Below are 54832 nucleotides of genomic sequence, written 5' to 3'. Positions count from 1 at the left end.
GTGAAGCCGAGGATGTGGCTGCGCGGCTTGCCGAGCCGGTCCATCGCCTGGGCCAGCACCAGCAGCGCGTGGGTGGAGTCAAGCCCGCCCGAGACGCCGATCACCACCTTGTCGATGCCGGTCGATTCCAGCCGCTGCACCAGCGACTGCACCTGGATGTTAAACACCTCGCGGCAGCGCTCGTCGCGCGTGGCCGCGTCGGCCGGCACATACGGAAAGCGCTCGACCCGGCGCTGCAGGCCACCCGGCACGCGCTGCGGCACGGCCAGGTCGAACGGCACCGTGCGCCAGCCCGAGAGCGCGGCCTTGTGCTTCTCGACCGAGACGCCGTAGGAGTTCTGCCGCATGCGCTCGCGCGAGAGGCGCTCCAGGTCGGCATCGGCGATGGCGACGTGCGACACGTTGGAGAAGCGCGCCGTCTCGGCCAGCAGCTCGCCGGATTCGTAGATCAGCGCCTGGCCGTCCCAGGCCAGGTCGGTCGTCGATTCGCCGATGCCGGCGGAGGTGTAGAGATAGGCCGCCAGGCAGCGCGCCGACTGCAGCGCCACGAGCTGGTGGCGGTAGGCCGACTTGCCCACGGTGATGTTGGAGGCCGACAGGTTGACCAGCACCGTCGCGCCCGCGAGCGCCGCGTAGCTGCTCGGCGGGATCGGCACCCAGACGTCCTCGCAGATCTCGGCATGGATCGTCAGCAGCGGCAGGTCGCGCGCCTGGAACAGCAGGTCGGTGCCGAAGGGCACGGACGCGCCGCCGATCGCGACCTCGGTCGCCAATGCGCTCCCCGCGCCGTTGAACTGCCGGCCTTCGTAGAACTCGCCGTAATTCGGCAGGTAGGTCTTGGGCTGCACGCCGAGCACCCTGCCGCCGGCCACGACGGCCGCGCAGTTGAACAGGCGGTGGTCCACCCGCAGCGGCAGGCCGACGATGGCGGCCGCCGGCACGCCGCGCGTGGCCTCGGCCACCTGGAGCAGCGCGGCCTCGCTCGCGTCGAGCAGCGCGGCCTGGTGGAACAGGTCCTCGCAGCTGTAGGCCGACAGGCCCAGCTCGGGGAACGCGACCACGACCGCGCCCTGCCCCGCCGCCTCGTGGTAGAGGCGGATCGTCTCGGCCGCGTTGAACGCCGGGTCGGCCACGCGGTTGCGCGGCACGGCTACGGCCAGGCGCGCGAAGCCGTGGCGGTAGGGGTTGGAGAACGGGAGGGCGGTCAGGTCGGTCACGGCGGGGCATCCTGTGGCGGGTTGCGTCGATTATCGGCAGCGCCTGGCGGGCCCGCCGTCTGCGGGTGTTTCAAAGGCCAAAGGCGGGCTGGGGGCGCGGCACGCCATGCCACGACGGCCGAAGCGCGCGGACGCCGCGCAAGGGCCGCCCCGCCGCGCTGGCGTTGCCCCCCTTCCCGCGCAGCGAGAGAAGGGGGGAGCCGCGAAGCGGCTTGGGGGGGAAGTCATCGAAAGATTTCGGCGATCCAGTCGATGAAGACGCGCACCCGCCGCGGCAGGTGGCGGTGGTGCGGGTACAGCACGGTCACCGGCATCGGCGCCGGCCGCAGCGCGTCGAGCAGCGCGACCAGTTCGCCGGACGCCAGCGCCGCGCGCGCGGGGGCGGACAGCGGCACCTGCACGATGCCGAGCCCGGCATGGCAGGCGGCCATGTAGGCGTCGCTGTTGTTGACGGTGACGCTGCCGGCCATCTCGGCGAAGCGCGTCTCGCCGGTCGCCGGGTCGCGGTACTCGACGCCGACGGCGCGCTCGCCGAGGTTGGGCTGGTAGTGCACCAGCCGGTGGCCGGCCAGGTCGTCCAGCGTCCGCGGCATGCCATGGCGCCGCACGTAGCCGGCGCTGACCAGATTGACCATCTCGTAGCGCGCGATGCGCCGGGCCACCAGGTGCTCGGTGGCCAGCGGGCCCACGCGCACGACGGCGTCGTAGCCCTCGCGCACCGGGTCCACGCGGCGGTCGGTGCTGCCGAGCTCGACCGTCAGGCCCGGATAGCGGTCGAGGAAGGCCGGCAGCCGGGGCAGCACCAGCTCGCGCGCCGTGGCCAGCGGCATGTCCACCCGCAGCCGGCCGGCGATCTGCGCCGGCTGGGCCTGGAACAGTGCGCCCAGTTCGTCCAGGTCGGCCAGCACTTCGCGGCTGCGCTGGGCGAAGGCCTCGCCGTCCGGCGTCAGCACCACGCGCCGCGTGGTGCGCTGCAGAAGGCGCGCCCCGACGCGGTTCTCCAGCCGCTGCACGGCGGTCGAGACGGTCGCGCGCGGCAGGCCCAGCTGCTGGGCCGCCGCGGTGAAGCTGGCCAGGTCGGCCACGCGCAGAAAGATGCGCAGGTCTTGCGGCGCCGGCGTGGCGGTGGCGGGCGGCTCGGCCGGTGGGAACAGCATATTGGTCGGGATGGTTGAACAGTTATTCCGATTGTGGGTGGTTTATGCACATGGCGCCACGCAATACAGTCGCCCTTGTTGTCCCCAAAGTTGTCCACAAGGAGTTCACCATGACTGCCAGCACCGTTTCCTCCCCCTGCATCGCCCTCGTCACCGGCGGCAGCCGCGGCCTCGGCCGCCATGCCGCGCTGCACCTGGCCCGCGTCGGCTGGGACGTGGTCGTGACCTTCCGCAGCCGTGCCGGCGAAGCCGGCGCCGTGGTCGACGAGATCACCCGGCTCGGCCGCCAGGGCCACGCGCTGCGGCTCGACGCCGGCCAGACCTCCACGTTCCCGGCCTTCGCGGCCGAACTGCGCCGGCTGCGGGGGCCGGCCGCTGGACGCGCTGCTCAACAACGGCGGCTTCGGCCTGACGGCGCCGTTCGCCGAAACCACCGAGCAGGACTTCGATGCCCTGGTCGCCGTGCACCTCAAGGGCCCGTTCTTTTTGACGCAGGCGCTGCTGCCGCTGCTGGCCGACGGCGCGCGCATCCTCAACGTGTCGAGCGGGCTCACCCGCTTCGCGCTGCCGGGCTACGCGGCCTATGCGGCGGTCAAGGGCGCAGTCGAGGTGCTGAGCCGCTACCAGGCCAGGGAGCTGGGCGCGCGCGGCATCCGCGTCAACACGCTGGCGCCCGGCGCCATCGAGACCGATTTCCGCGGCGGCGAGGTGCGCGACAACCCGGCCGTCAACCGGGCCATCGCGGCCCAGACGGCGCTGGGCCGCGTCGGCTTGCCCGACGACATCGGCGGCGCGGTGGTCGCGCTGCTGTCGGGCGATGCCGGCTGGATCAACGGCCAGCGCGTCGAGGCCTCCGGCGGAATGTTCCTCTAGGCGGCAGCCCGCGCACGGGCCTGCAGGTGCCGGTGCAGCGCCGTCTCCAGCCCGCGCCTCTGGGCCTCCTGCAGGCTGACCAGCAGGTCGTGGCAGGGCGGCTCGATGCCGTAGCGCGACTGCAGGTCGCGCCGGATGCGCACCAGCAGCGCGGCGGCCATCTCGGCATCGGCCAGCGCCCGGTGGGCCCGGCCGGTGGCCGGCAGCCGATGGTAGTCGGCCAGCGCGCCGAGCTTGTGGCTCGGCGCCTGCGGGTAGATGCGGCGCGACAGCAGCAGCGTGCAGGCGAACGGTACCGGCGTGGCGCGCTGCCCGCCCAGCGCCAGCTCGGCATTCCAAAAGCGGCGGTCGAACGCGGCGTTGTGGGCCACCAGCGGCACCGTGCCGACGAAGCGCGCGGCCTCGGCCATCACTTCGGCCGCCGGCGGCGCGGCGGCCACCATCGCGTTGCTGATGCCGGTCAGCGATTCGATGAACGGCGGGATGGCCACGCCGGCATTCATCAGGCTCTGGAAGCGGCCGACCACCGCGTCCTCGTCGACGATGACGATCGCCACCTCGGTGGCGCGGTCGCCGTTCAGGGGGGACAGTCCGGTGGTCTCGAAGTCGATGACGGCCCAGCGCGTCATGCGCTGGCCTCCAAACTGATGAAATACTGGGGAGTGTAGAGGCTGAACGCGGGCGATCCGCGGGCGCTGTACCGACCATCCTGCCAGGGGTATGCTTTTCTCTCGTTGCGCGGCATACGCGATGCTACCGCCGGACGCGCCAGGGCCTTGTTTCAGTCGCCCGGCATCCCAACGGTGCTCGCGGCCGCGCGCCGCCGTCGGGAAGGCGCGGCGAGCACGATGCGGCTGCCCGGCGTGGTCTTGAGCTTGTGCGTTTCCTCGACCTGCATGAGCACCGCGTCGTTGCGCCGCGCGGTCTGCGACGCCACGCAGTCGCGCGGCACCACGCAGTCGAAATCGCGCATGCGCGCATCGGCCACGGTATGCAGCACACACTGGTCGCTGGCCACGCCGGTCACGATCAGGCGGTGCACGCCGAGGTGCGCCAGCAGCAGCTCCAGCGGCGTGCCGAAGAAGGCCGAGAGCTGCGGCTTGAGCACGAAGTAGTCGTCCTCCTGCGGCATCAGCGCCTGGGTGATGCGCGCGGCCGGAGTGCTGGCGGCGATCGATTCTTCCACCAGCGCGGTGAAGTGCGAGCGCCAGCGGCCGCGGTTGTCGTTGGCATAGACCACCGGCACGCCGGCGCGGCGGCAGCGGGCCTTGAGCGCGGCGATGTGCGGCGTCACCCGCAGCGCGCCGGGCAGGAGCCGGTCGGCATCCTCGAAGTCCCAGCAGCTGATCATGTCGATGATCAGCAGGGCCGTGCGGGCCTGCGCTGCGCTGCTGCGCTGCTGCGGGCTCACGTCTTCGCGGTCCCCGGTTCGGCCATGCGGCGGTGCTGCTCGGCCACGACCTGCGACGGCAGCACCTTGCTCATCGCCACCATCGCCTTGTTCTTCAGGCCGGCCACCACGTCGGCCTCGCCATCCTGCATGGCCTGGAAACCGATGCGCGCGACCTCGGCCGGGTCCATCTGCTTGTCGGTCGTGCCGATCTTGGTGTCGAGCATGCCGGCGCGCGCGAAGAATGCGGTGTCGGTCACGCCGGGCATCAGGCAGGTGATGGTGAAGCCGGCGTCCTTGTTCTCGTTGCGGATCGCGGCCACGAACGAATCGATGAATGCCTTGGTGCCGTTGTAGACCGCCTGGAAGCTGCCGGGCTGGAAGCCCGCGATCGAGCCGGTGACGAGGATGCGCCCGCTGCGCCGCGCGCGCATCTGCAGTCCCACCTTCTGGACCAAGTAGACGGTGCCGGTGATGTTGGTGTTGATCACGTGCAGCACCTCCTCGAAGTCCTGGTCGAGGAAGGCGTGGCCCAGGCCGTGGCCGGCGTTGGCCAGCAGCGCATCGACCGGGCGGCCGTCGAGCGCTTCCAGCAGCCGGTCCACACCGCCGGGGCTGGCCAGGTCGGTCTGCACCGCCTCCACCTGCGCGCCGCGGGCCGAGAGCTCGGCCGTGGTGTCGAAAAGCGGGGTGTCGGCCGCGACCACCAGGTCGTAGCCGTGGTCGGCGGCCAGCAGGGCCAGCTCGCGGCCGATGCCGGAGGAGGCTCCGGTCACGACCGCGAGCGGACGCCGTGTCACGGCCAGGCCGGCGGGCTCGGAAGGAGAAAAGGCAGGAGGGGCTGCGGGCGAAACCATGGTATCGACTCCGTGGAATTGAGGTGTTGGGCTGCGGCCATCCCAACGCCGCCGCAAGGCCCCCGGTGCCGGCCAACGCAGGGGCCGCCTGTCAGCGCAGGCCGACGCAGTCGGCGCAGATGCCATGCGCCTGTCACCTTCGCAGGGTCCAATCGGGCGGCCATGCGTCTGCTCCGCACCGACAAAGCCACGCTCGAGATCCGCTCCAACGTCCGCACGCTGACGCTGGCGGAGCGCAGCGTGCTGTTCCTGGCCGACGGCAGCCGCACGGCCGACGACATCGCGGCCGCCTGGAGCAAGGGCGACTGTGCCGCCATGCTGGCCAGTCTGGTCGAGCGCGGCTATCTTCAAGCCGAGCCTCAGGCCATGCCCGCCGCGTCGCCGCCCCCGCCCCCGCCGGCGATCCCCGTGGCGACCGCCGCCGATGCCTTCGGCGGCAGGCGCTCGCTGGCTGCGGCGCGCATGTTCCTGTTCGACCTCTGCGAGCGCTTCTTCGCCCGGCGCGACCCGGCCCTGGCCGCGGCACTGCGCGACCGCCTGCGCAATGCACGCGACCGGGCCGAGATGCTGCGTGTGGCCGACGAGCTGCTGCAGCGCATCGAGGAGGCGGCCGACAGCGACCGTGCGCAATCGGTGCGCGTGCGCCTCGACGCATTGCTGCCGCGCGAGGAAGCCACTGCCCTGCCCTGAAAAGGCCGGCCGGCTTACAGTGGCGGCCATGGCCTCAGCCGCTGATATCGACGACGACCGCATCTGCCGCCAGCTGCGCATCCACGGCCGGGTGCAGGGCGTCTGCTACCGCGCCTCGGCCGTTCGGCAGGCCCGCGCCCTCGGCCTGCATGGCTGGGTGCGCAACCGCGCCGACGGCAGCGTCGAGGCCGTGGCTGCCGGTCCGCGAGCGAGGGTGGAGCAGCTGATCGCCTGGGCCCGGCGCGGGCCGCCGCAGGCCCGGGTGGATCGGGTCGAAGTCGCGGACGCCGCCGAGCCGGTGCCGCCGTTCGGCGGCTTCGAGCAGCGGGCGACGGAATAGCCGCCGCACCACGGCCGAATCACTCCGGCTGAATACCCGACTTCTTCGCCACCGCCTTCCAACGCCCGATCTCGTCGGCGATGTAGCGCGAGAACTCGGCCGGCTTCAGCGTCGCGGGCTCGGCGCCTTCGCGCAGGAAGAAGCCGCGCATCTCCTCGGACTGCAGCTGGCGCGCGATCTCGGCGTTGAGGCGATCCACCACCGGCTGCGGCGTGTTGGCCGGCGCGAGCACGCCCCACCACAGGTCCACGGCGCTGCCCTTGTAGCCCGACTCCTCCAGCGACGGCAGGTCGGGCGCGACCGGCGAGCGCTTTCCGGTCGTCACCGCCAGCGCGTGCACGCGGCCGGCGCGCACCTGCGACAGGATCGACGGCGCACTCGCCACCAGCACCTGGATCTGCCCGCCGAGCAGGTCGCTGGTGGCCGGGCCCATGCCCTTGTAGGGCACGTGCAGCAGCTTCAGGTCGGCCGCGTCGGCGAACAGTTCGGTCGCGAAGTGGTTGATGCTGCCGGCACCCGAGGTGCCGTAGCCGATGCGGCCGGGCTGGGCCTTGGCTGCGGCGACGAGGTCCTACACGGTCTTGTACGGCGTGTCCTTGTTCACCGTGACCAGCAGCGGCCCGCGCGCGAGCAGGGCCACGGGCTTGAAGTCCTTGAGCGCGTCGTAGGGCAGGTTGGTGCGGATGGCCGCGCCCGTGGTGAAGGTGGACGACACGACGGCCAGCGTGTAGCCGTCGGCTGCGACGCGCGCCACGGCCGCGTTGGCCGTCACGCCGCCGCCCGAGGGCTTGTTGTCCACCACGAAGGGCTGGCCTAGTGCATCCTGCAGACGCCTGCCGATGGCGCGCGCGAACACGTCGTTGGAGCCGCCGGGCGCGCTGCCGACGACGAGCGTCACGGCGCGCGAGGGGTAGGCCGCGGGCTGCTGGGCCACGGCGGTGCAGACCGTCAGGGCCAGGCTGGCGGCGGCCAGCGCGATGCGGCCGGCCGCGCGGGGCCGCAAGGAAAGCTTGTGCATAGATAGGTTGTCTCCGTGGCTGTCGCTGGCGATCCTATGCAGACGAGCGCGTGGCTTCGACGATGTTTCGTCGATCGAGCCCCAAGCTTTTCTTGGCAATCGCCCGGCGGCCGGCCGCCACAATGGCAGCGAACGCATCGCGCCTTGCCGAGGAGACAGCCAGCCATGCCCGCCCCATCGATCCGCGACGCCCGCGGCGTCTACCCGGTCGCTCCCACGCCGTTCCTCGACGACGGCCGCATCGACAACCTGGTGCGGCTGGCACAGGCGGCACAGTGCAGGAAGGCCCGCGACCTCTTCGACGCACACCTGCCGCTGCTGCGCTACGGGCAGCAGCCGGGCGTGCGCCTGCGCAAGTACGTGCTGATGCGCCGCGGCCTGCCGGGCTCGGCCGCGCCAGTCCCGCCGGCCCGGGCCGAAACCGGGCACCGGCGCGCACGCCCGGCGCGGCACGACGGCCGTGCCCGTGCCGTGCCGCTGTGAGGAGGGGCTGCCGATGATCGCCATGCGCAGCAAGCTCTTTGTGCCCGGCTCGCGGCCGGAGCTGTTCCCCAAGGCCCTGGCCGGCGAGGCCGATGCGCTGTCGTTCGACCTGGAGGATTCCGTCGTCGCGGACCGCAAGGCCGAGGCGCGCGCCGTGCTGGGCGGCTGGCTGGAGCGCACCGGTGCGTCGGCCAGGACCATCGTGGTGCGCGTCAATCCGCTCGATGGTCCCCACTTCGCGGCCGACATCGACGCCGTGGTGCGCCCGGGCCTCACGCTGCTGAACCTGCCCAAGCCCGAGACGCCGGCGGATGTCGTTGCCGCGGCCGAGGCGTTGGAAGCGGCCGAGCGCCGCCACGGCGTCGCACAGCCCGTGGGCCTGCTGCTCAACATCGAGACGCCGCGCGCCCTGCGCGAGGCCGCCGCGCTGGCCGCGGCGCATCCGCGCGTTGCCGGCTTGCAGGTCGGCCTGGGCGACCTGTTCGAGCCCTTCGGCATCCGCCGGCGCGACGCGGCCAACGTGCACCGCGTGCTGTTCGCCGTGCGCATGGCCGCGGCCGAGGCCGGCGTGTTCGCCTGCGACGGCGCGTTCGCCGACATCCGCGATGCCGACGGCTGCCGCGCCGAGGCCGCGATGGCGCGCGACCTGGGCTTCATCGGCAAAAGCTGCATCCACCCGAGCCAGGTCGCGCTGGCCAATGCGGTGTTCCGCCCGACCGACGAGGAGGTCGCGCACGCCCTGCGCGTCGTGGCCTCGGTCGAGGAAGCGGCGCAGGACGGCCGCGGTGCCTGGACGGTCGACGGCCGCATGGTCGATGCGCCCTTCCTGCTGCGCGCCCGCGCCATCGTTGCCGCAGCCCAGCGCCTGGGTCTTGTCTGACTCCGTTTTCCTATGACCACGACCCCTTCCTCTTCCGCTGCCGGCCCGCTGGCCGGCGTGCGCGTGCTCGATCTGAGCGCCTACATCGCCGGCCCCTACGGCTGCGCGCTGCTGGCCGACCAAGGCGCCGAGGTGCTCAAGATCGAGCCGCCCGCCGGCGACAACCTGCGCAGGTACCCGTCCACGCTGGCCGAGGAAAGCCGCGCCTTCCTGGGCGTCAACCGCAGCAAGCGCGGCGCCGTGCTGGACTTGAAGCAGCCCGAAGACCTGGCCGTGCTGCACCGCCTGGTGCAGCAGTCCGACGTGCTGGTCCACAACTTCCGCCCCGGCGTGCCGGAGCGCCTGGGCATCGGCTACGAAGCGCTCGCGGCCATCAATCCGCGGCTCGTCTACTGCGCGGTGACCGGTTATGGCGACAAAGGGCCGCTGCGCCAGCGTGCCGGCTACGACCAGGTGCTGCAGACGATGACCGGCATGTGCGCCATGCAGGCGCCGGCGGGCGCGGCGCCGCAGATCCTCTACGGCTCGGTGGTGGACTACTACGCCGCCTCGCTGATCGCTGCTGCCGTGTCCTCGGCGCTCTACGAGCGCGAGAAGAGCGGCGCGGGCCAGCAAGTCGGCGTGTCGCTGCTGCGCTCGGCGCTGGCGATGCAATCGGCGCGGCTGGTCTGGGCCGACAGCGAGCGGCGCGAGGTGGGGCGCGACATGCGTTCGGGCGGCATCACCGGCATCCACCCGACGCGCGCGGGCTGGATCTACATCTCGGCCAACACCCCGCACTTCTGGCAGGCGCTGTGCGAGAAGACCGGGCTCGCCGAGCTGCTCGACGGCGACCGCTACGACACGGTGCGCAAGCGCGCCCGGCACCATGCCGAGATCGTGCCGCGGCTGCATGCGGCACTGGCCGCGCGCAGCGCGCTGGAGTGGGAGGACATCTGCGGCGACGAGGTGCCCTGCGCCGCCGCCCGCACGGTGGAGGACATGTTCGACTGTCCGCAGGTGCAGGCCGAGGACATGGTGGCCCGCTTCGACCACCCCGTGGCTGGCAGCTACCGCGGCTTCTCGCGCGCCATGACCTTCGGCCGCACGCCGGGGCCGCAGCCCTTCGCCGCGCCGGCGCTGGGCCAGCACGATGCGGAGGTCCGCGCGCTGGCCGATGCGCAGCGGGAGGCTGCATGACCTTCACCGTGCCCCACAGCGCAGGCAGCGCCGCACCGCAGTGCGCGGTGCCGCCGCTGGCCTGCGACGCGCACATCCATATCTACGACCGGCGCTTCGCCAGCATCGGCGACCCGGCCCGTGTGCTCGACGACGCGACGGCCGGCGATTACCGGCTGCTGCAGGCCCGGCTTGGCACGCAGCGCGCCGTGGTCGTCACGCCCACGGTCTACGGCACCGACAACACGGTCACGCTCGACGCCATCGTCCGGCTGGGCCGCGAGCGCACGCGCGGTGTGGCGGTGCTGCACCCGGACGTGGACGAGGCGACGCTGCGCCGCCTCGACGACGGCGGCGTGCGCGGCATCCGCTTCACGCTGTTCGATCCGGCCAGCGCGGTCACGCGCTTCGGCATGGTCGAGCCGCTGGCCGCGCGCATCGCGCCGCTGGGCTGGCATGTGCAGCTGCACTGGCGCGGCGACCAGATCGTCGAGCATGCCGCGCTGCTGCGCCGCCTGCCGTGCCCGATGGTGTTCGACCACCTGGCGCGGCTGCCGCATCCACAAGGCCCGGATCACCCTGCTTTCGGCATCGTGGCCGAGCTGCTGGCCGAAGGCCGCGCCTGGATCAAGATGTCCGGCGCCTACCTCGACCCGGCCCCGGCCGGCGAGCCCGACAGCCGGGCGGCCGTGGCCGCGGCCTGGCTGCGCGAGGCGCCCGACCGCCTGGTCTGGGGCAGCGACTGGCCGCATCCCACCGAGCGCGGCCGCGTGCCCGACGACGCGGCGCTGCTCGACCGCTGGGCCGCCCGGGTGCCGCACGCCGAGGTGCGCCGCCGCATCCTGGTGGACAACCCGGCGCGGCTCTACGGGTTCTGACGCTGCCGGACGCGATGGCGGGGGTCTGCCGCTGCGACCGCATCTGCGCCGAAGCGGCGGTGCGCGGCTGCGCGGAACGCTTCGACCACGGCGCGCATCAGCCGGCCGTCGGCGTCGGCGTGCCGGCAGACCAGCGCCAGATGGCGTATCGGCGCGCCCTTGCCCAGCGGCACCTGCAGCACCGGATAGGCCTGGAGCAGCTCCTGCCGCAGCGCCGGCACGACCGAGACGCCGAGCCCGGCCGACACCATCGCGGCGATGGATTCGCTGCCCGGCAGGTCGAAGGCGCAGCGCATCCGCGGGGCGATGCGGTGCACGTACTGCGCGGCGATGCGCCCGCCGGTCGTCTCCAGATCCATGCGGATCCAGTCGTAGCGGCGCAGCATCTCCACCGGCGGCGCAGGCCGCGCGTCGGGCGGTGCGATCAGCACCATGGTCTCGCGCGCCAGCGGCGTCCAGGCCAGCCGGCGCGAGCCACCGGACTGCGGCCGCACCAGCACGGCCGCGTCGATGCGGCCGGCCTTGACCTCGTCGAGCAGCGCGGACGACGTGCCACGCGAGATGGCGAACTGCAAAGCAGGCCCCTGCTCGCGCAAAACCTGCAGGGCCGCCGGCAGCAGCGTGACCTGGGCCGACTCCACCGTCCCCAGCCGCAGCCGGCCGGTGAGCGCCGGGCCGTCGCGGCGGCTGCGCAGCGCTTCGAGCGCATCGACCGCCTGGGCCAGCGTGCCGGCGATCTCGTGCGCGAACGGCGTGGGCCGCACCTGGCGGGCCGAGCGGTCGAACAGCGGCTGGCCGAAGAAATCTTCGAGCTGCCGCATCTGCAGACCGACGGCGCTGGCCGTGAGGTTCACGTCCTTGGCGGCGGCGGCGAACGATCCGTGCTGCAGCACGGCCGCCAGGGTTTGCAGGAACTGAAGCTTCATGCGGCATCCATGGCGGCCGGGCGGCGGCCACCCATCCAGAGATGAGCCGGCATTGTCCGGCAGGCGCCGGGCGCATCATTGCATCCACCCACGAGAAGGAGACAACCATGCACAGCCAACCATCCCATCCCTCCCGCCGGCAGCTGGTCGCGGCCGGCATGGCCACGGCCGCCGCGGCCACCCTGCCGGGCCTGGCGCGCGCGCAGGTCTTTCCCGCGCGGCCGGTCCGCGTGATCGTGCCCTATGCGGCCGGCGGCGGCGCCGACGCCAACGCCCGGCTGCTGGCGCCGGCCATGTCCGCCGCGCTGGGCCAGCCGGTCGTCATCGAGAACAAGCCGGGCGCCAGCGGCGTGCTGGCCGCGCAGGCCGTGCTGGCGGCGCCGGCCGATGGCTACACGCTGCTGTTCGACACCTTTCCGTACGCCGTCAACGCCGTGCTGCGCAAGCTGCCGTTCGATCCGGTCAAGGACCTGGTACCGGTCTCGCAGGCGATCAACATGCCCAACATCCTGGTCGTGCCGGCGCAGGCGCCGTACACCACACTGCAAGGGTTGCTGGACTATGCGCGCGCCCATCCGGGCAAGCTCAACTACGCCTCCTACGGCGCGGGCGGCGCGGCCCACCTCGCCGCCGAGCTGCTGCGCCGCGAGGCCGGCATCGACTGGGTGCACGTGCCCTACAAGGGCGGCGCGCCAGCCATCACCGACCTGCTCGCGGGCCAGGTGTCGGCCTATTTCGCCAATCCGGTCTCGGGCCTGGGCTATGTGCAGGCCGGCCGCCTACGGGCGCTGGCCACCACCGGTTCGCAGCGCATGGCCGCGCTGCCCGACGTGCCGACGGTAAAGGAGTCCGGCTTCAAGGACTTCGAGGTCATCGAGTGGAACGGCTTCTTCGTGCCGCGCGGCACGCCGCAGGCCGCCGTGGACAGGCTCTCGGCCGCCGTGCGCGACGCGACCAGGAACGCCGACGTGCGCAAGCGCCTCGCCGGCCTTGGCATCGAGCCGGTGGGCAACACGCCGCGCGAGTTCCGGGACTTCCTGGCCGGGCAGATCGACCGCTGGGGCGCGCTCGTCAAGGCCAACCACATCACCGTGGAATGATGGGCATGCGGCTGCCCACCACCCTGGCCGCCGCGCTGCTGCTGGCGGCCTGCGCCATACCGCGGCCCGACGAAGCACAGGCGCAGCGCATGGCCGCGCCGCCGACCGACTGCACTGCGCTTGTCGGCTCCGACCGCAACCGCGAACTGCCCGGCTACCGCCTGCCGCAGGCCGGCGGCGGCACGGCCTGCGTGCCGCTGCTGGTCAATGCCAACCGGCGCCCGGCCGGCTACCGCGGCGACTACTTCGTCGATGAATTCAGCGATGCAAAGCTCAGGCGGCGCTGGGCCGAATGCAAGGTGGATGCGGCCTGTTTGGCCCGCGTCGATGCGCAGATGCAGCGCTGGCTGCCCCCGAACAAGGCGCGCTCGCCGCGCACCACCGGCACGGTCGATCCCACCGGCCGCATCGACGCCGACAGCCCGCACGCCGACCTGGCGCGGATCCGCCGCCCCGGCTTCTTTTCGCGTGCGCCGTACGCCGAGGGCATCGCCGACGCCGATGCCCGTACCTCCATCGTCGAATTCACCGTGCCGCACGACGCCTTCGAACGGCTGGACCTGAAGATGACCGGCGACATCAGGTTGCGCGGCTGGTACCTCCAGGGCGCCGGCGTGGACGACGGGCGCGGCGGCCGCATGCGCGCGCTGGTGATCTTCGCGCCGGGCGGCGGCGGCCAGCTCACCGCCATCCAGCATCCGGACGAGAAACCCTACCGCATCGACCCGGCCACCGGCCGCGCGGTGGACAACAGGTTTCCCAACGCCACGACCGAGACCATGGGCCAGCGCTGGTACCGCGAGAACCTGCATGCACTGAACGCCGCGGGCTTCGACGTGCTGGCCTACGACCGGCGCGGCGAGGGCATCTCCGGCGGCTTCAGCGACACCAACACGCTGGAGCAGGGCGAGGACGTGTTCCGCGTACTCGCGCAGCTCGACGGCGGAAACGGCCTGCGCATCCTCACACCGCAGGGCCGGCTGCTCGCGGGCGCGCAGGCCGCGGGCCAACTGCTGGGCGGCGAGCGGGCCACGCAGGTGCCGCTGCTGCTGGCCGGCTATTCGCGCGGCTCGATGTCCACCGCCTGGGCGATGACGAAGAACTTCGTGGCGTCGTGCAGCTACGACATGCCGCAGCCCGTCTGCACGCCGGCCAAGGGGCTGACCAACATCCGCGGCGCGATCCTGCTGTCGTCGTTCGCCAGCGGTGCGGGCTACCTGCCCGATGCGCCCGACCTGGCCGACCGCAACCTGTTCCTCGGCGGCATGGCGGCCGACCACCACATCCTGTTCTATCCCAACTCCGCGCCGCTGGCCGGCATGCAGCGCTGGCCCGCGGCCTTCTTCGGCAAGGGCCTGTGGGACCGGGCCGAGACGCTCGAAGGCACCGTGGCCGCCTACGACCGCATCCGCGGCGCGCGCGAGATCGTGGTCGCGCGCGGCCCGCATTCGATCGAGACCTGGCCGGAGTCGGAAAAAGCCCGGCTGCGCGAGCGCATGCTGGCGTTCGCGAAGGTGGCCGTCACCGGCGGCCGCGAGGTGCCCGGTGCAGCACGGTGGACCGACCTGAAGTCGCTGGTCGCCACCACGCCCGATGTGTGGGAGCCCTCCTCAGCGCCGCGCTGAACCGGCGTCCGGCCTCGGCCCGTGGCGCAGCGCCAGCAGCGCGCCGGCGGTGAGCGCCACCACCGCGAAGGCCGGGCCGCCGAGCGCGCCGATGCGGTCCACCAGCAGGCCGCCGCCGACGGCGCCGCTGGCGATGGCGACTTGGAAGGCCGCCACCAGCAGGCCGCCCGCGCCCTCGGCCTGGTCCGGCGCCGCACGCACGATCCAGGTCTGGAAGGCGACCGGCAGCCCGCCGAAGGCGAAGCCCCAGAGCGTGATCGCCACGGCCGCCGCCCAGGCCGAGGTGCCGGCGGCCAGCAGCACGGCGGCCAGCACGGCGATGGCCGCGGCGCCGGCCACGATGGCGTTGCGCTCGCTGCGCCCGGCGATCGCGCCGCCCGCCAGGTTGCCGAAGAAGCCGCCGATGCCGTAGGCCAGCAGCACCGCCGAGACCGCGCCCACCGGCAGGTGCGTCACCTGCTCCATCAGCGGCCGGACATAGGTGAAGCCGGCAAAGTGGCCCGAGATGACCAGCAGCACCGCCAGCAGCGCCGCGCGCACGGCGGGGCGGCGCAGCAGCTGTCCCAGCACCCGCAGGTCGGGCCGGTCGCGCGGCGGCAGGGCCGGCAGCGTCAGCAGCTGCACCGCCAGCGTCGCCACGCTGACCGCGCCGGCGGCGGCGAAGGCGCTGCGCCAGCCCCACAGCGCACCCATGCCGGCGCCGATCGGCGCGGCACAGACGGTGGCCACCGACACGCCGGTGAAGATCAGCGCCATCGCCCGCGCCAGCCGGTGCGCCGGCACCAGTCGCATCGCCAGCGCCCCGGCCATCGACCAGAAGCCGCCCAGCGCCACGCCCAGCACCACGCGCGCGGCCAGCAGCGCCGGCAGGCTCGCGGCCGTGGCCGACAGCGCGTTGGACGCCAGCAGCAGCACGGTCAGCGCCAGCATGACCGCGCGGCGGTCGAGGTTGCGGGTCAGCAGCGGGATCGTCGGCGCGGCCACGGCGCCGACCAGCGCGGTGGCGGTGACCGCCTGGCCGGCCGCGCCGTCGCTCACGTGCAGGTCCCGGGCCATCGCGGTCAGCAGGCTGGCCGGCAGGAATTCGGCGGTCACCAGGCCGAACACGCCGAGCGCGAGCGCGCCGATGGCCGGCCAGCGGGCGTCGGCGCCGGCCGCGCCGGGCGCGGCGCCGTCGAGGGGAGCAGGAGGGGAAGCGGGATGCATATTCGGGTTATCCAGAAGCTGAAACGACAGGGATGCGCAGCTTAGGACTAAGATTCGGGCGTTTCCATGCTGGAAGAGCCGAAATGCTTGACCTTTCGTCCAGGCCCCAGGTCGAACCTGCGGCCGACACGGCCACCGGCCGCGACACCCTCACCGCCCTGCTGCTGGGGCTGCGCCTCGACGGCGTGGAGTACGGCCGCTGCGTGCTGCACGCGCCCTGGGCCGCCGCGTTCGCCCCGCGGGCCGCCGCGAGCTTCCACTTCGCCGCACGCGGCGGCGCCTGGCTGCGCATGAGCGATGCCGGCGACTGGATGCGGCTCGACCAGGGCGATGCCGTGCTGCTGCCGCACGGCGGCGCGCACGTGCTGGCCAGCGACCCGTCGGTGCCGCCGGTGGACGTCGCCGCGTTCAGCCGCGTGCCGGTGGCCGACAACCTCTACCTGATGCGCGACGCGGCCGGTGGCGGGCAGGACGCGGCCGACGTCATGTTTTGCGGCGCGATGCGCTTCAACCTCGACCCGCTGCACCCGTTGATGGCCATGATGCCGGCCGTGATCCACGCGGGCGAACTGGCACGGCGCGACCCGGCCGTGCCGGCGCTGCTGGAGGCCATGGAGCGCGAGGTGGCGCTCGACCGCATCGGCGCCTGCGGCATCCTCGCGCGGCTGGCCGACGTGCTGGCGGCCAGCATCATCCGCGGCTGGGTCGAATGCGACTGCAGCGACCCCACGGGCTGGATCGCCGCGGTGCGCTGCCCGAAGATCGGCAAGGTCATCGCCGCCATCCATGCCGACCCGCAGCGCGACTGGACCGTGCCCGCCCTGGCCGGGATCATGGGCGCGTCGCGCTCCCGCTTCGCCGAGGCCTTCACCCGTACGGTGGGGGATACTCCTGGAAAGTATGTGGCCAAGGTAAAGATGTTCCGCGCGCGACAGTGGATTACCGAGGAGGGTATGCGCGTGGCCGTGGCGGCCGACCGGCTCGGCTACGACTCCGAGGTCGCGTTCAGCCGCGCCTTCAAGCGCATCGTCGGCCAGCCGCCGAGCGCCCTGCGGCCGCTGCGCTACCAGGCCCGCCGCGCGGCCTGAAGCACGGGCCCGGGCCGCGCGCGGCTGGCATCATGGCGCGATGACCCAGCCCGCCCCCACCGCCCCGCTCGTCTTCATCACCGGCGCCTCCAGCGGCCTCGGCCAGGCGCTGGCCGCGCGCTACCACGGGGCGGGCTGGCGGCTCGCGCTCAGCGCGCGCCGCAGCGAGGCACTGCATGCCTGGGCCGGCGCGCTGGATCCGCAGGCGCCGGGCCGCATCGGCATCTACGGCGCCGACGTGGCCGATGCCGACGCCATCGTCGCCGCCGGACGGGCCTGCATCGCGCAGCAGGGCCTGCCCGACGTGGTGATCGCCAACGCCGGCATCAGCATCGGCATCGACACGGCCGAGCGCGCGGACATCGACGTGCTGGCGCGCCTGCTCGCCGTCAACAACGTGGGCCTCGCGGCCACCTTCCATCCTTTCGTCGCCGCGATGGCGCGGCGCGGCAGCGGCCGGCTCGTCGGCATCGCCAGCGTGGCCGGCATCCGCGGCCTGCCGGGCCACGGCGGCTACTGCGCCAGCAAGGCCGGCGTGATCGCCTATTGCGAAAGCCTGCGCGGCGAGCTGCGCGGCACCGGCGTCAAGGTGGTGACCATCGCGCCGGGCTACATCGACACGCCGCTGACGCGCGGCAACCGCTACGCCATGCCGTTCCTGATGCCCGCCGATGCCTTCGCCGACCGGGCCTTCCACGCCATCGGCCGCGGCGACCGCTGGCGCGTGATCCCCTGGCAGATGGGCGTGGCCGCGGCGATCATGCGCGTGCTGCCGGCGGGCCTGTTCGACCGGTTGGCCGCCGGCCGGCCGCGCAAGCACCGCGCCGGCGAGCCCGGGTAAGCCAAGAGCCCACCGATAAAATCCCCGGCGCATGACCACCGCTGCCAGCCCCACTTCCCCGACCTTCCTCGACCTGCTGCGCGGCGCCGAGCGCGCCAATCGCTCGCTGCTCTGCGTGGGGCTGGACCCGGACCCGGCGCGCTTTCCGGCCGGCCTGAAGGGCGACGCGTCGCGCATCTACGACTTCTGCGCGGCCATCGTCGATGCCACGGCGGACCTCGCCATCGCCTTCAAGCCGCAGATCGCGTATTTCGCGGCGCACCGCGCGGAGGATCAGCTCGAACGCCTCGTCGCCCACGTCCGCCGCGCCGCGCCGCAGGTGCCGGTGATCCTCGACGCCAAGCGCGGCGACATCGGCTCCACCGCCGGGCAGTACGCGATCGAGGCTTTCGAGCGCTACGGCGCCGACGCGGTCACCCTCTCCCCGTTCATGGGCTTCGATTCGGTCGAACCCTACCTCCGCTACCACGGCAAGGGCGCCTTCCTGCTGTGCCGCACGTCCAACCCCGGCGGCGGCGACCTGCAGGCGCAGCGTCTGGCATCGGTCGACGGCCAGCCGCGCGTCTACGAGCACGTGGCGCGGCTGGCGCAGGGACCGTGGAACACCAACGGCCAGCTCGGCCTGGTGGTTGGCGCGACCTACCCGGCCGAGATCGAGCAGGTGCGCCAGCTCGCGCCCACGCTGCCGCTGCTAATCCCCGGCGTCGGCGCCCAGGGCGGCGACGCGGCGGCCACGGTGCGCGCCGGCTGGCGCGCCGACGCGCCGATCGCGGTCAACTCCTCGCGCGCCATCCTCTACGCCTCGTCGGGCGAGGACTTCGCCGCCGCAGCCCGCCGTGAGGCCGGGCGCACGCGCGACGCGCTGCGCGCTGCCGCATCCGGCGGCTGATACCCTCACCTGTACAACCCCAGGGCGGGCGACTCATACGCAGTGCCATCTCATACCCCGGGGTCAAGCCTTGCCGGCCGCAGCCCGCGCGCCATCCAGGTGCGCCTTGGCCCGCTGCGCCAGGGCGATGTCGCCGGGCGTCTCGGGATGCCAGGTGTCCACCGGGATCGGGCGGCCGTGCGAATCGACCGAGACGAACACGATCAGGCATTCCGTCGTCGTCTCGAGCGTGCCGCTCTTGATGTCGCCGCTGCGCACCTCCACCGAGATGTTCATGCTGGTCTTGCCGGTATAGGCCAGGCGCGCCTCGACCTCGACCAGGTCGCCGATCATAATCGGCCGGTGGAAGCGGATGCTGCCGAGGAAGACGGTGACGCAGTAGCGCTTGGCCCAGGCCGTGGCGCAGGCGTAGCCGGCCTCGTCGATCCACTTCATGACGGTGCCGCCGTGGACCTTGCCGCCGTAGTTGACGGTGCTGGGTTCGGCCAGGAAACGCAGGGTGATCGAAGGCATGGCGCGGTCGGCTCGCATCGTGGAGGGAGGGGAGCACGATTATTGACGCGGATCAGCCTGGCCGCCGACGCCGGCGGTAGGAAACGGACGACGTCCGTCGCCTGCGCCGTGCTACGGCCGGGCCGCGGCAGGGTCGCCGATAACTGCGCCTCCACAACAACCGGCCGCAACGGCCCAGGAGGGCTCCATGTCGTTCGCCCTGTACATGCTCGGTTTCCTCATCTTCCTCGGCGGCATTGCCTGGGGCGCGGCCGTCGCCGGCGTGCCCCATCTCTACATCGGCATCGGCGCGCTGATCCTGCTGGGCATCGGCATCTTCAGCGCCGTCGGCCGCACGCGCAGCAAGGACCCGTCCTAGGCAGCCACGTTCGCCAGCGGTTGCCCTGCCTGCCAGCGGGCCAGGTTGTCCAGAAACATCGCATCCACCCGCGCCGCATGGCCGTCGGAGAAACCGGCGCTGTGCGGCGTGGCGATCACGTTGGGCAGGCGCCACAGCGGCGACGCCGCCGGCAGCGGTTCGTGGGCGAACACGTCGAGGTACGCGCCGGCCAGGCGCCCCTGCTGCAGCGCCGCGACCAGCGCCGGCTCGTCCACCACCTCGCCGCGGGCCACGTTGACCAGGTGCGCGCCGGCCGGCAGCCGGGCCAGCGCGGCGGCATCGACCAGGCCGCGGGTGCGCGCGGTCAGCGGGCAGGCCAGCACCAGCCAGTCGGCGCGCGGCAGGACCGAAGGCAGGTCGTCGTAGGCGGCCGTCTCCACTGCGCCATCGGCGCTGCCGCGTTCGCGCCGCACCGCTACCACCTTCAGCCCCAGCACCGCGAGCCAGCCGCCGAGCTGCCGGCCGATCGCGCCCCAGCCCACGACGACCGCCGTCTGCCCGGCCAGATCGCGCGGCAGGCCGCTGCCGATCAGCGGCGCCCAGCGGGCCTCGCGCTGCGCGGCCAGCAGCCGCGGGAACTGCCGCGCCAGCGCCAGCAGCCCGGCCAGCGCGGTCTGCGCGACGACGGCCGCGTTGCTGCCGGCCGAGGTGCTCACCTGCACGCCGCGGGCGCGCAGGTCCACGAACACCTGCCGGTCGGCGCCGGCCGAATGCACATGCACCCAGCGCAGCGCGGGCATGGCCAGCATCGCATCGTAGAAGCGGCGGGTGTCGGGCAGGATGTCGTGCTTGGTCGACAGCCCGGTCACGTCGCGCGAGACGAAGGCGATGTCGAAGGCCGCGCCGGCCGACGCCGCCTCGGGCGGCACGGCCAGCACCTCCGGGCCCAGCCGCGCGGCCAAGCGCTCGCGGGCGGCGTCCGACAGCAGCAGGCGCACCGCCGGTCCGGTCACTCGGCCACCGCCCCCGACTGCTGCACGATCACTTTCCATTTCTCGTATTCCTTGCGGGCGAAGGCCCCGAACTGCTGCGGCGTGCCGCCGGCCGGGTCGGCCCCTTCGCGGATGAGCTGGTCCTGCAGCTGCGGCAGGGCCTCGTTGACGGCCCGGTTGAGGGTCGTGACCACATTGTCCGGCGTTCCCTTCGGCCCGAAGAAGCCGAACCACGAGCCGGCCTCGAAGCCCGGGAAGCCCTTCTCGGCCACCGCCGGCACGCCGGGCAGCGAGCGCGAGGGCCGGGCGCTGGAGACGGCCAGCGCACGCAGCTTGCCGGCCTTGATGTGCTGGATCACCGACGGGATCGTGGCGAACATGAACTGCAGCCGCCCGGCCAGCAGGTCGTTGAGCGCATTGGCGCCCTTGTAGGGCACGTGCAGCGGCTCGGCGCCCACGCGCTGGCCCAGCATGTAGCTCGACAGGTGCGACGAGGTGCCGACGCCGGTGGAGCCGTAGCTGAGCTTGCCGGGGTGGGCCTTGAGGTAGGCGACGAACTCCTCGAAGGTGCGGGCCGGCACCGAGGGGTGGACGACCAGCACGTTGGGCACGTCGGCGATCTGCACGATGGGCACCAGGTCGACCAGCGGGTCGTAGCCGAGGTTCTTGTAGAGCGTCTGGTTGATCGAGATCGGGCCGACCGAGTTGACGATCAGCGTGTAGCCGTTGGGCGCGGCGCGCACCACCTCGGCCGTGCCGATGTTGCCGCCGCCGCCGGGCTTGTTGTCGATGACGAAGGGCTGGCCCAGCTTCTCGCCGAGCTTGTGGGCCACGGCGCGCGCGAGGATGTCGGTGGTGCCGCCGGCGGTGAAGGCGACGACGACACGCACCGGCCTGGCGGGCCAGCGGTCCTGGGCATGGGCGAGGCCCAGCGGCGCGGCGCAGGCCAGGCCCGCGGCCAGCAGCAGGCAGCGGCGCGGGGTGGAACGGGTGGGGTGGGTCATGGTGGCGTCTCCTCTCGTTGTCGTTGCGGAATCAGGCGAAGCCGTAGAGCGCCGCCGGGTTGTCCACCAGCACGCGCTGCCGGTCGGCCGGCTCGGGCAGCCAGCGCGCCAGCAGGGTGAGCAGCGCGCCGTCGTCGGGCACCTGGGCGGCGTCGTAGTAGTTGATGTGCGGCCAGTCGCTGCCCCAGACCACGCGGGCCGGGTTGGCCCGCAGGAGGGCGCGGGCGAACGGGTCGACGTCGGCATAGTCCTGGCCGCCGGCGGTGTTGCGGTCGGCGCCGGAGATCTTGGTCCAGGCTTCACCGCGTTCGAGCAGGCGGCACAGGTGCCGGAAGCCCGGGTCGTCCACGCCGCGCGCGGTCGCCATGCGGCCCATGTGGTCGACGACGAGCGGCAGCTCCAGCCGCAGCAGCCGGTCCGACAGCGCCGGCAGGTCGGGCGCGTGGATCCAGATCTGCGCATGCCAGCCGCGCCGCGCCAGGCGCGGGGCCAGCGCCTCCAGCACCTCGATGCCCACGCCGTTGCGGTAGACCGCATGGCCTTCGCGCTGGAACAGGTTGACCCGCACGCCGCGCACGCCGGCGTCGTGCCAGCGGTCGAGTTCGTCATCGGTGGTGGCGGGCGAGGGCACGGCCACGCCGCGCAGGCGGTCGGGGTGGCGCTGCAAGGCGTCGAGCACCACGCCGTTGTCGGTGCCGCTGGCGCTGGCCGTCACCAGCACGCCGCGCGCGATGCCGAAGCGGTCCAGATGGCGCAGGAAGGCGTCGACGGGCGCTTCGTCGGGCGTGTAGCTGCGGTCGCGGGCCAGTGGAAAGCGGGCATAGGGGCCGAACACGTGTGCATGGCTGTCGCAGGCGCCGGGCGGCAGCGCGAAGCCGACAGGCGCGTGCGCGGAGTGCGGTGGCAGGCAGGGGCGGGTCATTGTGCATACTCCTCGGAGAAAGCGTCTGTGGTGGTCATGCAGAAAGGGCTGTCAGGTATTACCCCCGACCAAGCGGCCAGACTGGGCGAGCTTCTGCGCGCGCTGGTCTTCCTGCCGCAGCAGCCGGCCGAACGCATCGGGCGCCAGCGGGCGTGGCGTGCTGCCGATGGTCTGCAGGCGCTGGCGCACCGTCGGATCGGCCAGCGCCTTGGCCAGTGCGGCGTTGAGCGTGGCGGTGGCCGCAGCCGGCGTGCCGCGCGGCGCGAGCAGGCCGGTGGCGGTGGTTGCGTCGAAGTTGGTGACGCCCGCTTCGTGCAGCGTGGGCACCTGCGGCAGTTGCGGATCGCGCTCGCGCGAGAGCACGGCCAGCGGCCGCAGCGCGCCCGACTGGATGTGCTGCAGCGAGCTGGAGAGCTGGTCGCAGATCAGGTCGATCTGCCCGCCGATCGCATCGACGAGCGCCGGCGCCGAGCCCTTGTAGGCCACGAGGTTGAAGCGCACGCCGGCGGCGTCCTCGATCAGCATCAGCGCGACGTGGTTGGTGGTCCCCGGCCCGGCGTGGCCGGCGGTGAGGCGGCCGGGGTTGGCACGGGTCTCGCGCAGCAGCGTGGCGGCATCCGGCAGCTTTTTGTTGTTGGCACTGGTCGCGAGCACCAGCGCCGTGCTGGACACCAGGCCGACCGGCTCGAAGCTCGCGAGCGCGTAGGTGGTCTTGACCATGCGCGGCAGCACGACCAGCGCATTCGGTGTGGTGACCAGCAGCGTGTGCCCATCGGCCTCGGCCCGCGCGACGGCGGCCGCGCCGATGGCGCCGCCGGCGCCGGCGCGGTTGTCCACGACGATGCTCTGGCCGAGCGCGTCCTGCAGCGCCGGCGCGATCGCGCGGGCCACGAGGTCGAGGTTGCCGCCCGGGGCGAACGGCACGACCAGCGTGACCGGCTTGCGCGGGAAGCCGTCGGCGGCGAACGCGCGGGGAAGGGAGAACGGGCCGGCGGCCGTGCAGGCGGCAGCCCAGCCCAGCAGTTGCCTGCGGCTGGTGGTGGTCATCGTGGGTGTCTCCGTTGTTGTGGGTGCGGGGGCGCGTCAGTCGCGGTAGCTCGGATCCAGGCGGTCGAGCATGCGCAGCAGCGCCGGCCACTCCATCACGCCGTAGGGGCGGCGGGTGCCGGGCTGGTAGTTGTTCCAGGTCTCCTCCAGCACCGGCTGCGGCACCTTCGCGAGCGGGCTGCCGGTGGCCTGGGCCGCGAGCTGCGCGCGGCACGACAGCTCCAGCCGGTGCATCCAGTTGAAGACCTCGCCCACGGTGCGGCCCACGGTCAGCGCGCCGTGGTTGCGCAGGATCAGCGCCTCGCCCTGGCCCAGGTCCGCGATCAGCGATGCCTGCTCGGCCGTGTCGAGCACCACGCCCTGGTAGTCGTGGTAGCCGATCTTGAGGAAGCGCATCGCCGTCTGCGTGATCGGCAGCAGCCCGCATTCGAGCGCCGACACCGCCATCGACGCCCAGCTGTGCGTGTGGATCACGCAGGCGACCTCGGGCCGCGCATGGTGCACCGCGCTGTGGATCACGTAGCCGGCCTTGTTGATGCCGTAGTTCAGTGCGCCGAAGTCCGGTTTGGCGAGGATGGTGCCGTCGTGGTCCACCTTGACGAGGCTCGACGCGGTGATCTCCTCGTACATCATCCCGTAGGCGTTGATGAGGAAGGCGCCGTCCTGGTCCGGCACGCGCGAGGAGATGTGGTTGGCCATCATGTCGGCCATGCCGTAGTGGGCGACGAGCCGGTAGCAGGCGGCCAGGTCCACGCGGGCCTGCCATTCGGCGTCGCTGCACTGCGCGCGCATCGAGGGGATTGCGAGCACGCCGGTCGGGTGGGAAGTTGCGGTCATCGGAGTCTCCTTGACGTGTGACGAAATCAGCTAGCGGTGATCTTTCGTTGCCGCACCACTTTGCCCCACTTGTCCGACTCCTTGCGCATGAAGTCGGCCAGGCCTTCGCGCGTGGTGGGCTGCGGCGTGAGGCCGTGCTTGTCGAGTGCGGCCTTGACCTCCGGGTCGTTCAATACCTTCACGATCTCGCGGTTCCAGCGGTCGAGCAGCGGCGCGGGCGTCTTGCCGGGCGCGACGAAGGCGTACCAGTTGAGCGCCTCGAAGCCGGGGTAGCCGGCCTCGGCCACGGTCGGGATGTTGGGCAGATAGCTCGGGCGCTTGAGGCCGGTGGTGGCCAGCGGGATCAGCCTGCCGGCCTCCACGTACGGCATCGCGGTCGGCGGCGCCGAGAAGTAGGAGGCCACGCGCTCGCCGAGCAGGTCCTGCAGCGCCGGCGCGCCGCCCTTGTAGGGCACGTGGACCATCTCGATGCCGGCGCGCTGGTTGAAGAGTTCGCCCGCAAGGTGCGAGGCCGAGCCGGCGCCGGTGGAGGCGAACTCGACCCTCTCGCCCTTCTTGGCCAGCGCGACGAACTCGGCCAGGTTCTTCACGCCCAGGCCCTTGTGCACCACGAGCACGTTCGGAAAGTTCACGCCGCCCGAGACCGGCGCCAGGTCCTTGAACGGGTCGTAGCCCACCTTCATGAGGTGCGGCGCGATGGTCAGCGGACCGATGGAGCCGAACAGCAGCACGCTGCCGTCGGCCGGCGCGTTGGCCACCTGCTGGTGGGCGATGTTGCCGCCGGCGCCGCCCCTGTTGTCCACCACGACCGACTGGCCGATGTTGCCGCCGAGCTTCCTGGCGATGAGCCGCGCGGCCGCATCGGCCGCGCCGCCGGGCGCGAAGCCGACGACCAGGGTGACCGGCCTGTTCGGCGGAAAGTCCTGCGCCGCGGCCGGCAGGGCGGCGGCCAGCACCAGGGTGCCGGCGGCCAGGAGGAGGGCGGTGCGCCGTGGAGTGTTCATGGGGTTGTCTCGTTTGTCCGTGGAGAAGGGGTCAGTCGGCGCCGAGCTGCAGCTTGCTCGGCAGCCGCTTCTCGATCGCGTACTTCAGCAGCGCGGCCGAGCGGAAGATGCCGTGGGCGAACTTGCCGTAGGGCAGCGTGAGGAACAGCGCCATCACCGTGCCGAGGTGGATCGCCAGCCACAGCGCCATGAAGCGCGTGTCGCGCCAGGCCAGCAGCGCCAGGCCGGTGGCGCTCACCAGCAGCAGCAGCGCGATGAAGCCGCGGTCCATCGGCCGCTGGCGCTGGTCGCCGTGGCGCGGGTCGCGCCGCAGGTTGAGCCACAGCAGCCCGGCCGGCCCGATCAGCAGGCCGATCCCGCCGGCCGTGCCCAGCAGCACCGGCAGGCTCGTGAGTGCATAGGGGGCGTGCAGATCGAGCAGGTAGTGGTAGAGCGTGGCCACGCTGGTGGCGGCAAAGCACAGCAGGAAGCCGTAGAAAGTGAAGTGGTGGAAGCGCCGGCGCCAGAGCGTGAAGCGGTCGTCCTCGTTGTTGCAGCCCTCGCCATGGCCGCCGTCGAGGTACTTCAGCCGCGCCACGTCGTGCGCCGCCTCGGCCGCCGCGCTGCCGCGCACCGCCGACACCGCGGCGGCGCCGTTGTCGCGCGCCGGCGAGACCTCGCGCCAGAACCGGCGCACGCCCAGACCGAGCGCGATGACCACGAAGCCGAACACGGCGCCGAACAGGCCGGCCAGCAGGTTGTGCGGGAAGATGGCGTAGAAATTCCCGGCCAGCGGCGCGTGCACCAGCGGCCCGGCCAGCGCGACCGCCAGCACGAGGAACAGCGCCAGCCCCGCCGCCAGCGCCAGCGCCACGGTGAGGCCGGCGCGCTCGTAGAGCCGGCCCAGCGGCTGCGGCCAGGCGTAGTCGTGGTACGTCTTCATGCGCACCTCGGCCATGGCCCGGGGCACGTTGACCGCGAACTCGTGCGGCGGCGCGTACTGGCAGGCATGCAGGCAGGCGCCGCAGTTGTGGCAGAGGTTGGCGAGGTAGTGGGCATCGGCCGCGCCGAACTCCAGGCGCCGCGTCATCGCCGGGAACACCGCGCAGAAGCCTTTGCAGTAGCGGCAGGCGTTGCAGATCTGGAGGATGCGGGCGACCTCGGCCTCCTCGGCGCCGGGCGCGATGACCGTGCGGGCCGGCGCGATCGGAATCACGCGGCTCGGGGCGCGGCCTTTGGCCTCGGCCTTGGCGCGTTCCACGAGGTCAATGACTTGCTGCATCGGCGGTCTCCCGTTCTTCTTGTCCTTGCGGTGCGGCGGCGAAGCCCGCAGCGCGCGCGGCCCCGGTGCCGGCGATGCGGCCGAAGGCCGTGCCGATGCTCATGCCCACGCCGGCGGTGTAGCCCTTGCCGAGCACGTTGCCGGCCATCATCTCGCCGGCGACGAACAGGTTGGGGCTCGGCCGGCCGCCGAAGCGCACCGCGGCGGTGTCGTCCACCTTGAGGCCGAGATAGGTGAAGGTGATGCCGGGGCGCAGCGGGTAGCCGTAGTAGGGCGGCGTGTCGATCGGCCGGGCCCAGTGGGTCTTGGCCGGCGCGAGGCCCTCGGTATGGCAGTCGTCGAGCGCGGTGTGGTCGAAGGTGCCGACGCGGCAGGCCGCGTTGTAGTCGGCCACGGTCTGCGCGAAGGTGGCTTCGTCGAGCCCCAGCTTGCGGGCCAGCTCGGGCAGCGTCTGCGCGATGGTGCCGTCGAACACCGGCGGCATGAAGCGGCCGATGGCCTTCTGGTCGATGATGGAGTAGCCGATCTGCCCCGGCTGCTGGGCCACGAGGCGGCCCCAGATCGCATAGCGCTTGGGCCAGAAGTCCTCGCCCTCGTCGTAGAAGCGCTTCGCTTCGCGGTTGACCACGATGCCGAGCGATACGCAGTCGATGCGGGTGCAGATGCCGCCGTCGTAGAGCGGCGCGCGCGCGTCGATCGCCACCATGTGCCCCTGCGACGGGTCGCCGATGCTGTCGGCGCCGTGCCGCTCGATCATGTGGTGCAGCAGCACGCCCTGGTTGAAGCGCGTGCCGCGGATCAAGAAGTTGTCGGCCGGCCATTCGCCGCGCGCGTTCTGTCCCCAGGCCTCGCGCAGCCATTCGCGGTTGGACTCGAAGCCGCCGGCCGCGAGCACGCAGGCCCTGGCTTCGATGCGCTCGCCGCTTTCGGTGCGCACGGCGACGAAGCGGCCGCCGTCCAGCTCCACCTCGGCCACCGGCGTCTCGTAGCGCACCTGCACGCCCAGGCGCTCGGCGCTGCGGAAATACGCATTGACCAGCGCCTTGCCGCCGCCCATGAAGAAGGCGTTGGTGCGGGCTACGTGCAGCGCGCCCGACAGCGGCGGCTGAAAATGCACGCCGTGGCTGCGCATCCAGCCGCGGCAGTTGGACGACGCCCGGATCACCAGCCGTGCGAGGTGCTCGTCGGTCAGGCCGCCGGTCACCTTCAGCAAATCCTGCCAATATTCCTCTTCGGGGTAGGCCTCGACCAGCACGTCCTGCGGCGCATCGTGCATGCAGCGCAGGTTGCGGGTGTGCTGCGAATTGCCGCCGCGCCAGGCCCTGGGCGCGGCCTCCAGCAGCAGCACGCGCGCGCCGGCCTCGCGCGCCATCAGCGCGGCGCACAGCGCGGCATTGCCGCCGCCGACAACCAGTACATCGATCACTCGTGGGGTCTCCTGTCAGTCGGGCGACTGTAGAAAGACCGGCCTTCACGCGAAAGGCACGCTGCGGCAACAGGTGTTCAGTTTTCGAGAAGGGTGGCGCCGGCCCAGGCTCCTGCGCGCACCAGCGCGCGGGCCGTGTCGGCCAGTACCACGCGCGCGGCCAGCGCCGCCGGAGAAAGCTCGTCGTCCGACAGGCTGGCCAGCAGGTTGCGCCGGCCGACGTGGCGGTCGGCGATCTGCGCGACCACCAGCCCTTCTTCGCGCCGTCCGGTGGCCGCGCCCGGCTGCACCGTGGCGCCGTAGCCGGCCCGCACCGCATCCATGAGCAATGCGAGGCCGTCCACCTCGGCCACGATGCGCGGCTGGATGCCGGTGCGCGCGAACGATCCGACCAGCGTGGCCCGCAGGCCGTGGCTGTTGGTCGGCAGGATCAGCGGCACGCCGGCCAGCTGGGCCAGGCGCACCCGCGCGCCGCGCGGACGCTCGGCCAGGTCGGCCGCGGCGATGAAGAACAGTTTCTCGTCGAGCAGCGGCGTCACGCTCCAGCGGCGCGGCACGTCGGTCTGGAAGATGACGGCCAGGTCGATCTGGCGCGCGTTGAGCATCGTGGCCAGGTGGCCCGACAGCGCCTCGACCATGTGCAGCCGCACGTCGGGGTAGCGCGCCTGCATCGCGCGCATCAGCGGCACGCCCAGCACCGTGGCCGTGGTGGGCGCCAGGCCCACGCTCACCTGGCCCGACAGGCGCGCCTGCTGGGCCGCCTGCACGGCGCCCTCGGCATGGCGCAGCGTGAGCTGGGCCTGCTGCAGGAAGGCCAGACCCGCATCGGTCGGCACCGCGCCGGAGGTGCTGCGCTGCAGCAGCCGCGTGGAAAGCTCGCCTTCGAGCCGGCTGATCTGCTGGCTCAGCGCCGAGGTGACCACGCCCAGCTCCAGCGCCGCGCGGCCCATGCTGCCGAGTTCGCAGACCTTGACGAAGTAGCGCAGTTGCCGCAGTTCCATGGGGTGCGATTGTCGTTGAGCGCCCGCTGTGGCGGATGGGGCCGCACCTTGCGCGCCGCGTGTGGGCGCTGTGCCTTTTTGCACGGTATGGCAAGAGGGAATGTGCGGTGTCGCCGGTTCTTGATGGGTCGTTTGTTCACGTTAACAATCATCCCGCTCCCAAGACCAGACCCACCATCCGAGGCAACGTCATGACCCCTTCTTCCTCTCAGCCGCGCCGCCGTTTTCTCAAGAGCATGGCTGCCCCCGGCCTCGCGGCCATCGCCGGCGCGGCGGGTGCGCAGTCATTCGAGTTCAAGCCCAACCAGCGCTACCCGGACCCGCGGGTCTTCATCCTCGACCCGGACTTCGCCAGGTACCGCCTCTACAGCAGCACCGTCGAGCAGGTCGGCACGGGCATGCGCTGGGCCGAGGGGCCGGTCTACTTCCCCGAGGGCGGCTACCTGCTGTGCAGCGACATCCCGAACAACCGGCTCATGAAGTACGAGGAGAAGACCGGCCGGTTCACGGTGTACAAGACCAACGTCAACTTCACCAACGGCAATGCGCGCGACCGCCAGGGCCGGCTGGTCAGCTGCGAACATTCGGTCACGCGCCGGCTGGTGCGCACCGAGAAGAACGGCCGCCTCACCGTGCTGGCCGATGCGTACGAAGGCAAGCGCCTCAATTCGCCGAACGACGTCGTCGTCAAGTCCGACGACAGCATCTGGTTCACCGATCCGCTGTTCGGCATCAGCGGCGAATGGGAGGGGTTCCGCGCACGGCAGGAACAGGCGAACACCAACGTCTTCCGCCTGTCGCCGGACGGCACGCTCCAAGTCATGATCACCGACCTGGTCAATCCCAACGGCCTGGCCTTCTCGCCCGACGAATCCAAGCTCTACGTCGTCGAATGGAAGGGCTCGCCCAACCGCTCGCTGTGGAGCTACGACGTGGCGCCGGACGGCACGCTGTCCAACAAGGTCAAGGTGATCGACCCGCAGGGCCCGGCCTCGCTCGACGGCTTCAAGGTGGACCGCGACGGCAACCTGTGGGTGGGCTGGGGCTGGAGCGGCACCCTGGCCAGTGAGCCGACCGACATCGGCGGCGGCATGAAAGCCTATCTGCCGCTGGCCCGTCCCGAGGACCTGGACGGCGTGAAGATCTTCAACCCGCAGGGCAAGCTCATCGGCTTCATCCAGCTGCCCGAGCGCTGCGCCAACCTGACCTTCGGCGGCCCGAAGAACAACCGGCTCTACATGGCCAGCAGCCATTCGCTCTACGCCCTGTACGTCGAGGCGCACGGCGCCGTCTGAGAGAGGCCGCATCCATGCGGCCAACGTGCGCAGCCCGGACGCGGCCCAGGACATCACGCCGGCACAGGCGTGCCGGGCTGACCGACGCGCCGCGCATCGCGACCACGGTGGCGAAGCTGTTCGCGGCCGGCAGTCAGCCGCCGCGCCTGACCCGCGGATCGCTCGGGCCGTTGTGGTCCGACAGGATCTCCGCCGGCGGGCCCAGGCCGCCGCTGTCGGCGCCGTCGGCCTCCCAGGTGCCGCCTTCGCGGCGGGTGTCGCCGCGCGGGTGGCCCATGTCGGTGCCGTCGTCGAAGTTGAGGGCGCCGTCGTTCGGTATGTCGTCGAACGGATGGGCCGACACGTCGTCGAAGTCGGACGACACGTCCTGCTCGGCGCTCAGCCGGTCGTTGATGCCGTCGTCGTCCTCGCGGCCGATCTCCACCGCCGGGCGAGCCAGCGGATTCACGCCGGCGTCGTCGTCGGAGAAGTCGAGGTCGGTGCTTTCGAGGTCGGGATCGGGACGGGACTTCTTCTGCGAGGGCATGGGGCCTCCTTTGGCATGCGCACATCGATGGCATGACGGTGCGACGGGCCGGACACCGCAGCGGTGGGCGGCGCGCCTGAATGGCAGTAGGAGCGCTCCGTCAGCGCGCAGGGGCATGGCGCGCGCGCCGGCCGGCGCGCGAGGGGCGAAAAATACAATCGCGTGCTTATGAATGCACACAGCAAGCACCGGGTCGTCGTCGGTCTCTCGGGCGGGGTGGATTCGGCCGTGACCGCCTGGCTGCTCAAGCGCGCCGGGCACGAGGTCGTCGGCATCTTCATGAAGAACTGGGAGGACGACGACGACGGCGAATACTGCTCGTCCAACGAGGATTTCGTCGACGCCGCGGCCGTGGCCGACGTGGTCGGCATCGAGATCGAGCACGTCAACTTCGCCGCCGAGTACAAGGACCGCGTGTTCGCCGAGTTCCTGCGCGAGTACCAGGCCGGCCGCACGCCGAACCCCGACGTGCTCTGCAACGCCGAGATCAAGTTCAAGGCCTTCCTCGACCATGCGATGCGGCTGGGCGCCAAGAAGATCGCGACCGGGCACTATGCCCGCGTGCGCGCGATACCTTTTTCATACACCCGGGGTGATACTTCTGGAACGCCCGCCATAGAAGGGCTGGAGTCACCCTCCTCCCAGGAGTATCAGCTGCTCAAGGGGCTCGACCCGGCCAAGGACCAGAGCTACTTCCTGCACCGGCTCAACCAGGCGCAGCTGGCGAGGACGCTGTTCCCGGTCGGCGAGCTGCACAAGACCGAGGTGCGCCGCATCGCCGAGGAGATCGGCCTGCCCAACGCGAGGAAGAAGGACTCGACCGGCATCTGCTTCATCGGCGAGCGGCCGTTCCGCGAGTTCCTCAACCGCTACATCCGCAAGGAGCCGGGCCCGATCAGGGACGACCGCGGCCGCGTCGTCGGCCGCCACGTGGGCCTGTCGTTCTACACGCTGGGCCAGCGCCAGGGGCTGGGCATCGGCGGCATCAAGGACAAGGGCGCCCAGCGCGGCGGCGGCGAGCACGCGCCCTGGTTCGTCGCCCGCAAGGACGTGGCGGCGAATACCCTGTTTGCGGTACAGGGCCACGACCACCCGTGGCTGCTGTCGCACACGCTGGAGGCCGCCGACGCGAGCTGGACCGCCGGCCGCCCGCCCGCGCCCGGCGCCTATGCGGCCAAGACCCGCTACCGGCAGGCCGACGCGGCCTGCCGGCTGGAGCGCGCCAGCGGCAGCGCCTTCGCGCTGGGGTTCGCCGAGCCGCAGTGGGCCGTCACGCCGGGCCAGTCGGCCGTGCTCTACGACAGCGAAGTCTGCCTCGGCGGCGGCGTGATCGGCGCGGCGCGCTAAGCCGCCGCCGGCTTCGGGCCGTGGGTCCGAATCTTTGACTATTGTTACGACTGGTTTCAACACTGCCTCCGGAAACCTAGAATCTGCGCGTTGCGCCGATGCCGCCGCCCGTGTGGCGGCACGGCCGCGTTTCCGCCACCCATCCCGCACCACGATGTCCGAATCCGCCGCGCATCCCGATACCGCCGTCACCGACTACCTGGCCGAGCGGCAGTGCGCGCGGCAGTGGCGCGGCTTCCTGCGCGCCCTGGCGGCCGAGTTCGCCGAGGCCCTGCCGGCCGCCGACCTGCGCGCGCTGCTGCGCCGCGTCGGCGCCCGCTTCGCCGTCGAGGCGCCGCTGCCGGCGCTGCAGACGCTCGACGAACTGCAGGACGCGTTCTCGCGCGTCTGGCTCGCGCAGGACTGGGGCTGGGTCGCGCTCGCCCAGCAGGCCGACCACGTGGCGATCCGCCACGAGGCCACGCCGCTCGTGGCCGCGTTCGGCCCGGGCAGCGAGGCCTGGGCCGGGGGCTTCCTCGAAGGCGCCTACCAGCACTGGTTCGACCGGCAGGGCGCGCCGGGCCTGCAGGTGCGCCAGGCCGGCGCGCCCGACCGCTGGGGCGGCTTCGCATTCCGCCTCGGGCGCTGACGCCCGGCCAGCCCACCACAAGCCACAAGCCGCCACGACATCCGCATGCCGCAGTCCGACGACATCGTCAACCTCTTCCGCCAGTTCGGCGGCCGGACCGACGACTACCAGGAGATCGCCCGCGGCAACGCGTCGCGCCAGTCGCGCGGGCGCTGGCCGCTGCTGTCGGCGCTCGACCCCGCCGGCGCGGCCGCCGTGCCCGCGGTGCAGCCGGCCGAGAGCGCCGGCGTGCCGCCGCCCGTGGCCTTCCGGCCGGCGCCGGTGCAGCCGGTCGAGCCGCTGGCCGACCTGCCGCCCGTGGCCGAGCCGCCCGGCGTGGTGCCGCCGCTGGGAATCCCGGTCGCCGCCGAAGGCCCGCTTCCCCCGTCGGCAGCCCCCGTCCTGCGGGTGCCGCCAAGCATCCAAGACAGCATATCCCCCCTCTATACCCCGCGACGCCTCAGGTTGCGGCCGATTCCAGCCCCTCCCCCCGGGCACGGCAGGAGCCCTCCTTTGCGCCGAAGGCGAGGCCCGCGCCCGCTGCCGCCGGGGCCGGCGGCTCGCCGCTGTCGCGCCTGGGTGGCGGGCCGGCTCCCGTCTCCCCGCCCGGTCCTCCGGCGGGCGACCTCCAGGCCGTGTTCGCCCGCCTCGCCGGCCGCGAGCCGCCGGCTCCCGCACCGTCGCCCATCGCCGCACTCTGGCGCCGTCTCGGAGGGGGTGCGTGAGAGTCGTCGCGGTGGTGTCGGCCAAGGGAGGCGTGGGCAAGACCACCGTGTCGGCCAACCTCGCGAGCGCGCTGGCACGCCAGGGCCGCACGGTGCTGGCGGTCGACCTGGACCCGCAGAACGCGCTCGGGCTGCACTTCGGGCTCGACCCGCGCGAGCTGCGCGGCATCTCGCGCGCCACCCTCGCCGGCGAGGACTGGCGCGGCGTCGTGCTGCAGAGCCCGCGCGGCGTCTACGCCCTGCCCTACGGCGTGGTCAACGAGAACGACCGCCTCGCCTTCGAGGCCCGGCTCGACCGGCAGCCCGACTGGCTGTCCCGCCATCTGCGCCGGCTCGACCTGCCCGACGATGCCCTCGTGGTGCTCGACACGCCGCCCGGCCCCTCGGCCTACCTGCGCCAGGCGCTCGGCACCGCGCACCTCGCGGTCGTGGTGGCGCTGCCCGACGCGGCCTCCTATGCCGCGCTGCCGCTGGCGCAGCGGCTGGTGCAGGCCTACTGCACGCCGCGCGCCGATTTCATCGGTGCGCTCTACCTGGTCAACCAGGCCGACAACAGCCGGCAGCTTTCGCGCGACGTGACCAACGTGATGCGCAGCAATTTCGGCGAGCGCTTGGCCGGCGCGATCCACCAGGACCCGGCGGTGAGCGAGGCGCTGGCCAGCGACACCACGGTGCTCGACTACGACCGCCACAGCCAGGCCACCCAGGACTTCGTCGCTTTCGCCGAGCGTGTGGCGGCCGTCCTGGGCCTCCAGCGCAGGCGGGCCGCATGACGGCGGCGGCGGCCCCGGGCCGCGCAGGAGGACAGACCCCATGACCCCACCGTCCGGGCCGGCCGCCGGCGATCCGCCGGCCTGGCAGCCCGCCAGCGCCGAGCCGGTGTTCGTCCGCGACCGCACGCACAGCCACCTCACCGAGGCCGATGAGCGCGCGATGGCCGATCCGGGGAGCGTGCAGGCCCGCTGGCGCGCCGCGGTGCACCGGCTGCTCGCCCTGCCGCTGTGGAGCCATCCGGCGGCGCGCGTCGTCACGGCGGTGCTGGCCGCCGCGCTGCTGCTCAGCCGCACGCCGGGGCGGCTGTCCACGCTGGCGATGATCGTGCTGTCCATCAGCGCCTCCTCGCGCTACATGTACTGGCGCCTGACCGACACCGTCGGCTTCGAGCACCGGATCGATGCGCTGTTCGGCTTCGGCCTCGTCGCGGCCGAGCTCTATGCCTTCACGGTGCTGCTGATCGGCTTCTTCCAGACCGCCTGGCCGCTGCAGAGAAAGCCGGTGCCGATGCCGCGCGACACCGCCGCCTAGCCCAGCGTGGACGTGTTCATCCCCACCTAAAACGAGCCGCTGGAGGTGGTCAAGCAGACGGTGTTCTCGGCCATGAGCCTGGACTGGCCGGCCGACCGGCTGCACATCCATGTGCTCGACGACGGCCGTCGCGACGCATTTCGCGCGTTCTGCGAGGAACTGCAGGTCGGCTACCTCACACGGCCCGACAACCGCCATGCCAAGGCCGGCAACGTCAACGCGGCCCTGGCCGCGACCGGTTCGGACTACGTGGCCATCTTCGACTGCGACCACGTGCCCACGCGGTCGTTCCTGCAGGTCTGCATGGGCTGGTTCCTGCGCGACGACAAGCTCGCGATGCTGCAGACGCCGCATGTGTTCTTCTCGCCCGACCCGTTCGAGAAAAACCTCGACACCTTCCGCGCCATGCCCAACGAGGGCGAGCTGTTCTACGGCATCGTGCAGGACGGCAACGACCTGTGGAATGCGGCGTTCTTCTGCGGCTCATGCGCCGTGATCAAGCGCGCGCCGCTCATGGAAGTCGGCGGCATGGCCGTCGAGACGGTGACCGAGGACGCGCACACCGCGCTCAAGCTCAACCGCCGCGGCTACAACACGGCCTACCTCGAAGTGCCGCAGGCCGCGGGCCTGGCCACCGAGAGCCTGTCGAGCCACGTCGGCCAGCGCGTGCGCTGGGCGCGCGGCATGGCGCAGATCGCGCGCGTGGACAACCCGCTGCTCGGCAAGGGCCTCTCCCTCGGGCAGCGGCTGTGCTACCTCAACGCGATGCTGCACTTCTTCTACGGCCTGCCGCGCCTGATCTTCCTGACCGCGCCGCTGGCCTACCTGTTCTTCGGCGCCCACATCTTCCAGGCCTCGGCGCTGATGATCGCCGCCTATGCGCTGCCCCACCTCGCGCATGCGAGCATCACCAATTCGCGCATCCAGGGGCGCTTCCGCCATTCGTTCTGGAACGAGGTCTACGAGACGGTGCTGGCCTGGTACATCATGCGGCCGGTGCTCGCGGCCTTCTTCATCGATCCCCGGCTCGGCCAGTTCAACGTGACGGCCAAGGGCGGCGTGGTCCGGCAGGCGTACTTCGACTGGCAGATCGCCCGGCCCTATCTGGTGCTGCTCCTGGTGAACCTGCTGGGTTTCGCGATCGGCCTCTGGCAGGCGGCGTTCCACCGCGACGCGGAGTTCACCACGCTGGTCATCAACATGGTCTGGACGGCCTACAACATCATCCTGCTGTCGGCCAGCGTGGCCGTGGCCAGCGAGACGCGGCAGGTCCGCCAGAGCCCGCGCGTGGCCGCCGTGCTGCCCGCGGCGGTGCGCCTGCCCAGCGGGCGCACGGTGGTCTGCCGCACCGACGACTTCTCGCAGAACGGCCTGGGCCTGTCGGTGCCGCCTGACGTGGAGATCCCGGTCGGCACGCCGCTGCAGGTGTCGCTGTTCCGCTCCGAAGTGGAAGGCGTGTTCCCGGCCGTCGCCACCTTCCGCGCGGGCAGCCGGCTCGGCGTGCGCTTCGACCGCCTGAGCCTGGCCCAGCAGGCCGAACTGGCCGGCCTCACCTTCGCGCGGGCCGACGCCTGGACCTCGTCCTGGGGGCAGAAGCAGCGCGACAAGCCGCTGTCCTCGCTCGCCGGCGTGATGCGCATCGGCGTGCGCGGGCTGGGCACGCTGGCGGTCAATGCCGCACGCTCGCTGCGGCCGCGCCGTGCCCGGCCGGCCACGCCGGCCGAATAGCGGCGGCCTCTTCCGACCACCGCCGCGCAGCAGCCAACCACCATCGAACGACCATGCATCCTTCCTTTCCCGCGCCTGCCTCGCTGCCGCGCACCCGCCGCGCACGCCTGTTGTCCGTTGCACTCGCGGTGGCGCTGCTCGGCGCCATGGCGCCGGCGGCGCAGGACGCCGCGGCCGCCCCCCGGGCGCGCGACGCTGCCGCGCCGGCCGAGCCGCTGCCCGTGGCGGCGCCCGCGGAGGCGGCCGCCGGCTCACGCACCTACACGCTCACGCTGCGGCAGCTCGGCGCGGTGTACCCGCTGCAGCTGCGCGGCGTGCAGGGCACTGCGGGCGTGCAGTTCAGCATCCGCAGCGACGAAGTGGTCACCGCCGCGCGGCTCAAGCTCCACTACGCCTACTCGCCGGCGCTGATCCCGCAGCTCTCGCACATCAAGGTATTGGTCAACGACGAGGTGGCCGCAGCCATCCCCGTGCCCGCCGAGCAGGCCGGCCAAAACCTGCAGCGGGAGATCGCCCTCCCGCCACGGCTGATCACCGAGTTCAACCGGCTCAACCTGCAGCTCATCGGGCACTACACGCTCGACTGCGAGGACCCGGCGCATTCGAGCCTCTGGGCCAATGCCGGCAACGACAGCGTGCTGGAACTCACCGTCGCGCCGGTCGCGCAGGCCGCCGACCTGGCGCTGCTGCCGCAGCCGTTCTTCGACCGCCGCGACGTGCGCCCGCTCGTGCTGCCGATCGTCTTCGCCGGGGCGCCCGCCGCCGGCACGCTGGAGGCGGCGGGCACGATCTCCTCCTGGTTCGGCGCGCTCGCCGGCTACCGCGGCGCGCGCTTTCCGGCGGCGGTGGGCGAGATCCCGGCGCAGGGCAACGCCGTGGGGGTCGCACTCGCGGGCGAGGCCCTGCCCGGCCTCGCGCTGCCCGCGCTGCAGGGCCCGACCGTGGCCGTGGTACCCCATCCCAACGATGCCCACGGCCGGCTGCTGCTGGTCCTCGGCCGCGACGCCAAGGAACTGAAGACCGCAGCGGCCGCCCTCGCGCTCGGCGCGCCGGCGCTGTCGGGCCCGCTGGCCACCATCACCGGCCTGCAGGAGCTCAAGGCCCGCAAGCCGTACGATGCGCCCAACTGGCTCGCGAGCGACCGGCCGGTGAAGTTCGGCGAACTCGTGGAGCAGGACGCGCTCGACGTCGCGGGCTACTACCCCGACCGCATTCGCGTGAATTTCCACCTGCCGCCCGACCTGTTCGCCTGGCGCAGCAAGGGCATTCCGGTTGACCTGAAGTACCGGTACTCGCCGCGCCCGCAGCCCGACAAGTCCACGCTCAACATCAGTGCCAACGAGCAGTTCCTGCGGTCGCTGCCGCTGCTGTCGCAGTCGCACGCGGCGCCCGGCACGCTCGACCGCCTGGCGGCCAAGGCCGTGCCGGCCGGCGAGCTCGTGCCCGCGCGCGAGCAGTTCCACATCCCGCTGTTCAAGCTGCCGGCCCAGGCGCAGCTGCAGTTCCACTACTACTACGAGATCGTCAAGGAAGGCGCCTGCAAGGACGTGCTGCTCGACAATGTGCGCGGCACGGTCGAACCCGATTCGACGATCGACATCTCGGGCTTTCCGCACTACCTGGCCATGCCCGACCTGGCCGCCTTCGCCAACAGCGGCTTTCCGTTCACGCGGCTGGCCGACCTCTCCGAAACCACCGTGGTGCTGCCCGAGCGGCCCGCCGCCGCCGACCTGTCGGCCTACCTGGGGCTGCTGGGCCACCTCGGTCGCGCGTCGGGCTACCCGGCCACGGCCGTGCGGGTGGCCGCGCCGCAGCAGACCGACCAGCTCAAGGGGCGCGACCTGCTCGTGATCGGCTCGGGCGACGACCAGCCCCTGCTGAAGACCTGGGCCAACGCCCTGCCGGCCAGCCTCTCGGGCGAGGCCAAGCGCTTGCGGCTGTCCGACTTCGCCTACCGCGTCTTCCACTGGTGGGACACCAGTCAGCGCGACGGCGCCCAGCCCGGACGCAACCAGGTGGCTTTCCGCAGCGACAGCGCCGACGCCGTCATCGCCGGCTTCGAGTCGCCGCTCAGCAGCGGACGCAGCGTGGTCGCGGTGGTCGCCAGCCGCTCCGAAGGGCTGGCGCAGGCGGTCGACGCGCTGCTGGACGCCGAGCGCGTCAAGGAGATCCAGGGCAGCACGGCCGCCATCCGCGGCAAGCGCGTCGACAGCCTCGTGGCCGAGCAGACCTACCATGTCGGACGCCTCGGGCCGCTGACCTGGCTGCAGTGGCAGCTCTCGCGCAGCCCTTTCCTGCTGACGCTGCTGGGCGTGGCGGCGGCCGTGCTCGTGGCCATCCTGCTGTACCTGTCGCTGCGCGGACGGGCGCAGCGCCGGCTGCGCCCCGGGGAATGAACCTGCGCGACCGCCATCGCACGACCAGCGACGAAACCGTTGTCACCCTATCCATGACCTTCCGCCGCCACCCCCTCCTCCTCGGCACGCTGTGCGCCGCGGCCGGCTCCGCCGCCTGGGCCCAGGCGGACTGCACCGGCACCGCGCCGGCCGGCGGGCCGTCATGGCAGGACGTGCGCCACAGCCTGGAGCAGCGCGCGCTGGAGGCGCCCACCGACGTCCATGCCCGGCTCGCGCTGGCGCAGTACCTGACGTACTGCGGCGCGACGCGGCGCGACGGCATCGTGCAGCTGTCCCAGCTCGCGCACGACCGGCATGTCGGCCCCGCGGCGCTGGACAGCTGGCGCCAGGCGCTGCTGTGGACCGAGGCCGACGGCCCTTCCGCGCCGCTGTTCGAGGCCTACCTCCGGCTGCGTCCCAACGACCGCGAGGTGCGCACGCAATGGACGGGCGCCGGGAATGCGGCCGCCGCCGCGCCGCAGCATCAGCCGGGGCCGCCGGCGTCGCCGGCGCCGGCCGTGCTGACAGGCTCGGCCTATCTGCCGGTGCCGGTGCCGGTGCCGGTGTCGGCGCCCCGCGCCGACGTGCCGGCCGTGCCGGCGCCCGTGGCTGGCGCTGCCGCCGGGCGCATCGACGAAAGCCCGTCGCGGGCCCAGCTGCGCAATCTGCAGACCGAAATCGCGGACATCCAGCGCGAGCGGGGCACACCCGAGCTCACGGCCGGTCTGGTGGTGCGCTCGCGCAGCGGCGAGAAAGGCACCAGCGCGCTGACCGACACCGAGTTGCCGATCCAGCTTCGCATGGACTTCGGCGACGGCACCCTCACCGCCCACCTCACGCCGGTCTCGCTGCACACCGGCGGCATCGACACCTCGTACTCCACCATCAGCCGCTTCGGCGGCGGTCCGGAGGTCGCCACTGCCCAGGAGGGCGTTTCGGCCGGCACGCAGAACACGGCCGGCGTGGGCATGGGCGTGGGATACGAGCAGGGCAACCTCGCCGTCGACATCGGCACGACGCCCATCGGCTTCCGCTATACCGACGTCAACGGCGGCGTGCGGTACCGCGTGCCGGTGAACGAGGAATTCAGCTTCACCATGAACCTGTCGCGCCGCGCAGTCAACGACAGCGTGCTGTCGTTTGCCGGCGCCCGCGATGTCCGCACCGGCCAGGAATGGGGCGGCGTGTCGGCCAACGGCGCCCGCCTGGACGCCACCTACGACCGCGGCAGCTACGGCGTCTATGGCTATGGCAGCGTGGCGCGGCTCCTGGGCCACAACGTGGCGGCCAATACCCGGCTGGAATACGGCACCGGCGTCTACTGGCGCCTCGTCAAGCAGCCCGACGCCAGCCTGACCGCCGGATTGGCCCTGAGCGGCATGGCCTTCGACAGGAACCTCGGCTACTACACCTATGGCCAGGGCGGCTATTTCAGTCCCCAGCGTTTCACCTCGCTCGGCATCCCGTTCGACTGGCAGCAGCGCAGCGGACGGCTCTCCTACCAGCTGAAGGGTTCGCTGGGCGTCCAGCACCTGCGGCAGGACGCGTCCGATTACTTCCCGACCGACGCGACGCAGCAGGCCGCCGCCGCATCGGTGTACGAGGCGCAGCGCAAAACGGGCGTCAGCTACGGCCTGTCCGCCGCACTGGAGTACCAGCTGGCGCCCCAGTGGTTCCTGGGCAGCCGCCTGGGCGTCGACAACTCGCGCAACTACCGCCAGTACGCCGGCAGCGTGTATCTGCGCTACGCCTTCCGTGCCCACGAAGGCCCGCAGGCGATGCCGGTCGATTCTGTGCGTTCGCCCTATGGGAACTGACAGGCGATGATGCGGCGCGACTGCCTCGCCATGCTGTCTGCCGCCGCCTGTCCGGCAGCTTGGGCGGCGCCGGGCTGCGCGGCGCCGTGGCCGCTGTGGCATGTCTTCCTCCGCCATTTCGTGCAGGCCGACGGCCGGGTGCTGGATGCCAGCACGCCGCAGAAGCACAGTTCGTCCGAGGGACAGTCGTACGGCATGTTTTTCGCACTGGTGGCCAACGACCGGGAGCGCTTCGACAGTCTCTGGCGCTGGACGGTGAACAACCTCATGGGCGGGCAGGTGCAAGGGCGGCTCCCGGCCTGGCGGTGGGGCCTGGCGCCCGACGGCACGTGGCGGGTGCTGGACGGCAACTCCGCCTCCGACGCCGACCTGTGGATGGCCTATGCCCTGCTGGAAGCGGCGCGGCTGTGGAAGGCGCCCGCCTACGAATGCGACGCCCGCCTGCTGCTGGCCGAGATCGAGAAGCGCGAGGTTGCCGACGTGCCCGGGCTGGGCCCGATGCTTCTGCCCGGCGAAGCCGGCTTCGTCCACACCGGTCCCGATCGCTGGATCTTCAATCCCAGCTACCAGCCGCCGCCGGTGCTGCGCCGCCTGGAGGCCGCGTCGCCGGCCGGCCCCTGGGGCGCGGTGGCGCGCAACACCGCCACGCTCTACGACGCCGTGACCCGGCCCTCGGGCTTCGCGCCGGACTGGGCCTCCTTCACGCTCGATGCGGCGGGCCAGGGCAGCTTCGGCAAACACCCCGAGAAAGGCGACGTCGGCAGCTACGACGCCATCCGCACCTACCTGTGGGCCGGCGTCACACCGGGCTCCGATGCGCTGGCGAAGCCGATGCGCGCGGCGCTGCGCGGCCAGTTGCGGACGACCGTGGCCGACGGCTTTCCGCCCGAATCCGTCACCGTCTCGACCGGCGTCACGCAGGGCAGGGGGCCGTTCGGCTTTTCGGCCGCCATGCTGCCGATGCTGCGCGCCGCCGGCGCCGCAGAGGTGCTGGCGCGCCAACGCCAGCGCGCCGTCGACGGACTTCAGCAGGCGCTTCTGCCGCAGAACGTGCAGCAGCGCCAGCCCCCCTACTACGACATCGTGCTCTCACTGTTCGGCCTGGGATGGCTGGACGGGCGCTACCGGTTCTCCCGGGCCGGCGCCCTCGTGCCGGCCTCGAAAACGCCATGCGAAGCAGCCCTATCCGTTCGCTGATCGCCGCAGCCTGGCTGCTGGCGTGCGGGCACGGCGTCGCGCTGGCGCAGGCCGCACCTGCTGCAGCGCCCCCGTCGCCCGCGGCCGCCGCCACGCTGCGGCAGCAGGGCCGCTACTGGCAGGACCGTCAGCCCGACCGTGCCGCCGAGGCCTGGAAGAAACTGCTGGCCGTCGATCCCGGCAACGCCGAAGCCCTGTTGCGCCTGGGCCGGCTGTCGCTGGACGCCAGGAAGCCCGACGAGGCCCGCCGTTATCTCGACCTGCTGCGTGCCGCACACCCCGGCAGTCCCGAGCTGCTGGAGCTGCAGCAGGACGTCGACGTGGCCACGCCCGCCAGCCAGGCCGAACTGGACCAGGCCCGCATCCTGGTGCGTGAGAAGCGCCTGGAAGAGGCGGTGCAGAAATACCGCGCCCTGTTCAAGGGCCGTGAGCCGCGCGGCCGCATGGCGGTAGAGTACTACTCGGTGCTGGGCTACACGCCAGCGGGCCGCGACGAGGCGCTGGCGGAGCTGCGGCGCATGCAGAGGCTCTATCCGGGCGACAGCCAGATCGCGCTGACCATCGCCAGCCTGCGCCTGCAGTCGCCCGGCAGCCGGCTCGATGCCATGCGGGCGCTGGCCGCGCTGTCCAAGCGCCAGGACATCGGCGGCGAGGCCACCGAACAATGGCGCGGAGCCCTCGGCTGGCTGGGCTCCCCGCCGCCTGCCGCGTATGCCGGCCTGTTCCGCGAATACCTGGCGGCCAACCCCGACGACACCGACATCCGCGAACAGTTCGCCGGGCGCGGCCGCAAGCTGCCGGGACGGGGTGCCATTGCGGCCAGGAATGCCAGGGCCGGCGACGCGCCGGCGGCTGACGCGCCGAAGAGGCTCGCGCCCGAGGCGCTGCACACGGCCGACGGCAATGCGGAGATCCAGAACGGGAACTACGACAAGGCCGACGCCGAGTTTTCCGCGGCCCTCGCGATCAACCCCCGTTTCGCCGATGCGGTGGGCGGCATGGCCTTGCTGCGATTTCGGCAGAAGCGTTTCGCCGAATCGCGCCGCCATGCCGAGGAAGCCTTCCGCCTCGACGGCCAGGAAGGCTGGAAGATCCTGCAGGACACGGTGACCTACTGGGAACTGCTGGAGCAGGCTGCTGCGGCCCGCGAGGCCCGGCGCTACGGCGAAGCCGAGCGCATCCTGCAGCAGGCCCGCGCCATCACGTTGGAAGAGGAAGACACCAATGCCGAGAACCGGCTGGCCGGCGTCTACGCCGACCAGAAGCAGTTTTCCGAGGCCGAGCGCATCTATCGCTCGGTGCTGGCCCGCGTGCCCGACGACCAGCTCGCCATGAACGGCCTGGTGGCCGTGCTGTCGGCCACGGACCGTGGCGACGAAGCGCTCGCGCTGATCGAGAACCTGACGGAAGAACAACGCGCGAGCCTCGACGTCGACCGGCTGCGCGCCGAGCAGGCCATCGGCGCAGGCCGCCTGGCGATGAAGCGCGGCCAGGACGCCGCCGCCCGCGAGCAGTTCCGCAAAGCCGTCGCGCTGCAGCCCGACAACCCCTGGATGCGCCTCGAACTGGCCCGCCTGGACCTGCGCACCGGTGCGCGCGCCGACGCCCGGCAGCGCATGGAATCGCTGCTCGAGCGCCATCCGGGCGAGCCGGACGTGATCTACACCACCGCCCTGTTGCGCGGCAACCTGCGCGACTGGCCCGGCGTGGTGCAGCTGCTGGAGCGGGTGCCGCCGGGCCAGCGCACCGCGGCCATGGCGAGCCTGCAGCGCAGCGCCGTGGTCCACGTGCAGACCGACCAGGCCCTGGCTCTGGCAGGTGACGCCCGCCGCCGCGCCGATGCCCCTGCGCTGCTGTCGCAGCTCGGCACCCGGGTGGGCGACGACCCCGACCTGCTGGGCATCATTGCGCAGGGCTACGTGGACCTGGGCGAACCGGAACGGGCGCGCACGCTGCTGCGCAGCGCCATCGAGCGCTCGGCCCGCGTCCCGGCCCGTGCCGCCGCCACCATCGGCCTGCAGCTGCGCTATGCCGAGGTGCTGCTGGCTGCCGGGGACGACCGCAACCTGGCCGACGTGCTGCGCCAGCTGCAGGCGCGGTCGCAGGCCGGCCAGCTCGACAGCGACGACCGGGAAAGCCTGGAAACCCTGCGCCGGGCCTATGTGGTGCGCCAGGCCGAGGCCCTGCGCAAACTGGGCCGGCTGGCCGAAGGCTACGAACTGCTGCATCCGCTGCTGGTCGAGACGCCGCAGGATCCGGTGCCGCTAGGCCTGCTGGCGCGCATGTACAACGACGCAGGCCAGCCGCAGAAGGCCCGCGCCATCTACCGCGATGTCCTGGCGCGCGCTCCCGACGACGTGGGCAGCCTGACGGCCGCTGCAGGCCTCGCCATCCAGCAGCGCGATTTCCGCGGTGCAGAGCAGTACATCGCCCGCGCCGAGACGCTTGCGCCGCGCCACCCGGACGTCCTCGCATCCCGCGGACGCCTGTTGCGCGCGCAGGGCAAGCCCGGCCAAGCCGTGGCCTACCTGAGCCGCGCCGCCGAAGCGGTGAAGGCCCGCGACCCGGCACTGTCCGCCTCGCCGGACGCCTCCGGGCATGGCCTGCCGGCCGATTCCTTCCCGGCGGACAACCCGTTCGCCGCCCCGGCGCGCTCGCCGCGCTCCCTCGCCACCCCGGAGTCCGCGGGTTCCGGCTCCACTCCCGAGCGCCTGACGCGCTAGCCAAGACGATCCAAGGACCTTCATGCTTGCCACCCTCGCTGGACTCAGCATCCTCATCATCGGCGACAGCCACATGTCCAATGCCGGCTATCTGATCGACTCGCTGCACCTGCCGCTGGTGCAGGCGGGCGCCAAGGTCCACAGCATCGGCGTCTGCGGTTCGGTCCCGGGCGACTGGACCACCGTCAAGCAAAGCCACTGTGGCGGCGCCGACCGCGTCAACGACGGCCCGATCAAGTACATCGGCTCGGCCGCCGCCACCCAGCCGGTGAAGGACGTGATCGCCAAGGAGAAGATCGACCTGATCGTGGTCGTGCAGGGCGACACCATCGGCGGCTATAAGGCGCCCACCTATCCGCGCGCCTGGGCCTACCAGCAGGTGTCGGCCCTGACCAAGGACATCGCCGCTTCCGGCGCCGCCTGCGTCTGGGTCGGGCCGGCCTGGGGCACCGAAGGCGGAAAGTTCGGCAAGACCTACGAGGGCGTGAAGACGGTCGCGACCTTCCTGGCCTCCAACGTCGCGCCCTGCAGCTACATCGATTCGACGACCATGTCCAAGCCGGGGCAGTGGCGCACCGTCGACGGCCAGCATTTCACCGACTCGGGCTACAAGCAATGGGGCGCGGCGCTCGTCAAGGCCATCGCCGAATCCCCCGCCGTGGCGAAGAAGAAATGAAGCACCTCGCCCTGATGGCCATCACGGCTGCCGGCTGCGCGGCGGCCCAGGCCGCCGGTACCGCCCTGTACGACACCGGCCCCGCGCAGGACGCCGCCTTCGTGCGCTTCGTCAACGCCACGCCGCAGCGGCTGGACGTGGTGTCGGGCAAGGCCCGCCTGGCGCTGCCGGCCGACAAGCCGGTGTCCGAATACCTCCCGGTCAAGCCCGGCACCACCATCGCAGGAAGCTTCGAGGGTGGCGGCAAGGTCGGCAAGGTCAGCGTCCAGACCGCGCCCAGCGCCTTTGCCACCGTGCTGGCCCTGCCGGGCGCCGACGGCAAGAGCATCGCGACCTCCGTGGTCAGCGAATCTCCGGACGATTTCAATGCGCTCAAGTCGAGCATCGCCTTCTACAACTTCGACGCCGCCTGCAAGGGTGCGGGGCTGGAGACCGCGGCCCGGGCCGTGGCGCTTTTCAAGGGCGTGGCTGACAGGACGGTGCAGCGGCGCATGGTGAACCCCCTGTCCCTGGCCGTGCAGGCCACCTGCGAAGGCAAACCGCGCGGCGCCCCGGTGGACCTCGGGGCATTGAAGGCGGGCGAGCGCTACAGCCTGCTGCTCGTGCCTGCGGGGGCAAGGCCGTCGCGCCTGATTTTCACCGTCGACAGCATCGCACGATGAACCTGCGGCACCGGCCCGCAGCGCCTGCGGCGCTGCCGGTGGCCGCGCGCCGCGCCCCTCGCCATGGTCTTCGCCTCCCTCGAGTTCCTGCTCCTCTTCTTCCCGCTGTTCCTGGCCGTCTATGCGCTGAGCCCGCGCGGCGGCCGCAACGCCGTGCTGCTCGGCGCGAGCTGGGTGTTCTACGGCTGGTGGAGCCCGGTCTTCCTGCTGCTGTTCATCGGCCTGACGGTGCTGACCTGGCTCGGCGGGCTGGGGCTCGCTGCCGCGGCGGCGAACCGCCGTGCCGCACGGTCGCTGCTGGCCGCGCTGATCGTGGTGCTGGCCGGCACGCTGTGCTGGTACAAGTACGCGAACCTGCTGGCGGATACGCTGAACGCCGCGCTCGGCTGGGCCGGCGCCGCACCGCTGCCCTGGCAGCGCGTGGCGCTGCCGATCGGGCTGTCGTTCATCGTGCTGCAGGCGATCTCCTACCTGGTGGACGTCTACCGCGGCACGGTGGCGGCGCAGCGCAGCTTCGTCGATTTCGCGGCCTACAAGGCCATGTTCGGCCAGCTTATCGCCGGCCCGAGCATCCGCTACGCCTGGGTCCAGCACGACATCGCGGCGCGGCGCTTCGGCTGGGACGGCATCGCCGCCGGCGCGCGCCGCTTCATGATCGGCATGAGCATGAAAGTGCTGATCGCCGACACGCTGGCGCCGGTGGCCGACGCGGTGTTCGCGCAGGCCGCCCCCTCGCTGGCCGATGCCTGGATCGGCTGCGGGGCCTACACGCTGCAGCTCTTCTTCGATTTCGCCGGCTACAGCGCGATGGCCATCGGCATCGGCCAGATGCTGGGGTTCCACTTCCCCGAGAACTTCCACCATCCCTACCTGGCGCGCAGCATCCAGGACTTCTGGCGGCGCTGGCACTTGTCGCTGTCGAGCTGGATCCGCGATTACCTCTACATTCCGCTCGGCGGCAACCGGGGCGGCCGGCGGGCCACCTACCGCAATCTGCTGCTGACCATGGCCATCGCCGGGCTCTGGCACGGCAGCGACAGCTGGAACTTTGTGCTCTGGGGCACGGCCCATGGCGCAGCCCTCTGCCTGGCACGCGCCTGGCCGAGCGACCGCGCACCGGTGCCGCCCTGGCTGGCCCGCGCCGCGACGCTGGTGTTCGTCATGCTGGCATGGACCCTGTTCCGCGCACCCGACCTGCAGGTGGCGCTGCGCATGTACGCGGGCCAGTTCGGGCTGCAGGGCCTGGCCCTCGGCGACGTGCTGCATGCCACTCTGCGGCCGGCCCACGGCGTGGCCGCGGCGCTCGGCGTGTTCTGCGTGCTCTGGCCCACCGTGGGCGCACGGCTGGCCGCCCGTGCCGGCCGGCGGCTCGCCGCGGTCGCGGTGCTGTGGCCGCTGCCGGCCTTCCTCGCCTCCTTCGCGCTGATCGCCAGCCGCGGCGCCGTGCCGTTCCTGTACTTCCAGTTCTGAAAACGTGTTCTGACCATGGCCTCTTCCTCCGACGCGTTTGCCCCGCCGCCGCCTGCGGCGCCGCGCGCCGCCACGGCGGCGGCAGGCGTCGTGCTGCTGCTGACGCTGGCCGCCGGGCTCGCCGGCACCGCCTGGGCCGTGGCGACCGGGCAGCTCGACCTGTTGCCTGCGCCCGTCACGCGGGAAGCATTCCTCGACGGCCGGACCACGCGCGGCGTCGCCGATGCGCTGGGCCAGGCGCCGCCGGCGCGCATCGCGGCCGACGCCGAACGGGCGGCCGGCTGGCTGCTGCTGCGCGACCTCGGGCCCCAGGTGCGGCAGGGCTGCCCGGGCTGGCTGTTCCTGGCCGAGGAGCTGATGCCGCATCCGGACGGCGAAACCCATGCACGCCGGCGCGCCGAGGTGGTCGCCCGGCTGCACCAGGCACTGCAGCACCGCGGCATCCACCTCCTGGTTGCGGTGGTTCCCGACAAGAGCCGCATCGCGCACGACCGGCTCTGCGGCCTTCGGCGTGCGGCAGCGTTCGACGGCCGCGTGCAGCGCTGGATGGAAACGTTGCGCGCCGCCGGCGTGCCGGCGGTCGACCTCGCGCCCGCGCTCGCGGCATTGCAGCAGCAAGGCACCGACGCCTTCTTCCGCACCGACACCCACTGGAACGAGGACGGCGCCCAGCGCGCGGCCGAAGCCGTCGCCCGGGCGGTGCGCGCCCAGGGCTGGCAGCCCGCGCCGCCGCAGTCGTACGAGATCGTGCGCGAGCCGGCTGCCGTGCGCCCCGGCGATCTGGTGCGCCTGGCCGGCATCGACAGGCTGCCGCTGCGCTGGCAGCCGCAGGCCGAAACGGCGCGGGCCGTGCGCTTCGACGCTGTCGGCGCCGGCACCGGCGGCACGGCGACCGAGGACGATCTGTTCGGCGACGCCGGCCTGCCGCGCACGGCGCTGCTCGGCACCTCGTTTTCGCGCAATGCCGGCTTCGCCGGCTTTCTCGCCCATGCGCTGCGCACGCCCGTGGCGAACTTCGGCCGTGACGGCGGCAACTTCTCCGGCGGCGCTGCCGCCTATTTCGCCGGGCCTGCGTGGCGCCAGACGCCGCCGCGCCTGATCATCTGGGAGATTCCCGAGCGAACGCTCCAGCGGCCGGTCCAGGACGAGGCGCAGCAGTGGGAGGCGCTGGCGACGGTCTGACCCGCTAGCGATAGCGCAGCGCGGCGGTTGCCGGCAGCGACAGGCGCTGGCACGCGTAGCGCGCGAAATCGGCATAGCCGCGGGCCGAAGGATGCAGTCCGTCGACCAGCCGGCCTTCGGCCGGCCGGCCCAGGTCGCCCGAGCCGCCGGTGGACCAGTCGGCGTAATCGACCCAGGCCATGTGAGGATGCCGCGGCACCAGGGTGTCGCGCAGCCAGGCGTTGAAAGCCAGGGCCTGCTCCAGCATGGCGCCGTGCATGCCCTGGAAGGCGCCGATGTTGTCGACGACCAGCGTGATGCCGTGCCGGGCGGTGGAAGCCGCGAAATACAGGAAGGCGTCCTGCATCTGCTGGAGCGGCACGCTGTAGGCCACGTCGTTGATGCCCACATGCAGATAGGCCAGCACCGGCCGGGTGCCGGCCGGCAGCGTGCGCGGGCCGCGGCCGTCGAGCGGATCGGATTCCTCCGCCAGCACATCGCGGCGCCATCGTGCGCGCACGAGGGCGCAGCCCTGGCCGCCCATGCCGTGGTTGTAGTGGAACACGCCGGAACGCTGCGCCAATTCGTAGGACAGCTGGCCCGGACGGGAGAGGAGGTCGGGAACGAAGCGGCCCATCATGTTCAGCCGCCCTTTCCCTGCGGGCTCCCCTTCCGCAATCGAATCGCCGACCACGACGGCATACATCCCGTTCGCCGAGGGCGAAGGTCCCGCAGCGGCGGCGGAAGAAGGCCGGCAGCAGCTGCCGGCCGCCGCCAGAAAAGCCATGGCGCGGCGGCGATCGAGCGATGTCATAGGAGCAGGCAGGGGCATGGAGGGACAGGAGGCGCCGATGGCGCGGCGCCGTATCCTAGCCCGTGCCGCGGCGAACGCGACCGTTCGTGCCATCCGGATGCCTCGGCGCCCGCCCCGCCCCTGCGCCGCGGCGGCGATCCTCACTCCGGCTGGATGCCGGCCGTGCGGATGATGCGGCCCCAGCGTTCGTACTCCTCGCGCTGGAAGCGGCCCAGCTCCTCGGGCGACGAGGGCGTGACCTCCATGCCCGTCTGCTCGATCGAATGGCGCACACCCGCGGAGGCCAGGGCGCGGCGCATCAGGTCGTTGAGGCGCTGCACCACCGGCGCCGGCGTGCCGGCAGGCGCATAGAGCGCGTTCCAGTAGCCGAGCTCGTAGCCCGGCAGCGTCTCGGCGATCGCCGGCACGTCGGGCAGCAGCGGCGAGCGCTTCGGGCTGCTCACGCCGAGCGCGCGCAGCTTGCCTGCCTTGATCTGCGGCAGCGTGACCGCGAAGTCCACGATCATCAGATCGGTCTGGCCGGCCATCAGGTCCACGACGGCCGGCGGGTTGGCTTTGTAGGGCACGTAGTTCAGCCTGGTCTGCGTGAGCTGCTGGAACAGTTCGGTGGCCACCTGGGCCGACGAGCTGCCCGAGCCGTAGTTGAGCTTGCCCGGCTTCTCCTTGGCCAGCGCGACGAGCTCGGCCACGTTCCGGGCCTGGACCTGCGGATGGGTCACGAGCACCAGCCAGCCCTTGGTCAGCAGCGCCACGGGCGCGAAGTCCTTCACCGGGTCGTAGGCCAGCCTGCGGTAGAGATGCGGGTTGGCGGCCTGCGTGGTGTTGGTGGTCATAAACAGCGTGTAGCCGTCGGGCTGCGCGCGGGCCACGGCCTGCGCGGCGATGCCGCCGAACGCGCCGGGGCGGTTGTCCACGATCACGGACTGGCCCGTTTCCTTCGTCACCTCCAGCCCGATCGCGCGGGCCAGCCCGTCGGTGGCGCTGCCGGGGCTGGAGCCGATGATGATGGTGACGGGCCTGGCGGGAAAGGCCGGCGGTTGCGCCCCTGCCGGGGCGGCGAAGGGTGCCAGAGCGGCGAGGGCGATCAGGCGGCGGCGGACGATCATGCGTTATCTCCAATGTGTCGTGGCGTGGCGATGCCGGCCGGCGCGCGCTGGGCGCGGCGGCAGGAGGAGGAATCAGGGGGCAACGGGGCGGCGACGGACGCGCGCCGCCGTCAGAGCAGGCCCCAGCCGGCGAGCAGGCTGCGCAGCCGCTGGTAGGCCGCGTCGCCGAGCGGCCAGGCCGACGGCGCACGCGTGGCGCCGCAGTCGCGGCCCAGCAGCTGCAGCGCGGCCTTGACCACGGTGACGTTGGCGCCGTTGTTCTCCTGCGCGCGCAGCTTCTCGAACGGCAGCATCTCGCCGATCAGCCGCATGGCCAGCGGATAGTCCGCCGCCTTCAGCGCCGCGTGGATCGCCACCGAGCGCCCGGGCAGCACGTTGATCAGCCCCGAGGTGAAACCCCGCGCGCCGACCGCGTAGAACGGCGGCGCCCAGACCTCGGCCAGCCCGCCGACCCAGGCGAGGTTGCGGTCGGCCGTGCGGCGGATCGCCTCGGCCAGCACCAGCGGCGTGGGCGATGCCCATTTCACGCCGACCACCTCGGGGATGCGGCAGAGCTCCTCGACGGCGGCCAGGCCGATGTTGTCGTTGCGCAGGTACAGCACCAGCGGCAGGCTGCCGCCGGCCTCGGCCACCTCGCGCACGTAACGCACCACGCCGCGCGGCGCGACGAACGGGTCCGGCGGCTGGTGCACCATCAGCGCCGACGCGCCGGCCCGGCGCGACGCCCGGGCCAGGGCCCGGGCCTCCTGCACGCTGCGGCCCACGCCGCCCAGCAGCGGCACACGCCCGGCGATCTGCTCGGCCGCCGCATGCACGGCGGCCTCGGCCTCGTGCGCCTCCAGGCCGTAGAACTCGCCGGTGTTGCCGTTGCTCACCAGCACATGCACGCCGGCCGCGATGGCCTCGTCCACCACCGGCTTGAGCGGTCCGGCGTCGAACGCGCCGTTCCGGTCGAACGGGGTGACCAGGATGCCGAAAATACCATCGAGCGCCTGCCGCAGCGCCGCGTCTTTGAAAATGCTCACGAAGTCTCCGTCGCAGGAGGATGCAGAAGGATGGAAACTCTAGGCAGGCCCGCCAGCTGCGTCCAATCCAAACAGGCGATGCCGCCATCCAATTTCTGAATCGTGTTCCAGCTGTCCCAACTCCGCTGCTTCGTCGCCGTGACCACGGAACTCCACTTCGGCCGCGCGGCCGCGCTGCTGCACATGACGCAGCCGCCGCTCACGCGCCAGATCCAGCTGCTGGAGCACGAACTCGGCGTGCGCCTGCTCGACCGCGCGGGCGGCAGCGTGCGGCTGACGCTGGCCGGGCGCACCTTTCTGCGCGAGGCCGAAGACATCCTGCGCCGCAGCGAGGCGGCCGTGCTGGCCGCGCGCCGCGCCCTGCGGGCCGATGCGGGCACCGTCACGGTCGGCTTCATCCCGGCCACCAGCTATGCGCTGCTGCCGCGGCTCATGGACGTGGCGCGCCGACAGCTGCCCGAGGTGCGCCTGCTGCTGCGTGAAATGCAGACGGCCGACCAGATCGAGGCGATCGGCGCCGGCACCGTCGAGCTGGGCATCGTGCGGCCGTTCGCGCAGCGCGGCGTCGCGGCCGCCCGCTGCCTGGTGCGTGAACCCTTCGTCGTCGCCCTGCCGGCCGGCCATGCGCTGGCGCGTCGGCGCACGCTGCCGCCGGCCGCGCTGGAGAACGAGCCGTTCGTCGAGTACTGCCCTTCGGAGTCGCGCTACCTCTACGAGGTGGTCGCCGGGCGGCTGCGGGCCGAAGGCGTGCGGCCGAACACGGTGCACACGCTGAGCCACACCCATTCGATCCTGGCGCTGGTCTCCGCCGGCATGGGCATCGCGCTGGTGCCGCGCTCGGCCATGGGTCTGCGCTACCGCGGCGTGGCCTACCGGCCGCTGGACTGCGAGCCGGCCCTGGAGGTGGAACTGCACCTGGCATGGCGCCCGCACGACCGCCGCGAAGTGTCCGACACGCTGCGCGACGTGCTGCTGCAGGCGCTCGCGCCGCCGGCCGGCGGCTGAGGATGGGCGGCGGCGCCCGGCGCTCAGAACGGAATGTCGTCGTCCAGATCGTCGAAGCCCGAAGCCGCGCGGTTCTGGGCCGGCGCCGGGGCCGCCGGGCGGGCCGCCGGGGCTGCGGGACGGGCTGCGGCCGGTGCCGGGGCGCGGCGCTGCGGCGCGCTGTCGTAGCCGCCCCCGCCATTGCCATAGCCGCCGTCGTAGCCGCCGTCGCCGCCCTGCGGGCCGCCGGCACCCTGGCGGCTGCCGAGCATCTGCATGGTGTCGGCGCGGATCTCGGTCGTGAATTTCTCCTGGCCCGACTGGTCGGTCCACTTGCGGGTGCGCAGGCTGCCTTCCACGTAGACCTGCGAGCCCTTGCGCAGGTACTGGCCGACGATCTCGGCCAGCCGGCCGTTGAACACCACGCGGTGCCACTCGGTGGCTTCCTTGTTCTCACCGCTCTGCTTGTCGCGCCAGCGGTCGGTGGTGGCGATGGTGACGTTGGCGACCTGGTCCCCGCTCGGGAAGGTGCGCATCTCGGGATCGCGGCCGAGATTGCCGACGATGATGACTTTGTTGACGGATGCCATGGTGATGTGCTCTGAAGGGGCCTGTAGAGAATGGAGGAGGAAAGGCACTACGGCCTGCGCCGGCGCAGCTGAACACACGCCGGAACACGGCATTGTGCCCGATCCGCCGCACCATGGGGTACGGGGGTATCCTCTTGCACCGCACAGTAATCAACGACTGTAACGGCCTGGCCAGGGGAGTATCAGCGGCCCACCGGCCGCAGCCCCCAGGTCACGGCCAGCCACGCCAGCGCCAGCGCCGAGGTCGCCGCGAACAGCCCCGGGGCGCCGCTCCACTTGACCAGCGCACCGCCGAGCGCACCGCCGGCGAAGAGGCCGAGCGACTGCAGCGTGTTGTAGACCCCCAGCGCCGCGCCGCGCAGCGCGGCCGGCGCCAGCCGCGAGACCAGGCTGGGCTGGCTGGCCTCCAGCGCGTTGAAGCCGCAGAAGAACACGAACAGCAGCACGCCCAGCGGCGCCACCGTCGCCCACCCGCCGGCGGCGGCCAGCCCCAGCCCGGCCTGCGACAGCAGCACCAGCGCGACCGCGCCGCGCAGCGCCGCGCGCAGCCGGCCGCGCCGCTCCAGCGCGAACAGGCCGCCCATGAGCACGAACGAGGCCAGCACCGCGGGCAGGTAGACCTGCCAGTGGTGCGCCTTGTCGAGCCCGGCGCGCACCAGCAGCGTCGGCACCGCGACCCACATGGCGATCTGCACCGTGTGCAGGATGAACACGCCGGCGTTGAGCCGCAGCAGGTCGGCATGGCGGAACACGTCGGCGAAGCGCCCGCGCGGCCGGTCGGCATGGTGCGCCGGCTCGGGCGGCGCCACCCAGAGCACGACGGCGATGCCAGCCAGCGCCAGCGTGCCGGTCAGCCCGAACAGCAGCGGCAGTCCGCCGGCGGCCGCCAGCGGCGGCGCGATGACCAGCGCCAGCGCGAACATCAGCCCGATGCTCGCGCCCACCAGCGCCATCGCCTTGGTGCGCACCGCGTCGCGCGTCTGGTCGGCCAGCAGCGCGGTGACGGCGGCCGAGACGGCGCCTGCGCCCTGCAGCGCGCGGCCGATCAGCAGGCCCCAGACGCTGCCGGCCGCCGCCGCAGCGAAGCTGCCGAGGGCGAACACCGCCAGCCCGGCCACGATCACGCGCTTCCTGCCCAGCCGGTCCGACGCCAGGCCGAACGGCAGCTGCAGCACCGCCTGGGTCAGCCCGTAGATGCCCATGGCCAGCCCGACCAGGGCCGGATCGCCGCCGCCGGGGTAGCGCCGCGCCTCCAGCGCGAACACCGGCAGCACCAGGAACAGGCCCAGCATGCGCAGCGCGAAGATCAGCGCCAGCGCGCCGCTGGCGCGGCGCTCCGGCGCGGTCATGACGGTGGAGTCTGGAGGCGAGGAGAGGGCTGCGGATGGGTCGGACACGTCGCGGAGCGGGGCCGGCTGCACCCTGCGCGCCGGCCTCTGTTCTGGGGGAAATGGCGGATTGTCCGCCAAACGGCAGGCCGACCATTGCGCTGGGATGCTTGGCGCAACTGCCAGCGCTAAGATGGCCCGTTTACCTTCTTCCTTCCGCCCGCGGCCGCAGCACCGTGAACCCACCCCGCTCCGACAAAGACGAAGACGGCCGCCCCCTCGCGCAGGTGCTGCGCGAGCAGCGCATCAGCATCCGCGGCGCGCGCACCCACAACCTCAAGAACATCGACCTCGACATCCCGCGCAACCGGCTGGTGGTCATCACCGGGCTGTCGGGCTCGGGCAAGT

Annotated in this window: 50 protein-coding genes and 4 pseudogenes (2 of these 54 only partly in view); 29 read left to right on the top strand and 25 right to left on the bottom strand. The window is 72.3% G+C overall.

The annotated features are described in order from the left end of the window. Both GAK38_RS00540 and GAK38_RS00535 read right to left on the bottom strand, forming a co-directional pair. Positions 1-1217, bottom strand: partial view of an NAD(+) synthase gene (locus GAK38_RS00540; protein WP_325340475.1) — the 5' portion only. Its footprint begins 850 nt before the window's first position; 1217 of the gene's 2067 nt are visible here — the first part of the coding sequence; its start codon is at positions 1215-1217; its stop codon lies beyond the left edge, outside the window. A gap of 224 nt (positions 1218-1441) precedes the next feature. Next, on the bottom strand, positions 1442-2374 hold the full coding sequence (locus GAK38_RS00535; RefSeq protein WP_325340474.1) for a LysR family transcriptional regulator: 933 nt from the start codon (positions 2372-2374) through the stop codon (positions 1442-1444). Between the two features lie 110 nt (positions 2375-2484). Here GAK38_RS00535 and GAK38_RS00530 point away from each other — a divergent pair. Continuing rightward, positions 2485-3247: pseudogene (locus GAK38_RS00530) on the top strand (SDR family NAD(P)-dependent oxidoreductase). Here GAK38_RS00530 and GAK38_RS00525 read toward each other — a convergent pair. The 3 genes from GAK38_RS00525 to GAK38_RS00515 all read right to left on the bottom strand — a co-directional run bounded on the left by GAK38_RS00525 (position 3244) and on the right by GAK38_RS00515 (position 5443). Then, the gene (locus GAK38_RS00525) at positions 3244-3876 is read right to left on the bottom strand and encodes a 3'-5' exonuclease (protein ID WP_325340473.1); all 633 of its coding nucleotides are present in this window, start codon (positions 3874-3876) and stop codon (positions 3244-3246) included. The pseudogene GAK38_RS00530 and the gene GAK38_RS00525 sit on opposite strands and share 4 nt — an antisense overlap. Positions 3877-4028: 152 nt before the next feature. After that, positions 4029-4658, bottom strand: a complete 630-nt coding sequence (locus GAK38_RS00520; RefSeq protein ID WP_325340472.1) for a cysteine hydrolase family protein — start codon at positions 4656-4658, stop codon at positions 4029-4031. Beyond that, on the bottom strand, positions 4655-5443 hold the full coding sequence (locus GAK38_RS00515) for an SDR family NAD(P)-dependent oxidoreductase (RefSeq protein ID WP_325340878.1): 789 nt from the start codon (positions 5441-5443) through the stop codon (positions 4655-4657). Before GAK38_RS00515 ends, GAK38_RS00520 begins: the two co-directional genes overlap by 4 nt. 213 nt (positions 5444-5656) lie before the next feature. Here GAK38_RS00515 and GAK38_RS00510 point away from each other — a divergent pair, with 213 nt between their 5' ends. Together GAK38_RS00510 and GAK38_RS00505 are read left to right on the top strand one after the other, a co-directional pair. Further along, positions 5657-6184: a hypothetical protein gene (locus tag GAK38_RS00510; RefSeq protein ID WP_325340470.1), complete on the top strand. Its 528-nt coding sequence runs from the start codon at positions 5657-5659 to the stop codon at positions 6182-6184. Between the two features lie 28 nt (positions 6185-6212). After that, a complete protein-coding gene (locus GAK38_RS00505) occupies positions 6213-6524 on the top strand; it encodes an acylphosphatase (protein WP_325340468.1) in 312 nt (103 codons plus the stop codon). Positions 6525-6543: 19 nt separating this feature from the next. Here the strand turns inward: GAK38_RS00505 and GAK38_RS00500 are convergent. Then, positions 6544-7542: pseudogene (locus GAK38_RS00500) on the bottom strand (Bug family tripartite tricarboxylate transporter substrate binding protein). A gap of 165 nt (positions 7543-7707) precedes the next feature. Here GAK38_RS00500 and GAK38_RS00495 point away from each other — a divergent pair. The 4 genes from GAK38_RS00495 to GAK38_RS00480 are packed head-to-tail and all read left to right on the top strand — an operon-like array spanning position 7708 to position 10941. Then, positions 7708-8025: a hypothetical protein gene (locus tag GAK38_RS00495; RefSeq protein ID WP_325340466.1), complete on the top strand. Its 318-nt coding sequence runs from the start codon at positions 7708-7710 to the stop codon at positions 8023-8025. Between the two features lie 22 nt (positions 8026-8047). Further along, complete coding sequence (locus GAK38_RS00490; protein ID WP_325340876.1) at positions 8048-8905, top strand: HpcH/HpaI aldolase/citrate lyase family protein; 858 nt, start codon at positions 8048-8050, stop codon at positions 8903-8905. Between the two features lie 12 nt (positions 8906-8917). Then, positions 8918-10084 (top strand): CaiB/BaiF CoA transferase family protein, encoded by a 1167-nt coding sequence (locus GAK38_RS00485; RefSeq protein WP_325340464.1) that lies wholly within the window; start codon positions 8918-8920, stop codon positions 10082-10084. Beyond that, the gene (locus GAK38_RS00480; RefSeq protein ID WP_325340462.1) at positions 10081-10941 is read left to right on the top strand and encodes an amidohydrolase family protein; all 861 of its coding nucleotides are present in this window, start codon (positions 10081-10083) and stop codon (positions 10939-10941) included. The genes GAK38_RS00485 and GAK38_RS00480 overlap by 4 nt, the downstream gene beginning before the upstream one ends. Here GAK38_RS00480 and GAK38_RS00475 read toward each other — a convergent pair. After that, complete coding sequence (locus tag GAK38_RS00475) at positions 10929-11867, bottom strand: LysR family transcriptional regulator (RefSeq protein WP_325340460.1); 939 nt, start codon at positions 11865-11867, stop codon at positions 10929-10931. The two genes, GAK38_RS00480 and GAK38_RS00475, sit on opposite strands and share 13 nt — an antisense overlap. 107 nt (positions 11868-11974) lie before the next feature. Between GAK38_RS00475 and GAK38_RS00470 the strand changes: the two genes are divergently transcribed. Then, on the top strand, positions 11975-12967 hold the full coding sequence (locus GAK38_RS00470) for a Bug family tripartite tricarboxylate transporter substrate binding protein (protein ID WP_325340459.1): 993 nt from the start codon (positions 11975-11977) through the stop codon (positions 12965-12967). Between the two features lie 5 nt (positions 12968-12972). Continuing rightward, positions 12973-14592, top strand: coding sequence for a hypothetical protein (locus tag GAK38_RS00465; protein ID WP_443089137.1), 1620 nt, complete (start codon positions 12973-12975; stop codon positions 14590-14592). Here GAK38_RS00465 and GAK38_RS00460 read toward each other — a convergent pair. Beyond that, the gene (locus GAK38_RS00460; protein ID WP_325340457.1) at positions 14578-15798 is read right to left on the bottom strand and encodes an MFS transporter; all 1221 of its coding nucleotides are present in this window, start codon (positions 15796-15798) and stop codon (positions 14578-14580) included. The genes GAK38_RS00465 and GAK38_RS00460 overlap by 15 nt on opposite strands. Before the next feature lie 83 nt (positions 15799-15881). Here GAK38_RS00460 and GAK38_RS00455 point away from each other — a divergent pair, with 83 nt between their 5' ends. The 3 genes from GAK38_RS00455 to pyrF are packed head-to-tail and all read left to right on the top strand — an operon-like array spanning position 15882 to position 18616. Further along, entirely contained in the window at positions 15882-16886 is a 1005-nt protein-coding gene (locus GAK38_RS00455; RefSeq protein ID WP_325340456.1) for an AraC family transcriptional regulator, read from the top strand. A 40-nt stretch (positions 16887-16926) separates the two neighbouring features. Next, positions 16927-17727: an SDR family oxidoreductase gene (locus GAK38_RS00450; protein ID WP_325340454.1), complete on the top strand. Its 801-nt coding sequence runs from the start codon at positions 16927-16929 to the stop codon at positions 17725-17727. A 31-nt stretch (positions 17728-17758) separates the two neighbouring features. Beyond that, positions 17759-18616, top strand: coding sequence for an orotidine-5'-phosphate decarboxylase (pyrF, locus tag GAK38_RS00445; RefSeq protein WP_325340453.1), 858 nt, complete (start codon positions 17759-17761; stop codon positions 18614-18616). A gap of 63 nt (positions 18617-18679) precedes the next feature. Here pyrF and GAK38_RS00440 read toward each other — a convergent pair whose 3' ends face one another. Then, positions 18680-19129, bottom strand: coding sequence for an acyl-CoA thioesterase (locus GAK38_RS00440; RefSeq protein WP_325340452.1), 450 nt, complete (start codon positions 19127-19129; stop codon positions 18680-18682). Positions 19130-19316: 187 nt separating this feature from the next. Between GAK38_RS00440 and GAK38_RS00435 the strand changes: the two genes are divergently transcribed. Continuing rightward, positions 19317-19487 (top strand): hypothetical protein, encoded by a 171-nt coding sequence (locus GAK38_RS00435; RefSeq protein WP_325340451.1) that lies wholly within the window; start codon positions 19317-19319, stop codon positions 19485-19487. On the opposite strand, the gene GAK38_RS00430 is transcribed toward GAK38_RS00435, so the two are convergent. From GAK38_RS00430 to GAK38_RS00390, 9 genes are all read right to left on the bottom strand, one after another. Beyond that, the gene (locus GAK38_RS00430; protein WP_325340450.1) at positions 19484-20461 is read right to left on the bottom strand and encodes a D-2-hydroxyacid dehydrogenase; all 978 of its coding nucleotides are present in this window, start codon (positions 20459-20461) and stop codon (positions 19484-19486) included. The two genes, GAK38_RS00435 and GAK38_RS00430, sit on opposite strands and share 4 nt — an antisense overlap. Beyond that, positions 20458-21444, bottom strand: coding sequence for a Bug family tripartite tricarboxylate transporter substrate binding protein (locus GAK38_RS00425; protein WP_325340448.1), 987 nt, complete (start codon positions 21442-21444; stop codon positions 20458-20460). The genes GAK38_RS00430 and GAK38_RS00425 overlap by 4 nt, the downstream gene beginning before the upstream one ends. A gap of 31 nt (positions 21445-21475) precedes the next feature. Continuing rightward, positions 21476-22366, bottom strand: coding sequence for an amidohydrolase family protein (locus tag GAK38_RS00420; protein WP_325340447.1), 891 nt, complete (start codon positions 22364-22366; stop codon positions 21476-21478). A 51-nt stretch (positions 22367-22417) separates the two neighbouring features. Continuing rightward, positions 22418-23413 carry a Bug family tripartite tricarboxylate transporter substrate binding protein gene (locus tag GAK38_RS00415; protein WP_325340445.1) on the bottom strand — a complete coding sequence of 332 codons (996 nt, stop codon included), beginning with the start codon at positions 23411-23413 and terminating at the stop codon, positions 22418-22420. 36 nt (positions 23414-23449) lie between these two features. Beyond that, positions 23450-24250: a class II aldolase/adducin family protein gene (locus GAK38_RS00410; protein WP_325340444.1), complete on the bottom strand. Its 801-nt coding sequence runs from the start codon at positions 24248-24250 to the stop codon at positions 23450-23452. Positions 24251-24276: 26 nt separating this feature from the next. Further along, positions 24277-25254: a Bug family tripartite tricarboxylate transporter substrate binding protein gene (locus GAK38_RS00405; protein WP_325340443.1), complete on the bottom strand. Its 978-nt coding sequence runs from the start codon at positions 25252-25254 to the stop codon at positions 24277-24279. Positions 25255-25285: 31 nt separating this feature from the next. Next, the gene (tcuB, locus tag GAK38_RS00400) at positions 25286-26515 is read right to left on the bottom strand and encodes a tricarballylate utilization 4Fe-4S protein TcuB (RefSeq protein WP_325340441.1); all 1230 of its coding nucleotides are present in this window, start codon (positions 26513-26515) and stop codon (positions 25286-25288) included. Next, positions 26499-27941 carry an FAD-dependent tricarballylate dehydrogenase TcuA gene (gene tcuA, locus GAK38_RS00395; RefSeq protein WP_325340440.1) on the bottom strand — a complete coding sequence of 481 codons (1443 nt, stop codon included), beginning with the start codon at positions 27939-27941 and terminating at the stop codon, positions 26499-26501. The genes tcuB and tcuA overlap by 17 nt, the downstream gene beginning before the upstream one ends. Positions 27942-28018: 77 nt before the next feature. Further along, a complete protein-coding gene (locus tag GAK38_RS00390; protein ID WP_325340438.1) occupies positions 28019-28942 on the bottom strand; it encodes a LysR family transcriptional regulator in 924 nt (307 codons plus the stop codon). Between the two features lie 191 nt (positions 28943-29133). Here GAK38_RS00390 and GAK38_RS00385 point away from each other — a divergent pair, with 191 nt between their 5' ends. Next, positions 29134-30237, top strand: a complete 1104-nt coding sequence (locus GAK38_RS00385) for an SMP-30/gluconolactonase/LRE family protein (protein ID WP_325340436.1) — start codon at positions 29134-29136, stop codon at positions 30235-30237. A gap of 133 nt (positions 30238-30370) precedes the next feature. Here GAK38_RS00385 and GAK38_RS00380 read toward each other — a convergent pair whose 3' ends face one another. Beyond that, the gene (locus GAK38_RS00380; protein ID WP_325340434.1) at positions 30371-30763 is read right to left on the bottom strand and encodes a serine/threonine protein kinase; all 393 of its coding nucleotides are present in this window, start codon (positions 30761-30763) and stop codon (positions 30371-30373) included. Positions 30764-30931: 168 nt separating this feature from the next. On the opposite strand from GAK38_RS00380, the gene mnmA reads away from it, so the two are divergent. The 3 genes and pseudogenes from mnmA to bcsR form a co-directional block, all read left to right on the top strand. Next, complete coding sequence (gene mnmA / locus GAK38_RS00375) at positions 30932-32110, top strand: tRNA 2-thiouridine(34) synthase MnmA (protein WP_325340432.1); 1179 nt, start codon at positions 30932-30934, stop codon at positions 32108-32110. A 154-nt stretch (positions 32111-32264) separates the two neighbouring features. Next, positions 32265-32738: a cellulose biosynthesis protein BcsD gene (bcsD, locus tag GAK38_RS00370; RefSeq protein WP_325340431.1), complete on the top strand. Its 474-nt coding sequence runs from the start codon at positions 32265-32267 to the stop codon at positions 32736-32738. Positions 32739-32783: 45 nt separating this feature from the next. Beyond that, positions 32784-32888, top strand: a pseudogene (bcsR, locus tag GAK38_RS23800) (BcsR/BcsP family cellulose biosynthesis protein); the annotation flags it as partial. Here the strand turns inward: bcsR and GAK38_RS00365 are convergent. Then, positions 32843-33139, bottom strand: coding sequence for a hypothetical protein (locus tag GAK38_RS00365; protein ID WP_325340430.1), 297 nt, complete (start codon positions 33137-33139; stop codon positions 32843-32845). The pseudogene bcsR and the gene GAK38_RS00365 overlap by 46 nt on opposite strands. Before the next feature lie 299 nt (positions 33140-33438). On the opposite strand from GAK38_RS00365, the gene bcsQ reads away from it, so the two are divergent. From bcsQ to GAK38_RS00315, 10 genes and pseudogenes are all read left to right on the top strand, one after another. Beyond that, complete coding sequence (bcsQ, locus tag GAK38_RS00360; protein WP_325340428.1) at positions 33439-34215, top strand: cellulose biosynthesis protein BcsQ; 777 nt, start codon at positions 33439-33441, stop codon at positions 34213-34215. A 160-nt stretch (positions 34216-34375) separates the two neighbouring features. Continuing rightward, a pseudogene (gene bcsA / locus GAK38_RS00355) lies at positions 34376-36475 on the top strand (UDP-forming cellulose synthase catalytic subunit). 53 nt (positions 36476-36528) lie between these two features. Beyond that, complete coding sequence (gene bcsB / locus GAK38_RS00350; RefSeq protein ID WP_325340427.1) at positions 36529-38871, top strand: cellulose biosynthesis cyclic di-GMP-binding regulatory protein BcsB; 2343 nt, start codon at positions 36529-36531, stop codon at positions 38869-38871. 53 nt (positions 38872-38924) lie between these two features. Continuing rightward, the gene (locus tag GAK38_RS00345) at positions 38925-40688 is read left to right on the top strand and encodes a cellulose synthase subunit BcsC-related outer membrane protein (RefSeq protein WP_325340425.1); all 1764 of its coding nucleotides are present in this window, start codon (positions 38925-38927) and stop codon (positions 40686-40688) included. Between the two features lie 30 nt (positions 40689-40718). Continuing rightward, entirely contained in the window at positions 40719-41885 is a 1167-nt protein-coding gene (gene bcsZ / locus GAK38_RS00340) for a cellulose synthase complex periplasmic endoglucanase BcsZ (protein WP_325340423.1), read from the top strand. Next, on the top strand, positions 41858-44608 hold the full coding sequence (locus tag GAK38_RS00335; protein ID WP_325340421.1) for a tetratricopeptide repeat protein: 2751 nt from the start codon (positions 41858-41860) through the stop codon (positions 44606-44608). Before bcsZ ends, GAK38_RS00335 begins: the two co-directional genes overlap by 28 nt. A 22-nt stretch (positions 44609-44630) precedes the next feature. Beyond that, the gene (locus GAK38_RS00330) at positions 44631-45284 is read left to right on the top strand and encodes an SGNH/GDSL hydrolase family protein (protein WP_325340419.1); all 654 of its coding nucleotides are present in this window, start codon (positions 44631-44633) and stop codon (positions 45282-45284) included. Then, entirely contained in the window at positions 45281-45946 is a 666-nt protein-coding gene (locus tag GAK38_RS00325) for an alginate O-acetyltransferase AlgF (RefSeq protein ID WP_325340417.1), read from the top strand. Before GAK38_RS00330 ends, GAK38_RS00325 begins: the two co-directional genes overlap by 4 nt. A 63-nt stretch (positions 45947-46009) precedes the next feature. Then, the gene (locus GAK38_RS00320) at positions 46010-47416 is read left to right on the top strand and encodes an MBOAT family O-acyltransferase (RefSeq protein WP_325340416.1); all 1407 of its coding nucleotides are present in this window, start codon (positions 46010-46012) and stop codon (positions 47414-47416) included. 15 nt (positions 47417-47431) lie between these two features. Continuing rightward, a complete protein-coding gene (locus GAK38_RS00315; protein WP_325340414.1) occupies positions 47432-48598 on the top strand; it encodes an alginate O-acetyltransferase AlgX-related protein in 1167 nt (388 codons plus the stop codon). Between the two features lie 4 nt (positions 48599-48602). On the opposite strand, the gene GAK38_RS00310 is transcribed toward GAK38_RS00315, so the two are convergent. The 3 genes from GAK38_RS00310 to GAK38_RS00300 form a co-directional block, all read right to left on the bottom strand. After that, positions 48603-49283 carry an SGNH/GDSL hydrolase family protein gene (locus GAK38_RS00310; RefSeq protein WP_325340413.1) on the bottom strand — a complete coding sequence of 227 codons (681 nt, stop codon included), beginning with the start codon at positions 49281-49283 and terminating at the stop codon, positions 48603-48605. 248 nt (positions 49284-49531) lie between these two features. Then, entirely contained in the window at positions 49532-50497 is a 966-nt protein-coding gene (locus GAK38_RS00305) for a Bug family tripartite tricarboxylate transporter substrate binding protein (protein WP_325340412.1), read from the bottom strand. Positions 50498-50607: 110 nt separating this feature from the next. Then, positions 50608-51522: a dihydrodipicolinate synthase family protein gene (locus GAK38_RS00300; protein WP_325340410.1), complete on the bottom strand. Its 915-nt coding sequence runs from the start codon at positions 51520-51522 to the stop codon at positions 50608-50610. A gap of 102 nt (positions 51523-51624) precedes the next feature. Between GAK38_RS00300 and GAK38_RS00295 the strand changes: the two genes are divergently transcribed. Further along, a complete protein-coding gene (locus GAK38_RS00295) occupies positions 51625-52527 on the top strand; it encodes a LysR family transcriptional regulator (RefSeq protein WP_443089136.1) in 903 nt (300 codons plus the stop codon). 23 nt (positions 52528-52550) lie between these two features. Here GAK38_RS00295 and ssb read toward each other — a convergent pair whose 3' ends face one another. After that, on the bottom strand, positions 52551-53096 hold the full coding sequence (gene ssb / locus GAK38_RS00290) for a single-stranded DNA-binding protein (RefSeq protein ID WP_325340408.1): 546 nt from the start codon (positions 53094-53096) through the stop codon (positions 52551-52553). Between the two features lie 182 nt (positions 53097-53278). Beyond that, a complete protein-coding gene (locus tag GAK38_RS00285) occupies positions 53279-54445 on the bottom strand; it encodes an MFS transporter (RefSeq protein WP_325340873.1) in 1167 nt (388 codons plus the stop codon). Positions 54446-54660: 215 nt separating this feature from the next. Between GAK38_RS00285 and uvrA the strand changes: the two genes are divergently transcribed. Then, positions 54661-54832, top strand: partial view of an excinuclease ABC subunit UvrA gene (uvrA, locus tag GAK38_RS00280; protein ID WP_325340407.1) — the 5' end (the start) only. 2834 nt of this gene lie beyond the right edge of the window; 172 of the gene's 3006 nt are visible here — the first part of the coding sequence; its start codon is at positions 54661-54663; its stop codon lies off the right edge, out of view.

Source organism: Xylophilus sp. (assembly GCA_009914555.1).
In the GTDB taxonomy this organism is placed as follows: Bacteria; Pseudomonadota; Gammaproteobacteria; order Burkholderiales; family Burkholderiaceae_C; genus WNDY01.
The sequence above is the reverse complement of the archived record's forward strand: the minus strand, read 5'-3'. Positions and strand labels throughout refer to the sequence as shown.

What these genes read in the sequence shown, in the direction of transcription:
- GAK38_RS00390 (WP_325340438.1), bottom strand. Translation starts at nt 28,942, where the DNA reads ATGGAACTGCGGCAACTGCGCTACTTCGTCAAGGTCTGCGAACTCGGC.
- GAK38_RS00345 (WP_325340425.1), top strand. Translation starts at nt 38,925, where the DNA reads ATGACCTTCCGCCGCCACCCCCTCCTCCTCGGCACGCTGTGCGCCGCG.
- GAK38_RS00330 (WP_325340419.1), top strand. Translation starts at nt 44,631, where the DNA reads ATGCTTGCCACCCTCGCTGGACTCAGCATCCTCATCATCGGCGACAGC.
- bcsB (WP_325340427.1), top strand. Translation starts at nt 36,529, where the DNA reads ATGCATCCTTCCTTTCCCGCGCCTGCCTCGCTGCCGCGCACCCGCCGC.
- GAK38_RS00485 (WP_325340464.1), top strand. Translation starts at nt 8,918, where the DNA reads ATGACCACGACCCCTTCCTCTTCCGCTGCCGGCCCGCTGGCCGGCGTG.
- GAK38_RS00450 (WP_325340454.1), top strand. Translation starts at nt 16,927, where the DNA reads ATGACCCAGCCCGCCCCCACCGCCCCGCTCGTCTTCATCACCGGCGCC.
- ssb (WP_325340408.1), bottom strand. Translation starts at nt 53,096, where the DNA reads ATGGCATCCGTCAACAAAGTCATCATCGTCGGCAATCTCGGCCGCGAT.
- GAK38_RS00505 (WP_325340468.1), top strand. Translation starts at nt 6,213, where the DNA reads ATGGCCTCAGCCGCTGATATCGACGACGACCGCATCTGCCGCCAGCTG.
- GAK38_RS00490 (WP_325340876.1), top strand. Translation starts at nt 8,048, where the DNA reads ATGCGCAGCAAGCTCTTTGTGCCCGGCTCGCGGCCGGAGCTGTTCCCC.
- GAK38_RS00475 (WP_325340460.1), bottom strand. Translation starts at nt 11,867, where the DNA reads ATGAAGCTTCAGTTCCTGCAAACCCTGGCGGCCGTGCTGCAGCACGGA.
- GAK38_RS00405 (WP_325340443.1), bottom strand. Translation starts at nt 25,254, where the DNA reads ATGAACACTCCACGGCGCACCGCCCTCCTCCTGGCCGCCGGCACCCTG.
- bcsD (WP_325340431.1), top strand. Translation starts at nt 32,265, where the DNA reads ATGTCCGAATCCGCCGCGCATCCCGATACCGCCGTCACCGACTACCTG.
- GAK38_RS00320 (WP_325340416.1), top strand. Translation starts at nt 46,010, where the DNA reads ATGGTCTTCGCCTCCCTCGAGTTCCTGCTCCTCTTCTTCCCGCTGTTC.
- tcuB (WP_325340441.1), bottom strand. Translation starts at nt 26,515, where the DNA reads ATGCAGCAAGTCATTGACCTCGTGGAACGCGCCAAGGCCGAGGCCAAA.
- GAK38_RS00420 (WP_325340447.1), bottom strand. Translation starts at nt 22,366, where the DNA reads ATGACCCGCCCCTGCCTGCCACCGCACTCCGCGCACGCGCCTGTCGGC.
- GAK38_RS00305 (WP_325340412.1), bottom strand. Translation starts at nt 50,497, where the DNA reads ATGATCGTCCGCCGCCGCCTGATCGCCCTCGCCGCTCTGGCACCCTTC.
- GAK38_RS00480 (WP_325340462.1), top strand. Translation starts at nt 10,081, where the DNA reads ATGACCTTCACCGTGCCCCACAGCGCAGGCAGCGCCGCACCGCAGTGC.
- GAK38_RS00310 (WP_325340413.1), bottom strand. Translation starts at nt 49,283, where the DNA reads ATGTATGCCGTCGTGGTCGGCGATTCGATTGCGGAAGGGGAGCCCGCA.
- GAK38_RS00525 (WP_325340473.1), bottom strand. Translation starts at nt 3,876, where the DNA reads ATGACGCGCTGGGCCGTCATCGACTTCGAGACCACCGGACTGTCCCCC.
- GAK38_RS00470 (WP_325340459.1), top strand. Translation starts at nt 11,975, where the DNA reads ATGCACAGCCAACCATCCCATCCCTCCCGCCGGCAGCTGGTCGCGGCC.
- GAK38_RS00365 (WP_325340430.1), bottom strand. Translation starts at nt 33,139, where the DNA reads ATGCTTGGCGGCACCCGCAGGACGGGGGCTGCCGACGGGGGAAGCGGG.
- bcsZ (WP_325340423.1), top strand. Translation starts at nt 40,719, where the DNA reads ATGCTGTCTGCCGCCGCCTGTCCGGCAGCTTGGGCGGCGCCGGGCTGC.
- mnmA (WP_325340432.1), top strand. Translation starts at nt 30,932, where the DNA reads ATGAATGCACACAGCAAGCACCGGGTCGTCGTCGGTCTCTCGGGCGGG.
- GAK38_RS00285 (WP_325340873.1), bottom strand. Translation starts at nt 54,445, where the DNA reads ATGACCGCGCCGGAGCGCCGCGCCAGCGGCGCGCTGGCGCTGATCTTC.
- GAK38_RS00460 (WP_325340457.1), bottom strand. Translation starts at nt 15,798, where the DNA reads ATGCATCCCGCTTCCCCTCCTGCTCCCCTCGACGGCGCCGCGCCCGGC.
- GAK38_RS00455 (WP_325340456.1), top strand. Translation starts at nt 15,882, where the DNA reads ATGCTTGACCTTTCGTCCAGGCCCCAGGTCGAACCTGCGGCCGACACG.
- GAK38_RS00315 (WP_325340414.1), top strand. Translation starts at nt 47,432, where the DNA reads ATGGCCTCTTCCTCCGACGCGTTTGCCCCGCCGCCGCCTGCGGCGCCG.
- pyrF (WP_325340453.1), top strand. Translation starts at nt 17,759, where the DNA reads ATGACCACCGCTGCCAGCCCCACTTCCCCGACCTTCCTCGACCTGCTG.
- GAK38_RS00510 (WP_325340470.1), top strand. Translation starts at nt 5,657, where the DNA reads ATGCGTCTGCTCCGCACCGACAAAGCCACGCTCGAGATCCGCTCCAAC.
- GAK38_RS00325 (WP_325340417.1), top strand. Translation starts at nt 45,281, where the DNA reads ATGAAGCACCTCGCCCTGATGGCCATCACGGCTGCCGGCTGCGCGGCG.
- GAK38_RS00465 (WP_443089137.1), top strand. Translation starts at nt 12,973, where the DNA reads ATGCGGCTGCCCACCACCCTGGCCGCCGCGCTGCTGCTGGCGGCCTGC.
- GAK38_RS00410 (WP_325340444.1), bottom strand. Translation starts at nt 24,250, where the DNA reads ATGACCGCAACTTCCCACCCGACCGGCGTGCTCGCAATCCCCTCGATG.
- GAK38_RS00495 (WP_325340466.1), top strand. Translation starts at nt 7,708, where the DNA reads ATGCCCGCCCCATCGATCCGCGACGCCCGCGGCGTCTACCCGGTCGCT.
- GAK38_RS00435 (WP_325340451.1), top strand. Translation starts at nt 19,317, where the DNA reads ATGTCGTTCGCCCTGTACATGCTCGGTTTCCTCATCTTCCTCGGCGGC.
- GAK38_RS00440 (WP_325340452.1), bottom strand. Translation starts at nt 19,129, where the DNA reads ATGCCTTCGATCACCCTGCGTTTCCTGGCCGAACCCAGCACCGTCAAC.
- GAK38_RS00415 (WP_325340445.1), bottom strand. Translation starts at nt 23,413, where the DNA reads ATGACCACCACCAGCCGCAGGCAACTGCTGGGCTGGGCTGCCGCCTGC.
- GAK38_RS00385 (WP_325340436.1), top strand. Translation starts at nt 29,134, where the DNA reads ATGACCCCTTCTTCCTCTCAGCCGCGCCGCCGTTTTCTCAAGAGCATG.
- GAK38_RS00425 (WP_325340448.1), bottom strand. Translation starts at nt 21,444, where the DNA reads ATGACCCACCCCACCCGTTCCACCCCGCGCCGCTGCCTGCTGCTGGCC.
- GAK38_RS00380 (WP_325340434.1), bottom strand. Translation starts at nt 30,763, where the DNA reads ATGCCCTCGCAGAAGAAGTCCCGTCCCGATCCCGACCTCGAAAGCACC.
- GAK38_RS00335 (WP_325340421.1), top strand. Translation starts at nt 41,858, where the DNA reads ATGCGAAGCAGCCCTATCCGTTCGCTGATCGCCGCAGCCTGGCTGCTG.
- GAK38_RS00535 (WP_325340474.1), bottom strand. Translation starts at nt 2,374, where the DNA reads ATGCTGTTCCCACCGGCCGAGCCGCCCGCCACCGCCACGCCGGCGCCG.